The organism is Streptomyces sp. NPDC031111 (genome assembly GCF_055570675.1).
In genome coordinates this window covers 150,880-207,038 of the sequence record NZ_JBVIGS010000017.1, presented here as the reverse complement: position 1 = coordinate 207,038, position 56,159 = coordinate 150,880, and the positions used below count along the sequence as shown (strand labels likewise).

At 72.7% G+C, this 56,159-nt stretch carries 54 protein-coding genes (2 of these 54 only partly in view); 40 read left to right on the top strand and 14 right to left on the bottom strand.

Annotated features, from left to right (window positions below; all coding sequences use genetic code 11):
* Positions 1-922, top strand: partial view of a LysR family transcriptional regulator gene (locus tag ACZ470_RS30455; protein ID WP_468432365.1) — the 3' portion only. The gene continues 23 nt to the left of window position 1, outside the view; only the last 922 of its 945 coding nucleotides appear in the window; its start codon lies off the left edge, out of view; the stop codon is at positions 920-922.
* A gap of 132 nt (positions 923-1,054) precedes the next feature.
* Here ACZ470_RS30455 and ACZ470_RS30450 read toward each other — a convergent pair whose 3' ends face one another.
* The 3 genes from ACZ470_RS30450 to ACZ470_RS30440 all read right to left on the bottom strand — a co-directional run bounded on the left by ACZ470_RS30450 (position 1,055) and on the right by ACZ470_RS30440 (position 4,122).
* Entirely contained in the window at positions 1,055-1,789 is a 735-nt protein-coding gene (locus ACZ470_RS30450; RefSeq protein ID WP_468432363.1) for a gamma-glutamyl-gamma-aminobutyrate hydrolase family protein, read from the bottom strand.
* Between the two features lie 20 nt (positions 1,790-1,809).
* Entirely contained in the window at positions 1,810-3,255 is a 1,446-nt protein-coding gene (gene eat / locus ACZ470_RS30445; RefSeq protein WP_468432361.1) for an ethanolamine permease, read from the bottom strand.
* Between the two features lie 132 nt (positions 3,256-3,387).
* On the bottom strand, positions 3,388-4,122 hold the full coding sequence (locus ACZ470_RS30440) for a FadR/GntR family transcriptional regulator (RefSeq protein WP_468432359.1): 735 nt from the start codon (positions 4,120-4,122) through the stop codon (positions 3,388-3,390).
* Positions 4,123-4,207: 85 nt separating this feature from the next.
* Here ACZ470_RS30440 and ACZ470_RS30435 point away from each other — a divergent pair, with 85 nt between their 5' ends.
* Genes ACZ470_RS30435 through ACZ470_RS30420 form a run of 4 tightly spaced genes read left to right on the top strand, consistent with a single transcriptional unit; the run spans position 4,208 to position 8,680 of the window.
* Positions 4,208-5,578, top strand: coding sequence for a glutamine synthetase family protein (locus ACZ470_RS30435; RefSeq protein WP_468432357.1), 1,371 nt, complete (start codon positions 4,208-4,210; stop codon positions 5,576-5,578).
* Between the two features lie 8 nt (positions 5,579-5,586).
* The gene (locus ACZ470_RS30430; RefSeq protein WP_468432355.1) at positions 5,587-6,960 is read left to right on the top strand and encodes an aldehyde dehydrogenase family protein; all 1,374 of its coding nucleotides are present in this window, start codon (positions 5,587-5,589) and stop codon (positions 6,958-6,960) included.
* A gap of 6 nt (positions 6,961-6,966) precedes the next feature.
* Positions 6,967-7,749, top strand: coding sequence for a 3-oxoacyl-ACP reductase (locus ACZ470_RS30425; protein ID WP_468432353.1), 783 nt, complete (start codon positions 6,967-6,969; stop codon positions 7,747-7,749).
* 28 nt (positions 7,750-7,777) lie between these two features.
* Positions 7,778-8,680, top strand: a complete 903-nt coding sequence (locus ACZ470_RS30420; RefSeq protein WP_468432387.1) for a DUF2510 domain-containing protein — start codon at positions 7,778-7,780, stop codon at positions 8,678-8,680.
* A gap of 4 nt (positions 8,681-8,684) precedes the next feature.
* On the opposite strand, the gene ACZ470_RS30415 is transcribed toward ACZ470_RS30420, so the two are convergent.
* The gene (locus ACZ470_RS30415) at positions 8,685-9,887 is read right to left on the bottom strand and encodes an amino acid deaminase/aldolase (protein WP_468432352.1); all 1,203 of its coding nucleotides are present in this window, start codon (positions 9,885-9,887) and stop codon (positions 8,685-8,687) included.
* 215 nt (positions 9,888-10,102) lie between these two features.
* On the opposite strand from ACZ470_RS30415, the gene ACZ470_RS30410 reads away from it, so the two are divergent.
* The 3 genes from ACZ470_RS30410 (at position 10,103) to ACZ470_RS30400 (ending at position 13,915) form a co-directional block, all read left to right on the top strand.
* Positions 10,103-11,512, top strand: coding sequence for a hypothetical protein (locus ACZ470_RS30410; RefSeq protein ID WP_468432351.1), 1,410 nt, complete (start codon positions 10,103-10,105; stop codon positions 11,510-11,512).
* Positions 11,509-12,696: a type VII secretion-associated serine protease mycosin gene (mycP, locus tag ACZ470_RS30405; protein ID WP_468432350.1), complete on the top strand. Its 1,188-nt coding sequence runs from the start codon at positions 11,509-11,511 to the stop codon at positions 12,694-12,696. The genes ACZ470_RS30410 and mycP overlap by 4 nt, the downstream gene beginning before the upstream one ends.
* A 484-nt stretch (positions 12,697-13,180) precedes the next feature.
* The gene (locus ACZ470_RS30400; protein ID WP_468432348.1) at positions 13,181-13,915 is read left to right on the top strand and encodes an SseB family protein; all 735 of its coding nucleotides are present in this window, start codon (positions 13,181-13,183) and stop codon (positions 13,913-13,915) included.
* 16 nt (positions 13,916-13,931) lie between these two features.
* Here the strand turns inward: ACZ470_RS30400 and ACZ470_RS30395 are convergent, their stop codons facing one another.
* The gene (locus tag ACZ470_RS30395; protein WP_468432347.1) at positions 13,932-14,309 is read right to left on the bottom strand and encodes a DUF1844 domain-containing protein; all 378 of its coding nucleotides are present in this window, start codon (positions 14,307-14,309) and stop codon (positions 13,932-13,934) included.
* A 396-nt stretch (positions 14,310-14,705) separates the two neighbouring features.
* Between ACZ470_RS30395 and infC the strand changes: the two genes are divergently transcribed.
* The 10 genes from infC to ACZ470_RS30345 all read left to right on the top strand — a co-directional run bounded on the left by infC (position 14,706) and on the right by ACZ470_RS30345 (position 25,938).
* On the top strand, positions 14,706-15,350 hold the full coding sequence (gene infC / locus ACZ470_RS30390) for a translation initiation factor IF-3 (protein ID WP_468432385.1): 645 nt from the start codon (positions 14,706-14,708) through the stop codon (positions 15,348-15,350).
* Positions 15,351-15,458: 108 nt separating this feature from the next.
* Positions 15,459-15,653: a 50S ribosomal protein L35 gene (gene rpmI, locus ACZ470_RS30385; protein WP_004933563.1), complete on the top strand. Its 195-nt coding sequence runs from the start codon at positions 15,459-15,461 to the stop codon at positions 15,651-15,653.
* A gap of 95 nt (positions 15,654-15,748) precedes the next feature.
* Positions 15,749-16,132 (top strand): 50S ribosomal protein L20, encoded by a 384-nt coding sequence (gene rplT / locus ACZ470_RS30380; RefSeq protein ID WP_004933571.1) that lies wholly within the window; start codon positions 15,749-15,751, stop codon positions 16,130-16,132.
* 213 nt (positions 16,133-16,345) lie between these two features.
* A complete protein-coding gene (locus ACZ470_RS30375) occupies positions 16,346-17,194 on the top strand; it encodes a TrmH family RNA methyltransferase (RefSeq protein ID WP_468432346.1) in 849 nt (282 codons plus the stop codon).
* Between the two features lie 91 nt (positions 17,195-17,285).
* Entirely contained in the window at positions 17,286-18,422 is a 1,137-nt protein-coding gene (locus ACZ470_RS30370) for a sensor histidine kinase (protein ID WP_468432344.1), read from the top strand.
* A gap of 146 nt (positions 18,423-18,568) precedes the next feature.
* Positions 18,569-19,690 carry a phenylalanine--tRNA ligase subunit alpha gene (gene pheS / locus ACZ470_RS30365; RefSeq protein WP_468432343.1) on the top strand — a complete coding sequence of 374 codons (1,122 nt, stop codon included), beginning with the start codon at positions 18,569-18,571 and terminating at the stop codon, positions 19,688-19,690.
* Complete coding sequence (pheT, locus tag ACZ470_RS30360; RefSeq protein WP_468432341.1) at positions 19,690-22,212, top strand: phenylalanine--tRNA ligase subunit beta; 2,523 nt, start codon at positions 19,690-19,692, stop codon at positions 22,210-22,212. The genes pheS and pheT overlap by 1 nt, the downstream gene beginning before the upstream one ends.
* Positions 22,213-22,542: 330 nt before the next feature.
* On the top strand, positions 22,543-23,655 hold the full coding sequence (locus ACZ470_RS30355; RefSeq protein WP_468432340.1) for a PP2C family protein-serine/threonine phosphatase: 1,113 nt from the start codon (positions 22,543-22,545) through the stop codon (positions 23,653-23,655).
* 252 nt (positions 23,656-23,907) lie between these two features.
* On the top strand, positions 23,908-25,248 hold the full coding sequence (locus tag ACZ470_RS30350; protein ID WP_468432338.1) for a transcriptional regulator: 1,341 nt from the start codon (positions 23,908-23,910) through the stop codon (positions 25,246-25,248).
* Between the two features lie 144 nt (positions 25,249-25,392).
* Positions 25,393-25,938, top strand: coding sequence for an NUDIX hydrolase (locus ACZ470_RS30345; protein ID WP_468432337.1), 546 nt, complete (start codon positions 25,393-25,395; stop codon positions 25,936-25,938).
* A gap of 50 nt (positions 25,939-25,988) precedes the next feature.
* On the opposite strand, the gene ACZ470_RS30340 is transcribed toward ACZ470_RS30345, so the two are convergent.
* Complete coding sequence (locus ACZ470_RS30340) at positions 25,989-26,849, bottom strand: 3-hydroxybutyryl-CoA dehydrogenase (protein WP_468432335.1); 861 nt, start codon at positions 26,847-26,849, stop codon at positions 25,989-25,991.
* A 167-nt stretch (positions 26,850-27,016) separates the two neighbouring features.
* On the opposite strand from ACZ470_RS30340, the gene ACZ470_RS30335 reads away from it, so the two are divergent.
* Complete coding sequence (locus ACZ470_RS30335; protein WP_468432333.1) at positions 27,017-28,273, top strand: glycoside hydrolase family 10-like protein; 1,257 nt, start codon at positions 27,017-27,019, stop codon at positions 28,271-28,273.
* Positions 28,274-28,280: 7 nt separating this feature from the next.
* Here ACZ470_RS30335 and ACZ470_RS30330 read toward each other — a convergent pair whose 3' ends face one another.
* Entirely contained in the window at positions 28,281-28,475 is a 195-nt protein-coding gene (locus ACZ470_RS30330; protein ID WP_468432331.1) for a DUF1918 domain-containing protein, read from the bottom strand.
* Between the two features lie 12 nt (positions 28,476-28,487).
* Positions 28,488-29,405 (bottom strand): DMT family transporter, encoded by a 918-nt coding sequence (locus ACZ470_RS30325; RefSeq protein ID WP_468432329.1) that lies wholly within the window; start codon positions 29,403-29,405, stop codon positions 28,488-28,490.
* Here ACZ470_RS30325 and ACZ470_RS30320 point away from each other — a divergent pair.
* The 3 genes from ACZ470_RS30320 (at position 29,404) to ACZ470_RS30310 (ending at position 32,041) form a co-directional block, all read left to right on the top strand.
* Complete coding sequence (locus ACZ470_RS30320; RefSeq protein WP_468432328.1) at positions 29,404-30,840, top strand: aminotransferase-like domain-containing protein; 1,437 nt, start codon at positions 29,404-29,406, stop codon at positions 30,838-30,840. The genes ACZ470_RS30325 and ACZ470_RS30320 overlap by 2 nt on opposite strands.
* A 40-nt stretch (positions 30,841-30,880) precedes the next feature.
* Positions 30,881-31,318, top strand: coding sequence for a GNAT family N-acetyltransferase (locus ACZ470_RS30315; RefSeq protein WP_468432326.1), 438 nt, complete (start codon positions 30,881-30,883; stop codon positions 31,316-31,318).
* 129 nt (positions 31,319-31,447) lie between these two features.
* On the top strand, positions 31,448-32,041 hold the full coding sequence (locus ACZ470_RS30310; protein WP_468432324.1) for a histidine phosphatase family protein: 594 nt from the start codon (positions 31,448-31,450) through the stop codon (positions 32,039-32,041).
* Here the strand turns inward: ACZ470_RS30310 and ACZ470_RS30305 are convergent.
* On the bottom strand, positions 32,023-32,463 hold the full coding sequence (locus tag ACZ470_RS30305) for a DUF6314 family protein (RefSeq protein ID WP_468432383.1): 441 nt from the start codon (positions 32,461-32,463) through the stop codon (positions 32,023-32,025). The genes ACZ470_RS30310 and ACZ470_RS30305 overlap by 19 nt on opposite strands.
* A 152-nt stretch (positions 32,464-32,615) precedes the next feature.
* Here ACZ470_RS30305 and ACZ470_RS30300 point away from each other — a divergent pair, with 152 nt between their 5' ends.
* The 6 genes from ACZ470_RS30300 (at position 32,616) to ACZ470_RS30275 (ending at position 40,053) form a co-directional block, all read left to right on the top strand.
* Entirely contained in the window at positions 32,616-35,105 is a 2,490-nt protein-coding gene (locus tag ACZ470_RS30300; RefSeq protein WP_468432323.1) for an alpha-L-arabinofuranosidase C-terminal domain-containing protein, read from the top strand.
* Between the two features lie 123 nt (positions 35,106-35,228).
* Complete coding sequence (gene argC, locus ACZ470_RS30295) at positions 35,229-36,257, top strand: N-acetyl-gamma-glutamyl-phosphate reductase (RefSeq protein WP_468432322.1); 1,029 nt, start codon at positions 35,229-35,231, stop codon at positions 36,255-36,257.
* Positions 36,254-37,405 (top strand): bifunctional glutamate N-acetyltransferase/amino-acid acetyltransferase ArgJ, encoded by a 1,152-nt coding sequence (gene argJ / locus ACZ470_RS30290; protein WP_468432321.1) that lies wholly within the window; start codon positions 36,254-36,256, stop codon positions 37,403-37,405. Before argC ends, argJ begins: the two co-directional genes overlap by 4 nt.
* Entirely contained in the window at positions 37,402-38,304 is a 903-nt protein-coding gene (argB, locus tag ACZ470_RS30285; protein WP_468432319.1) for an acetylglutamate kinase, read from the top strand. Before argJ ends, argB begins: the two co-directional genes overlap by 4 nt.
* Complete coding sequence (locus ACZ470_RS30280; RefSeq protein WP_468432317.1) at positions 38,301-39,506, top strand: acetylornithine transaminase; 1,206 nt, start codon at positions 38,301-38,303, stop codon at positions 39,504-39,506. Before argB ends, ACZ470_RS30280 begins: the two co-directional genes overlap by 4 nt.
* 7 nt (positions 39,507-39,513) lie before the next feature.
* Complete coding sequence (locus ACZ470_RS30275; RefSeq protein ID WP_468432315.1) at positions 39,514-40,053, top strand: arginine repressor; 540 nt, start codon at positions 39,514-39,516, stop codon at positions 40,051-40,053.
* A gap of 161 nt (positions 40,054-40,214) precedes the next feature.
* On the opposite strand, the gene ACZ470_RS30270 is transcribed toward ACZ470_RS30275, so the two are convergent.
* From ACZ470_RS30270 to ACZ470_RS30250, 5 genes are all read right to left on the bottom strand, one after another.
* The gene (locus ACZ470_RS30270; RefSeq protein ID WP_468432382.1) at positions 40,215-40,952 is read right to left on the bottom strand and encodes an FAD:protein FMN transferase; all 738 of its coding nucleotides are present in this window, start codon (positions 40,950-40,952) and stop codon (positions 40,215-40,217) included.
* Positions 40,953-41,007: 55 nt separating this feature from the next.
* Positions 41,008-41,784 (bottom strand): FMN-binding protein, encoded by a 777-nt coding sequence (locus ACZ470_RS30265; protein ID WP_468432313.1) that lies wholly within the window; start codon positions 41,782-41,784, stop codon positions 41,008-41,010.
* Positions 41,785-41,823: 39 nt separating this feature from the next.
* Entirely contained in the window at positions 41,824-43,206 is a 1,383-nt protein-coding gene (locus tag ACZ470_RS30260; RefSeq protein ID WP_468432311.1) for a ferredoxin reductase family protein, read from the bottom strand.
* Between the two features lie 75 nt (positions 43,207-43,281).
* Positions 43,282-43,983: a L,D-transpeptidase family protein gene (locus tag ACZ470_RS30255; protein WP_468432310.1), complete on the bottom strand. Its 702-nt coding sequence runs from the start codon at positions 43,981-43,983 to the stop codon at positions 43,282-43,284.
* Between the two features lie 3 nt (positions 43,984-43,986).
* Positions 43,987-44,574, bottom strand: coding sequence for a pyridoxamine 5'-phosphate oxidase family protein (locus ACZ470_RS30250; protein WP_468432308.1), 588 nt, complete (start codon positions 44,572-44,574; stop codon positions 43,987-43,989).
* Positions 44,575-44,874: 300 nt separating this feature from the next.
* Here ACZ470_RS30250 and ACZ470_RS30245 point away from each other — a divergent pair, with 300 nt between their 5' ends.
* From ACZ470_RS30245 to ACZ470_RS30190, 12 genes are all read left to right on the top strand, one after another.
* Positions 44,875-46,068: an argininosuccinate synthase gene (locus tag ACZ470_RS30245; RefSeq protein ID WP_468432306.1), complete on the top strand. Its 1,194-nt coding sequence runs from the start codon at positions 44,875-44,877 to the stop codon at positions 46,066-46,068.
* Between the two features lie 109 nt (positions 46,069-46,177).
* The gene (gene argH, locus ACZ470_RS30240; RefSeq protein WP_468432305.1) at positions 46,178-47,608 is read left to right on the top strand and encodes an argininosuccinate lyase; all 1,431 of its coding nucleotides are present in this window, start codon (positions 46,178-46,180) and stop codon (positions 47,606-47,608) included.
* A gap of 156 nt (positions 47,609-47,764) precedes the next feature.
* Complete coding sequence (locus ACZ470_RS30235; RefSeq protein WP_468432303.1) at positions 47,765-48,736, top strand: aldo/keto reductase; 972 nt, start codon at positions 47,765-47,767, stop codon at positions 48,734-48,736.
* A 90-nt stretch (positions 48,737-48,826) separates the two neighbouring features.
* The gene (locus ACZ470_RS30230) at positions 48,827-49,396 is read left to right on the top strand and encodes a TetR/AcrR family transcriptional regulator (protein ID WP_468432302.1); all 570 of its coding nucleotides are present in this window, start codon (positions 48,827-48,829) and stop codon (positions 49,394-49,396) included.
* On the top strand, positions 49,393-50,916 hold the full coding sequence (locus ACZ470_RS30225) for an MFS transporter (protein ID WP_468432300.1): 1,524 nt from the start codon (positions 49,393-49,395) through the stop codon (positions 50,914-50,916). Before ACZ470_RS30230 ends, ACZ470_RS30225 begins: the two co-directional genes overlap by 4 nt.
* A 120-nt stretch (positions 50,917-51,036) precedes the next feature.
* Positions 51,037-51,267: a hypothetical protein gene (locus ACZ470_RS30220; protein WP_468432299.1), complete on the top strand. Its 231-nt coding sequence runs from the start codon at positions 51,037-51,039 to the stop codon at positions 51,265-51,267.
* A complete protein-coding gene (locus ACZ470_RS30215) occupies positions 51,264-52,277 on the top strand; it encodes an AAA family ATPase (protein WP_468432298.1) in 1,014 nt (337 codons plus the stop codon). Before ACZ470_RS30220 ends, ACZ470_RS30215 begins: the two co-directional genes overlap by 4 nt.
* Positions 52,274-53,179 carry a DUF58 domain-containing protein gene (locus ACZ470_RS30210; RefSeq protein WP_468432296.1) on the top strand — a complete coding sequence of 302 codons (906 nt, stop codon included), beginning with the start codon at positions 52,274-52,276 and terminating at the stop codon, positions 53,177-53,179. The genes ACZ470_RS30215 and ACZ470_RS30210 overlap by 4 nt, the downstream gene beginning before the upstream one ends.
* Positions 53,180-53,204: 25 nt before the next feature.
* Positions 53,205-54,158 carry a VWA domain-containing protein gene (locus ACZ470_RS30205; protein WP_468432294.1) on the top strand — a complete coding sequence of 318 codons (954 nt, stop codon included), beginning with the start codon at positions 53,205-53,207 and terminating at the stop codon, positions 54,156-54,158.
* Positions 54,159-54,361: 203 nt separating this feature from the next.
* Complete coding sequence (locus ACZ470_RS30200; protein WP_468432292.1) at positions 54,362-55,219, top strand: S1C family serine protease; 858 nt, start codon at positions 54,362-54,364, stop codon at positions 55,217-55,219.
* A gap of 8 nt (positions 55,220-55,227) precedes the next feature.
* Positions 55,228-55,896: a response regulator transcription factor gene (locus ACZ470_RS30195; protein ID WP_468432291.1), complete on the top strand. Its 669-nt coding sequence runs from the start codon at positions 55,228-55,230 to the stop codon at positions 55,894-55,896.
* Positions 55,893-56,159, top strand: the 5' end (the start) of a protein-coding gene (locus ACZ470_RS30190; RefSeq protein WP_468432289.1) for a sensor histidine kinase. The gene runs 972 nt beyond the window's last position; only the first 267 of its 1,239 coding nucleotides appear in the window; its start codon is at positions 55,893-55,895; the stop codon falls past the right edge of the window. The genes ACZ470_RS30195 and ACZ470_RS30190 overlap by 4 nt, the downstream gene beginning before the upstream one ends.

Below are 56,159 nucleotides of genomic sequence, written 5' to 3'. Positions count from 1 at the left end.
CCATCCGGGGCACCGCTCCGTGAGCCCGGGGTCGTCCCTGGCCCACCGGGTGCCGGACCTCGGCGCCCTGGAACTGCTGCTGGCGGTGGCGCGGCTGGGCAGTCTGGGCGGGGCGGCGCGTGAGCTGGGCATCACCCAGCCCGCGGCCAGCAGCCGGATCCGGTCGATGGAACGGCAGCTCGGCGTGGCACTGGTCGACCGGTCGCCGAGGGGGTCGAGGCTGACCGACGCGGGGGCGCTGGTCACCGACTGGGCACGGCGGATCGTGGAGGCGGCGGAGGCCTTCGACGTGGGGGCGCAGGCGCTGCGGGACCGCAGGGACTCACGGCTGCGGGTGGCGGCGAGCATGACAATCGCCGAGTACCTGCTGCCGGGCTGGCTGCTCGCGCTGCGCGCGCAGCGGCCGGACACGGCGGTGTCGCTGCTCGCGGGGAACTCGGCCGCGGTGGCGGAGCGGTTGCTGTCGGGGGAGGCGGACGTGGGGTTCGTGGAGGGGCTCACGGTGTCGGCGGGGCTGGACTCCGCGGTGGTCGCCCATGACCGGCTGATCGTGGTCACCGCGCCGTCCCATGCGTGGGCGCGGCGGCGACGGCCGCTCGCGGCGGAGGAGTTGGCGAGTACGCCGTTGATCCTGCGGGAGAAGGGGTCCGGGACCCGGCAGGTGCTGGACGCGGCGCTGGGTGGGCTGGCTCGGCCCCTGATCGAGTTGTCCTCCACCACTGCCGTGAAGGCGGCGGCGGTGGGTGGGGCGGGGCCGGCGGTGCTGAGTGAACTGGCGGTGGGGGAGGAGTTGGCGATGCGGCGGCTGGTGCGGATTCCGGTCCAGGGGGTGGCCCTGGCCCGGGATCTGCGCGCGGTGTGGCCGACGGGACATCGGCCCGCGGGGCCGGCGCGGGATCTGTTGTCGCTGACGCGGGGGTGAGTTGTCGCTGGGCGGGGGTGGGTTGCGCGGCCCGGCGCTTATGGGGTGCTGGCGCGCCCACGATTGCCCGCGGCGGGCGTGTGGTTCGTCCGTGTGAGGGCTGGGCGGGGGGTGGGTCGCGCGGCCCGGCGCTTACGGGGTGCCGTCGCGCCCACCCGTGCCGCCCCAGCGGCACGACTGCCCGCGGAGAGCGCTGGCGGTCAGGGCTTGCATGATGCGGGTGTCCTCGGCCATTTCCGGGTGCCATTGGATGCCCAGGGTCCAGGGGGACGTGGGGAGTTCGATGGCTTCCACCGTGCCGTCCTCCGCGTGGGCCGACGGGATCAGGCCGGTGCCGAGGCGGTCCACCGACTGGTGGTGGTAGGTGGGTACGGAGGTTTCCTCCGGGGCGATGCCGGCGTAGAGCGTGCCCGGGACCGGCTTGACCGGGTGGCGGCCGAACACGCCCGGAGTCTCCGCGTGGCCCTCGACGTGCTGGACCAGCGTGCCGCCCAGGGCGACGTTCAGCAGCTGCATGCCCCGGCAGATGCCGAGGAGCGGGATCCCGCGGTCCAGTGCCGCGTCGATCAGGGCGAGTTCCCAGGCGTCCCGCGCCCGGGCGGGCGGACCGGTGCGCGGGTCGGGCTCGGCGCCGTAGTGGACGGGTTCCACGTCCGGGCCGCCCGCGATCACCAGTCCGTCGAGCCGGGCCACGGCCGCCGCGGCCCGCTCCGGCGCGTCCGGGGGAAGCATCGCGGCCAGTCCGCCCGCCCGCTGCACCAGTCGCGGATAGCCGGCCGGCAGCAGCGCGGCGTCCAGCTCCCACACGCCCCACCGCACACCGGACTCCGCGTACGTACTGATGCCGATGAGTGGCCTGGCCGTCATGCCGATCACCTTTCCCTGCCTCAGTCCCGTGACAACTCTGCCTCGGCCGCCGCCAGCGCCGCGAACTCCTCCTCCGGCGCCTTCGCCACCAGGTGCTTGCGGCTGTACAGCCCGAAGTACGCCACGGCCACGATGTACACCGCCAGCGCGATGAACGCCGCCGTCACGTCCACCAGGAACGTCGCCACCAGCGCCGCACAGGCCAGCACCAGCGCCACCGACGAGGTGAGCACCCCGCCCGGCGTCCGGTACGGCCGCGGCAGCTCCGGCTCCCGGCGGCGCAGCACGATGTGCGAGAGGGACATCAGCGCGTACGAGATCGTCGCGCCGAACACGGCGATGTTCAGCATGCGCGCGCCGTTGCCCGACCCGGCGGCCAGCGCGAAGCCGATCGCGCCCGGCACGAGCAGACCGAGGTACGGCGCCCTGCGGCCGCTGGTGAGGGAGAGGAACTTCGGCAGGTAACCGGCGCGGGACAGGGCGAACAGCTGCCGTGAACCGGCGTAGATCAGCGAGAAGAACGACGCGACCAGTCCCGCGAGGCCGGCGTAGTTCACGATCCGGCTGAGCGTCGTGGCCTCGCCGTCCGGCTGGAGCGCCTCCACCAGCGGATTGCCCGCGTCCTGCACAGCGGCCGAGCCGCGCGCCCCGGCCGCCGCGAAGAAGGTCACCACGGCCAGCACCACCAGGATGCCCATCGACCAGCGGATCGCCCTCGGCAGCGTACGGGCCGGTTCCCTGGTCTCCTCGGCGGCCAGCGGCACCCCCTCCACGCCCAGGAAGAACCACATGCCGAACGGGAACGCCGCCCAGATGCCCAGCAGCCCCATCGGCAGCCAGGAGTTCGCGCCGAACGCCGACGAATCCACTGGGATGTCGTCCAGCGACGACGCGTCGAACTCGGGCAGCGCCCCCAGCGCGAACACCACCAGCGCCGCCACCGCGATGCCCGTGACGACGAAGCTGAAGCGCAGCGCCTCGCCCACGCCCCACAGATGGATGCCGATGAAGATCACGAAGCAGGCCAGGTACACCGGCCAGCCGGACTCCAGGCCGAACAGGCCCAGCGACTCGACGTAGTCGCCGATGAAGATGGAGATCGCGGCGGGCGCGAGCACGTACTCGATGAGGATCGCGGTCCCGGTGAGGAACCCGCCCCAGGGGCCGAGCGCCCGGCGGGCGAAGCCGTAGCCGCCGCCGGCCGTGGGCAGGATCGACGACAGCTCGGCCAGGGCGAACACCATGCAGGTGTACATGGCGCCCATCAGCACCATGGCGATCGCCAGACCGCCGAAGCCGCCCTCGGCCAGGCCGAAGTTCCAGCCCGAGTAGTCCCCGGAGACGACGTAGGCGACGCCGAGGCCGGTCAGCAGCAGCCAGCCGGCGCTGCCGCGGCGCAGCTTCCTGCGCTCGAGGTAGTCGTCCGGCTCACCGGCGGGATCGTGGGACGCGGATGGAAGGCTCACGGGGCGACTCCCCAACGGAGGGCAATGGAACGAATCCAGACCTTTGTGGGCCCATACCTTCGTGGCGTGAACGGCGCCGGCGCAACCCCTCTGCGTTAATCCGCGGTAAACCCTGCCCGCCCCCGGGCACCGTCACGCCAGGAACCCGCGCAGCAGCGCCGCCGTCCCCGCGCAGTGCTCGCGCATCATCTCCCGCGCCCCGTCCGCGTCCCCCTCCAGCACCGCCTCGACCAGCGCGGTGTGCTGCCGCTGGGAGTGCTCCAGGTTGCGCACCAGCAGCGGGATGCAGTCCAGCAGTTCGTTCACCGTCGCCCGCACCGCCGCGTACTGCGCGGTCAGTGTCGGCGAGCCGCACAGCTCCGCCAGGGTGAGGTGGAACAGCGTGTCCAGGCGCCGGTACTCCGCCAGCGGCGCGTCCCGCGTGCCGGACAGCGCCTCCCGCAGCCGCACTGCCTGCTCGTCCGTCAGCCCGTGCGCCGCGCACAGCCCCGCCGCGCCCACCTCGAGCACCTCGCGGAACCTCAGCACGTCCTCTATGTCGACCTCGGCGATCCGCCGCCGCAGCTCCTCCTCGCCGGTGTCCGTCGGCCGGGGCAGCACGAACGTTCCGCCGTACCGGCCGCGCCGCGACTCCACCAGGCCCTGGTCCTGGAGCACCTTCAGCACCTCGCGCAGCGTCACCCGGCTGATCCCCAGCCGCTCCGCCAGCTCCCGCTCGGCCGGCAGCCGCTCACCGCCCGCCACCAGGCCCAGCCGCACCACCTGGAGGATCTGCTCCAGCGCCTCCTCGAAGCCGTTGCCCGCGCGGACCTGCCGCAGCACCGGCGCCAGGCGGTCCCCGACCGCGCCGACCACATCTTCCGGCATCCGGCCGTGCCCCCTTCCCAAGCAATGGTTCTCGGCAATACCTTATGGCTCCCGGCTGACCGAAGAAGCCCGAGGAGGCTCTCCCGTGGCAGACCGCACACCCCCACTCTCCGTCGAGGAGCTGCACACCCTCGTCGCCGGCGGTGAGATCGACACTGTCGTCCTGGCCTTTCCCGACATGCAAGGGCGGCTCCAGGGCAAGCGGTTCGCCGCGCGCTTCTTCCTCGACGAGGTGCTCCGGCACGGCACCGAGGGCTGCAACTACCTGCTCGCCGTCGACGCCGACATGAACACGGTGGACGGCTACGCGATGTCCTCCTGGGACACCGGCTACGGCGACTTCGCCATGTACCCCGACCTCGACACCCTGCGCCGCGTGCCCTGGAACGAGGGCACCGCCATGGTCGTCGCCGACCTCGCCTGGGCCGACGGCACCCCGGTCGTCGCCGCCCCGCGGCAGATACTGCGCCGCCAGCTGGACCGCCTCGCCGCACTCGGCCACACCGCACAGGTCGGCACCGAACTGGAGTTCATCGTCTTCCGCGACACCTACGAACAGGCCTGGGACGCCGGCTACCGGGGGCTCACCCCCGCCAACCAGTACAACGTCGACTACTCGGTGCTCGGCACCGGCCGCATCGAGCCCCTGCTGCGCCGCATCCGCAACGAGATGGCCGGCGCCGGACTCACCGTCGAGTCCGCCAAGGGCGAGTGCAACCCCGGCCAGCACGAGATCGCCTTCCGCTACGACGAGGCCCTGGTCACCTGCGACCAGCACGCCGTCTACAAGACCGGCGCCAAGGAGATCGCCGCCCAGGAGGGCGTCTCGATCACCTTCATGGCCAAGTACAACGAGCGCGAGGGCAACTCCTGCCACATCCACCTCTCCCTCGCCGACACCGACGGTGAGAGCGTCATGCCGGACTCCCCCGAGGAGCCGGACGCCATGTCCGAGGTCATGCGCCACTTCCTCGCCGGGCAGCTCGCCGCGCTCCGCGAGTTCTCCCTGCTCTACGCCCCGAACATCAACTCCTACAAGCGGTTCCAGCCCGGCTCCTTCGCCCCGACCGCCGTCGCCTGGGGACGCGACAACCGCACCTGCGCGCTGCGCGTGGTCGGCCACGGACGCTCCCTGCGCTTCGAGAACCGGCTCCCCGGCGGCGACGTCAACCCGCACCTCGCCGTCGCGGGCATGGTCGCCGCCGGCCTGCACGGCATCGAGCAGAAGCTGGAACTGCCGGAACCCTGTCCCGGCAACGCCTACACCGCCGACTTCGAGCACGTCCCCACCACCCTGCGCGAGGCCGCCGAACTGTGGGAGAACAGCGCGATCGCCAAGGCCGCCTTCGGCGACGAGGTCGTCGCGCACTACCGCAACATGGCGCGCGTCGAGCTCGACGCCTACGACGCCGCGGTCACCGACTGGGAACTGCGCCGCTCCTTCGAACGCATGTGAGGCCCCTCTTGTCCGACCAGCCCCATGAGCTCCAGGTCCGCAACCCCGCGACCGAGGAGGTGATCGCCACCCTCCCGGCCGCCACCCCCGCGGACGTCGACGCCGCCGTCGTACGCGCCGCACGCGCGCAGACCGCGTGGGCCGCCCTCGCGCCGGGCGACCGGGCCCGGCTGCTGCGCCGGTTCGCCACCACGGTCGACGAGCACATCGAGGAACTGGCCCGGCTGGAGGTCCGCGAGGCCGGCCACACCCTCGGCAACGCCCGCTGGGAGGCGGGCAACGTCCGCGACCTGCTGGACTACGCGGCCGGGGGAGTCGAACGCCTCACCGGACGGCAGATCCCGGTCCCGGGCGGCGTGAACGTCACCTTCCTCGAACCGCTCGGCGTCGTCGGCGTCATCGCCCCCTGGAACTTCCCCATGCCCATCGCCGCCTGGGGCACCGCACCCGCCCTCGCGGCCGGCAACGCGGTGCTCCTCAAACCCGCCGAGACCACCCCCCTCACCGCCCTGCGCCTGGCCGAACTCGCCCTGGAGGCCGGCCTGCCCGAGGACCTGTTCCAGGTGCTCCCCGGACACGGCACGGTCGCCGGCAACGCCCTCGTCGAGCACCCGGACGTCGCCAAGATCGTGTTCACCGGGTCGACGGCCGTGGGCAGGCAGGTGTGGGCCAAGGGCGCCGCCCACCTCACACGCGTCACCCTGGAACTCGGCGGCAAGAGCCCCAACATCGTCTTCGCCGACGCCGACCTGGAGGCCGCCGCGGCCGCCGCCCCCATGTCCTTCCTCGACAACGCCGGACAGGACTGCTGCGCCCGCACCCGCATCCTCGTCGAGCGCTCCGCGCACGACCGCTTCCTGGAACTGCTCACCCCCGCGATCGAGTCCGTCCGGGTCGGCGACCCGGCGGACGAGGACGTCCAGATGGGCCCGCTGATCTCCGCCGTCCAGCGGGACCGTGTCCGCTCCTACGTCACCGACGACCTCGACGGCATCCGCGGCAAGGCCCCCGAGGGCCCCGGCTACTGGTTCCCGCCCACCGTCCTCACCGGCGTCGACCCGCACGCGCGCGTGGCCGTCGAGGAGGTCTTCGGCCCCGTCGCCGTCGTCCTCCCCTTCGACGACGAGGCCGACGCCGTACGCCTGGCCAACGCCACCGACTACGGCCTCTCCGGCTCCCTGTGGACCCGGGACGTCGGCCGCGCCCTGCGCGTCTCCCGGGCCGTGCGCGCGGGCAACCTGTCCGTCAACTCCCACTCCAGCGTCCGCTACTGGACCCCCTTCGGCGGGTTCAAGCAGTCCGGGGTCGGCCGCGAACTGGGCCCGGACGCGCTGACCGCCTTCACCGAAACCAAGAACGTCTTCATCAGCACGGAGGCCTGACCGCACATGAGTGAGGAAAACATCTGCCGCCGACTGGTCGGCCGCACCGCCGTCGTCACCGGAGCGGGCAGCGGCATCGGTCTCGCGACCGTCCGCCGGCTCGCCTCCGAGGGCGCCCACGTGGTCTGCGGCGACGTGGACGAGGCACGCGGCAAGGCCGCCGCCGAGGAGACCGGCGGGATCTTCGCGCACGTCGACGTCACCGACCCCGAGCAGGTCGAGGCACTGTTCCGGACCGCGTACGACACCTACGGCAGCGTCGACATCGCCTTCAACAACGCCGGCATCTCCCCGCCCGACGACGACTCCATCCTGGAGACCGGGCTGGACGCCTGGAAACGCGTCCAGGAGGTCAACCTCACCTCCGTCTACCTGTGCTGCAAGGCCGCCATCCCCTATATGCGACGCCAGGGCAAGGGGTCCATCATCAACACCGCGTCGTTCGTGGCCCGGATGGGAGCGGCCACCAGCCAGATCTCCTACACCGCCTCCAAGGGCGGCGTCCTCGCCATGTCCCGGGAACTCGGCGTGCAGTTCGCCCGTGAGGGCATCCGCGTCAACGCCCTGTGTCCCGGCCCGGTCAACACCCCGCTCCTCCAGGAGCTCTTCGCCAAGGACCCCGAGCGGGCGGCCCGCCGCCTGGTGCACATCCCGCTCGGCCGGTTCGCCGAGGCCGAGGAGATCGCCGCCGCCGTCGCCTTCCTGGCCAGCGACGACTCCTCCTTCGTCAACGCCACCGACTTCCTGGTGGACGGCGGAATCTCGGGGGCGTACGTGACACCCCTGTAGCCCTCGCCTCTACAGTGCCGGGATGAGCATGACGCCTCCGCCCGGCTGGTACCGCGACCCGCACGCCCCGCACCTGGAACGCTGGTGGGACGGCACGGCCTGGACCGAGCACCGGCGCACGCCGGAGGTGCCCACCGTGCCGCTGGCCCAGTCCACGGCCGGCACCGGCGGCACCGGTCGTGCCAGGGCGGTCGCCCTCACGACCGCCGGGGCCGTGCTGGTCGCGGCGATCGTGACCGGCGCGGTGTTCCTCGGCGGGGACGACGGCGACCCGGAGACGAGGACCGGCCCGACGGCCACCACCTCCGCCCCCGGGACGCCCTCGTCGTCACCGCCCACCTCCGAGCCGCCCGCCGAGGACCCGAACACGGTCGAGGACCAGCTCAACGGGATCACCTTCCCGCTCCTCGACGGCTGGGTCCGGCCCGAGCACGTCGCCGAGGACGACGTCGTCATGACCACCGACGGCACCTACGACTGCCCCGGCGAGGGCAGCGTCTGCCGGCACGGCCTCGTCATCTCCCGGACGGTGACCGAGAGCGACGAGACCTCGCCCGAGGCGCTCGCCAAGGAGGACATCTCCGACGCGGCCGACGCGGCCTTCGACAAGGACACCGTCGGCCGCCGCCCGTACGGCGGCCTGGAGTCCCACGAGGTCGTGAAGTCGGGCCCGGTCGCGGTGGCGGGCCGCGCCGGGTACCTGGTGCGCTGGCGCGTCACCACCGCCAAGGGACCCGGCGGCTACGTCCAGTCGCTGGTGTTCCCGTCCAGCGTCGGCACCGAGTCCCCGGTCCTCGTCCGCTACGTCTTCGACGCCGGGGAGGACGGGCCGCCCCTGGCCGACATGGACCGCATCACCGAGGGAATCCGCTCGGTCACCGACGAGGCCTCGGGCGGTGGCGTCGGCAGCAGCATCGGTCCCACGGACTGAGCCGCTACAGGAAGGCGTGGCCCTCGCCGCGGTACGTCGGCACGGTCGCCGTCACCGCGTCGCCCTCCACCAGGCGCAGCGCGTCGAACCGCTCGCACAGCTCGCCCGCCTTGGCGTGCCGGAACCACACCCTGTCGCCGATCAGCAGATCGTCGGCGGGCGGGCCCAGCAGCGGAGTCTGCACCTCACCGGGGCCCTCCTGCGGGTCGTACCGCAGCCCCTCCGGCAGGTACGGCACCGGCAGCCGGTCCGCGCCGGCCGCGCCCGAGGCCGGATACCCGCCGCCCAGCACCGTCACCACACCCACCCCCGGCCGCCGTACGACGGGCAGCGCGAAGAGGGCCGCCGGACGGCCCGTGAACGACGTGTAGTTGTCGAACAGCCGCGGCACGTACAGCCCCGAACCGGCCGCGATCTCGGTGACCGCGTCCTCCGCGGCGGTGTGCTGCACACTGCCCGTGCCGCCGCCGTTGACGAACTCCAGGTCCGGCACGACCTCACGCACCGCCCGCACCACCGCGGCCCGCCGCTCGGCGAGCTCACGGCGCGCGGCGGCCTGCATCAGCCGCACCGCCCGCGACCGCAACGGCCGCCCGGCCACCGCGTCCCCGACGCCGGCCACATGACCCTCGTACGCCATGATCCCCACGACCGCGAACCCCGGCCGCCGTGCCACCGCCCTCGCGAACTCGGCGACCTGGGCGGGGGAGTGCAGCGGGGAGCGCCGGGCCCCGACCCGCACCCGTCCCCCGAACAGCCTCAGCGAGGTGTCCAACTCCAGGCAGACCCGCACCACTTCACCGCCGCCCGCGCGCGAGGCGTCGATCAGGTCCAGCTGCGCCGGATCGTCGACCATCACCGTGACGGCGGCGGCGAGCTTGGGGTCGGCGGCGAGCTCCGCGTAGCCGGCACGGTCGGCCGACGGATAGGCCAGCAGGACGTCGTCGAACCCGGAACGGGCCAGCCACAGGGACTCGGCGAGGGTGAACGACATGACGCCCGCGAAACCGTCCCGGGCGAGGACGCGTTCGAGGAGCGCACGGCAGCGCACGGACTTGCTCGCCACCCGCACCGGCTTCCCGCCCGCCCTGCGGACCAGGTCCTCCGCGTTGGCGTCGAAGGCCTCCAGATCGACGATCGCGAAGGGGGCGTCGAGGTGGGCGGTGGCCCGGTCGTAACGGGCCCGGTCGGCGGCGCGCGCAGTCATGAACGCAGCCTGCCAGACGGGATTACCGCACGGTAGGGGATGTTCCGGGCAGATGCCGCGGCCCTGCGGACTGGTTCCCGTTCGACGCGGACCACGCCGTAGAGTGACGCGCACGCACGGCGGAACGGCGCCTTGCCGGGATGACGCGCCGTCCGTGCGGGTATCTGTGCCCGGGACGAGTCCGTGCCGGGCGGGCACGAGCGACTGGGGGGTGCATGAGCACGGAAGCGCGCCGCGCCTCCCACCCTCCGCGCCCCACCGTCCCCCCGCGCCCGGCACACCCCCCGGCGCCGTCCGACCCCGACCCGGACACCACCGCCCCCCGGGGGCGCACCTCGGGCGGCTCGGGCCCCTTCGACCCCCGCACCCCGTCCCACCCCCCGACGACCGGCCCCGCCGAACGACCCCCCGGCGCCCAGGACGAGGCGGCGCCCGGCACCTCGGTCCCGCCCGAGGCCGCGCGGCCTTCCGCGCCCCGGCCGCGCTTCCCGGGCTTCGGGGACCGTGTGTCCCCCGGTACGGACCCCGTGGCGCCCCCGCCTCCGCGTGCCTCCGCCCGCTTCCCCGACGCGCCGCCGACCGTCGGCCGGGGCCTGCGCTCTCCGGGCGCCCCGCCCGCCGTACCTCCGCAGCCCACCGACCAACCCACCACACGCGGCACGGGCCTCCCCTCCGAAAACCCGTCGGAGACGACGACCCGCCTCCGCCCCGTGCCCTCCGACCCGGTGACGGACCCCGACGCGCGGCGCGCCGGCGCGGGCGCCCCCGATCCCGCGCTCTCCTGGAGCGCCCCCGGCGGCGGACGGCCCGTGGTGTCCTTCGGGGAACCGGAGGGGTACGACGAGGCCGCGCGGCCCCGCCCGCTGGGACGCCGGGGCCGGTCACAGGCCGTGGCGGCCGCCGCCTGTCTCGTCCTCGGGACGGGCCTCATCGGCGGTGCCGTCACCGGAAGCTGGCTCGCCGGGGACTCCGACGGCCCCGGGGACCGGCACGGCTTCTCCGCGGCCCAGGCCATGTGGCACAACGTCCCCGTCGACCAGCTGTTCCCGCCCACCCTCCAGGGCAAGGGCGCGGGCCCCGGCGGCGCCGACCGGTCCTGGACCCGTATCGCCGTGGCCCCCGACAGCGGCTGCAAGGACGCTCTCGACCCCCTGCTCCGCAAGGTCCTCACCCCCGTCGGCTGCGAGCGCCTGCTGCGCGCCACCTACACCGACGCCACCCAGAGCCATGTCACCACCGTCGGCCTGCTGTTCACCGAGGCCGACGCCGCCGCCATGACCTCCCTCGCCCGCCGGTTCGACAGGGAACGCCTGGACCGCCGTACCGACCTGATGCCCCTGCCGTACGCGGCGAAGGGCACCGCGGCCGCCGCCTTCGGCGCGGAGCAGCGCGCCTCGTGGACGATCTCCGTCCTCACCGACGCCCCCGTCGTGGTCTACGCCGTCTCCGGCTGGGCCGACGGCCGCACCGTCGACACCCCGCAACCCGCCGAGGACGCCATGGAGTCCGGAGCCACCACCGCCCCCGCCCAGGCGGGCCTCGGCCACGAGGCCCAGGGCCTCGCCGACCGCGTCGAACGCGGCCTGCGCAAGAAGGCGGGCACCGCGACGGAGCAGCCGTCATGAGACCCGTCACCGCCCGCCGCCGCCCCGCCACCGCGGCCCTCGGCGGCCTCCTCGCCGCCGCCGTCGCGCTGGTCCCCGCCACCACCGCGCACGCCGACGGCATCCGCGCCCGGCAGTGGTCCCTGGAGGCCATGCACACCGAGGAGGCCTGGCGGACCACGAAGGGCGCGGGCGTCACCGTCGCCGTCCTGGACACCGGTGTCGAGGCCGACCACCCCGACCTCGACGGCAACGTCCTCGACGGCACGGACCTGGTCGGTTTCGGCGCGAGCGAGGGCGACCGCGCCTGGGCCCGCCACGGCACCGCGATGGCGGGGATCATCGCCGGCCACGGACACGGACCGGGCAACGCGGACGGCGTCATGGGCATCGCGCCCGAGGCGAAGATCCTCCCGGTCCGCGTGATCCTGGAGGACGGCGACCCCTCCCGCGCCAAGGCCCGCAGCACCCGTGGCAACGCCCTCGCCGAGGGCATCCGCTGGGCCGCCGACCACGGAGCCGACGTCATCAACCTCTCCCTCGGCGACGACTCCGCGTCCGCGCACCCCGAACCCGCCGAGGACCAGGCCATCCAGTACGCGCTGCGCAAGGGCGTGACCGTCGTCGCCTCCGCCGGGAACGGAGGCGAGAAGGGCGACCACGTGTCCTACCCGGCCGCCTATCCGGGGGTCATCGCCGCCACGGCGGTGGACCGGTACGGCACGCGTGCGCCGTTCTCCACCCGGCGCTGGTACGCCACGGTCAGCGCGCCGGGGGTCGATGTGATCATCGCCGACCCCGATCACAAGTACTACGAGGGGTGGGGGACCAGTGCCGCCGCCGCGTTCGTCTCCGGCGCGGCGGCGCTGGTCAAGGCGGCGCATCCGGGGCTGGCCCCGGCCCAGGTCAAGCGGCTGCTGGAGGACACCGCGCGCAATGCCCCGGCCGACGGGCGGGACGACTCCCGGGGCTTCGGGTTCGTGGACCCGGCCGCCGCGATCAAGGCCGCTTCGCGGTTGAAGCCGGAGGGGCTGGAGTCGGCGGCGTACGGGGAGAAGTACTTCGGTCCTGGGCCGGACGCGGTGGACGCCGGTGGCGACACGGCGGACTGGGCCGCGCCGTTGGCCGGTGGGGCGGGGGGTGTGCTGCTGGTCGCCGCGGTGGTTCTGTGGCGTGGCCGCAGGACGCACGGCGAGGACTTCTAGCTGGTCGCTCTTGGCGTGGGCCAGGGGTGGGTTCGCGCGGCCCGGCGCCGTGCCGGGTGCCCCACGTTGGTGTGGGCCGGGGGGTGTCTGCGCGGCCCGGCGCTTGCGGGGTGCCGTCGCGCCCACCCTCCCCCACTCTCGGCTTCGCTCGAGCGGGAGGTGCCCCCATCGCCCCAGCGGCACCACTGCCCGCGGATCACGAAGACGGATTGCCGCGTACGGCGGTGAGGGGACGGGGTGGGGGTGGCCGCCCGCAGTGGCTGGCGCGTCCGCGCCCTCAGCCACTCCAGGAGACGTGATGCGCGCCAGTCCGAGGACGGACACCCCCGGCCCGGCCCCGACTCACCCACCGGGCCGGTGGCGCTCAGACGCGAACCCCGACGGCGCCCCCGCCCCGCCCGCCGGGGTCGGCGGCGCTCAGACGCGCGGGCGCCGGCCCACCCGGCGCCCAGTGGGGCGTGGGTGGCCCGCTATGGTCGGCTGCGTGGCGAACAAGAACATCCCGGACTCCCCCTTCCGCGACGACGACGGCTCCGCCGACCCCCGGCTGAGTGCCGCGCTCGCCGCCTGGGCCGAGGACGGCAACGCCGTCGCCCCCGTCCTGGAGGCCCTCAAGGACGCCCGCCTCCTCGTCCCCGTCGTCGCCCTGCTCGGCGAGGTCGAGGAGGACGAGAACGGGCTCCGCCGCGAGAAGACCAGCGACATGGCCGTCCCCACCCTCAAGGCGGGCAACCGCACCGCCCTCCCCGCCTTCACCTCCACCGACTCCCTCGCCCGCTGGGACCCGTCGGCTCGCCCCGTCGCCGTGCCGCTGCACCAGGCCCTGCAAGCCGCAGCCCACGAGAAGGCGGACACGCTGATCCTGGACATGTCCGGCCCCGTGCCCTTCGAGCTGACCGGCCCCGCCCTGCTGGCCCTCGCCGAGGGCCGCACGAGCACCGACCCGCTCACCGACCCCGCGGTCGTCGAAGCCGTACGCGCCGCAGTGGCCGCGGAGCCCGCCGTACTGCGCGCCCACCTCGGCCCGGGCCAGGCCGACGGCACCCTCGCCCTGGTCCTCGACCCCGCCGCCCCCACCGCGGAGGCCGCCCGCGCCGTCGCCCAGCGCCTGGCCGCCGACGAAACACTGAGGGCCCGCCTGGTGCGCGGCCTCGACCTGGCAGTCCTGCCGGCCGAGGCGACGCCACCCGGCGAGCCCCTGTACGTCCGTACTCCGTGAAGCCCTGGCCGAAGCCCTAGCCGTAGATCGGACCCGTGTACTTCTCGCCCGGCCCCTGCCCCGGCTCGTCCGGCACCACCGAGGCCTCACGGAACGCCAGCTGGAGCGACTTCAGTCCGTCCCGCAGCGGCGCCGCGTGGAAGGAGCTGATCTCGGTCGCGGAGGCGTCCAGCAGACCGGCCAGCGCGTGCACCAGCTTGCGGGCCTCGTCCAGGTCCTTGAACTTGTCGCCCTCCTCGGTCAGACCGAGCTTCACGGCGGCGGCGCTCATCAGGTTGACGGCGACCGTCACGATCACCTCGACGGCCGGGACCTCGGCGATGTCGCGGGCCATGGCGTCGAAGTCGGGGTTGCCGGGGGTCTCGGGGGTGTCCGAGGGGGAGGTGTCACTCATGACCCACACGATAGGCGCAGCCCGGCACCCCCTCGACGGCAGGAGGCCGGAGACGGCCGGTTAGCGCACCTCACCCGGAGCTGCTAACCTTGTGTAACGACCGGTCGGACCCGTATGCCTCACGGCTCGCGAGCCCGACCCACAAGTGGAGGCTTCGAACTCCCACCTGGCCGCCCTCGGGGCGGCGGGTCACCGGTCAGACGGTCCCGTCCCCGAGGCGGCGATCCGTCCGAAAGCTGCGCCCCGCGGTCACCGCGGCGGTGTTCCGGTAGTTCGAGGAGCCCCGCCTGTGATCGTCCGGGGCATTTTTTCTGCTTCGGCGCGGTTAGGTCTGTCGAATAGAGACGTTACGCGGCTGTCCGCCAGACCGTCGCGTGGTGCTACCGAGGAGGATCCATCAGCGCCGAGCCCCGCATCAACGACCGGATTCGCGTTCCCGAGGTGCGACTTGTCGGTCCCAGTGGCGAGCAGGTGGGCATCGTCCCGCTGGCCAAGGCACTGGAGCTTGCTCAGGAGTACGACCTCGACCTCGTGGAGGTCGCGGCGAACGCCCGTCCGCCCGTGTGCAAGCTCATGGACTACGGGAAGTTCAAGTACGAGTCGGCCATGAAGGCCCGTGAGGCGCGCAAGAACCAGGCGCACACGGTCATCAAGGAGATGAAGCTCCGGCCGAAGATCGACCCGCACGACTACGACACCAAGAAGGGTCACGTCGTCCGGTTCCTCAAGCAGGGCGACAAGGTCAAGATCACGATCATGTTCCGTGGTCGCGAGCAGTCCCGGCCGGAGCTCGGCTACCGGCTGCTCCAGCGGCTCGCGGAGGACGTCCAGGACCTCGGGTTCGTCGAGTCGAACCCGAAGCAGGACGGCCGCAACATGATCATGGTCCTCGGTCCGCACAAGAAGAAGACCGAGGCGATGGCCGAGGCTCGCCAGGCACAGGAGGCCCGCAAGGCGGAGGCGAAGGCCAACCCCGGCCGCTCGCAGAACGCCGCGGACGCCGAGGCCGCCCAGCCGGCCGAGGAACCTGCCGAGGCGTGACTCCCGGGGCCCCGGCCCCAGGAAGCAACCGAAACAAGTACGACGCTCCACCGTGCCCGGTTTCACGACCGGGCACCGGAGCGCCACCGACGAGGAGAGAACGGCGCTATGCCGAAGAACAAGTCGCACAGCGGTGCCAGCAAGCGCTTCAAGGTCACCGGCTCCGGCAAGGTGCTCCGTGAGCGCGCCGGCAAGCGCCACCTGCTCGAGCACAAGTCGTCCCGCGTGACGCGTCGCCTCACCGGCAACGCCGAGATGGCCCCGGGCGACGCCGCGAAGATCAAGAAGCTTCTCGGCAAGTGAGACCGGGCGCCCAGCGCCTGATCCACCGACACCGGGACCCAATCGTTTCCGGGCCGTGTGAGGACAACCACGGCCCCGCTACAAGGAGTTAACAAGTGGCACGCGTCAAGCGGGCAGTCAACGCCCACAAGAAGCGCCGGGCGATCCTCGAGCAGGCCTCCGGCTACCGCGGTCAGCGCTCGCGCCTGTACCGCAAGGCCAAGGAGCAGGTCACCCACTCGCTGGTCTACAACTACAACGACCGCAAGAAGCGCAAGGGTGACTTCCGCCAGCTGTGGATCCAGCGCATCAACGCCGCTGCCCGCGCCAACGGCATCACGTACAACCGCTTCATCCAGGGTCTGAAGGCCGCGAACGTCGAGGTCGACCGCAAGATCCTGGCGGAGCTGGCCGTCAACGACGCGACCGCGTTCGCCGCGCTCGTCGAGGTCGCGCAGAAGGCGCTGCCGGCGGACGTGAACGCGCCGAAGGCGGCGTGATCACTGCGTTGGCTTGAAGTCGACGTGAGTTTCCAGGACCCGCAGGCTTGAAAGCTTGCGGGTCCTGTTGTTTGCGGTTCGCGGGCCGTCGTTCGGCTGCGCGGCCGTTGTGGTTGGTCGCGCCCGCGCCGCGGAGCCGCACATAGATACGGCCCCGCGCCCCTGAGGGGGTGCACGTGCCGCGTGTTGAGAGATCTCCCGAAGGTGAAGAAGATGCCCCCCGTCAGCCCCGAGCTGATCTCCCCCCGTTCCTCCCGTGTCGCCGCCGCCCGGCGGCTCGGCAAGCGGAACTTCCGGGGGAAGGAGCGGCTGTTCCTCGCGGAGGGGCCGCAGGCCGTGCGGGAGGCCGCCGCCCACGGGGACACGCTCGTCGAGCTGTTCGCCACGCCGGAGGCCGCCGAGCGGTACGCCGACATCATCGGCGCGGCCCGGGACGCCGGCGCGCGGATCCACCTCGCCTCCGACGACGTCATCGCCGACATCTCCACCACCGTCACCCCGCAGGGACTCGTCGGGGTGTGCCGGTTCCTCGACACGCCGTTCGAGGAGATCCTCGCCGCCCGGCCCCGGCTCGTCGCCGTCCTCGCCCACGTACGCGACCCCGGGAACGCCGGCACCGTGCTGCGGTGCGCCGACGCCGCCGGGGCCGAGGCCGTCGTCCTCACCGACGCCTCCGTCGACCTGTACAACCCCAAGGCCGTACGCGCCTCCGTCGGCTCCCTGTTCCATCTGCCCGTCGCCGTCGGCGTCCCCGTGGAGCGGGCCGTCGCCGGGCTGCGGGACGCGGGCGTACGCCTGCTGGCCGCGGACGGCGCCGGGGACAGGGACCTCGACGACGAGCTCGACAAGGGCACCATGGGCGGGCCCACCGCCTGGGTCTTCGGCAATGAGGCCTGGGGACTGCCCGAGGAGACCCGTGCCCTCGCCGACGCCGTCGTCCGCGTCCCGATCCACGGAAAGGCCGAGAGCCTGAACCTCGCCACCGCCGCCGCCGTATGTCTCTACGCGTCGGCACGTGCACAGCGCGCCGCCGGAGGGTGCCGCTCCGTCACCGGGAACTAGTAGGGTGACCAGCTCGGGGACCCTCCCCCGGCTCTCGGCAGGGCGCGAGCGCGGGGCGCCCCGAGGACGTTCCGAGAGGTGGGGTACGGGGATGAGCGTCGGCACGAGCAGCGCACCGGGAGCACAGCGGACGGCGCGCCCGCCCGCGCCCCGGCCCGGTGATCTCGCCGACCTCGGCATCGACCCCGACCAGCTGCCCGACGGACTCGTCGTCGCCGACGAGCACGGGCGGGTGATCTGCTTCAACGCGGCCGCCGCCCGCATCACGGCCGTCCCCGCCGAGCAGGCCCTCGGACAGCGGCTGGAGACCGCGCTGCCGTTAGAGGACCTGGAGGGCCGCCGCTGGTGGCAGCTCACCGACCCCTACGGCGGCCTCGCGATCCGCGTCCGCCAGCCCGAGCGCAACCTCCTCCTCCCCGGCGGCCGGGAAGTCCTCGTCTCCGCCCGCTACGTCCGCACCGAACCCACCGGGCCCGTCCACCGCGTCGTCGTCACCCTGCGCGACACCGAGGCCCGCCGCCGCACCGAGCGCAGCCACGCCGAACTGATCGCCACCGTCGCCCACGAGCTGCGTTCCCCGCTCACCTCCGTCAAGGGCTTCACCGCCACCCTGCTCGCCAAGTGGGAGCGGTTCACCGACGACCAGAAACGGCTGATGCTGGAGACCGTCGACGCCGACGCCGACCGGGTCACCCGGCTGATCGCCGAGCTGCTCGACATATCCCGCATCGACTCCGGGCGCCTGGAGGTGCGCCGCCAGCCCGTCGACATCGGGGCCGCCGTCGGACGGCACATCCAGGCCCACGTCGCCGCCGGTCAGCGGGCCGACCGGTTCCTGCTGCGGGTGCAGCACCCCCTGCCCGACCTGTGGGCCGACCCCGACAAGATCGACCAGGTGCTCAGCAACCTGCTGGAAAATGCGGTGCGGCACGGCGAGGGAACCGTCACGATTGACATCACGCCCTCGGTGTCCCCGCGCGAACGGGAGGACGCCGGTACGTCGGTCACGGTGAGCGACGAGGGGCCCGGCATTCCGGAGGAGTCCATGAACCGCGTCTTCACCCGCTTCTGGCGGGGCAGCAAGCGCGGCGGGACGGGCCTCGGGCTGTACATCGTCAAGGGCATCGTCGAAGCCCACGGCGGCACCATCACGGTCGGACGCGCCCCCGGCGGCGGCGCCGAGTTCCGATTTACGTTGCCCGTGGCGGCACCGGCGTATCTCACCTGAGACGTCCGGGAGCCCCACGGGCGCATTCGCGTTCCCTCACCCCGTTAGACTCGGCCTTTGGCACCTTTGTGTCCCAAAAACCGTGACGCACTGTCCACGAGGCGGTACGGGGACCATCAGCCAGCCAATCGGAAGCACGGGAAGAGATGTCGGCACCCAATAAGTCGTACGACCCTGTCGAGGTCGAGGCGTTGAAACCGGAAGAGATCGAGCGCATGCGGGACGAGGCGCTCGCCGCCTTCGCCGCCGCGGACTCCCTCGACGCGCTCCACGAGGCCAAGGTCGCCCACACCGGACCCACCTCCCCGCTGTCCCTCGCCAACCGCGAGATCGGCGCCCTGCCCCCGCACGCCAAGGCCGACGCGGGCAAGCGGGTGGGCCAGGCGCGCGGTGCCGTGAACAAGGGACTCGCCGCCCGCCAGGCCGAGCTCGAGGCCGAGCGGGACGCCCGTGTGCTGGTCGAGGAGGCCGTGGACGTCACGCTGCCCCACGACCGTGTCCCGGCCGGCGCCCGCCACCCCCTCACCACGCTGTCGGAGCGCATCGAGGACATCTTCGTGGCCATGGGCTACGAGGTCGCCGAGGGCCCCCAGGTCGAGGCCGAGTGGTTCAACTTCGACGCCCTCAACATCGGCCCGGACCACCCGGCCCGCGGCGAGGCGGACACCTTCTTCGTGAAGGGCCCGGACGGCGGCACCGAGTCAGGCGTCGTGCTGCGCACCCACACCTCGCCCGTGCAGATCCGCTCCCTGCTCGACCGCGAGCTGCCGGTCTACGTGATCTGCCCCGGCCGGGTGTACCGCACCGACGAGCTGGACGCCACGCACACCCCCGTCTTCCACCAGGTCGAGCTGCTCGCCGTGGACGAGGGCCTGACCATGGCGGACCTCAAGGGCACCCTGGACCACATGGTCCAGTCGCTGTTCGGCGCGGAGATGAAGACCCGGCTGCGGCCGAACTTCTTCCCCTTCACCGAGCCGTCCGCCGAGATGGACATGCTCTGCTACGTCTGCAAGGGCGCGTCCGTCGGCAACCCCGACCGGCCCTGCCGCACCTGCTCCAGCGAGGGCTGGATCGAGCTCGGCGGCTGCGGCATGGTCAACCCGCGGGTGCTCACCGCCTGCGGCGTCGACCCCGAGAAGTACAGCGGCTTCGCCTTCGGGTTCGGCATCGAGCGGATGCTGATGTTCCGCCACAACGTCGAGGACATGCGAGACATGGTCGAGGGTGACGTCCGGTTCACCCGGCCGTTCGGGATGGAGATCTGATGCGGATCCCGCTTTCTTGGCTGCGGGAGTACGTCGACCTGCCGGCGACGGAGACCGGCCGTGACGTACAGGCCAAGCTCATTTCGGCCGGTCTCGAGGTCGAGACCGTCGAGCACCTCGGCGCCGACCTCAAGGGCCCCCTCGTCGTCGGCCAGGTGCTGACCATCGAGGAGCTGGAGGGCTTCAAGAAGCCGATCCGCTTCTGCACCGTCGACGTCGGGCAGGCCAACGGCACCGGTGAACCGCAGGAGATCGTCTGCGGCGCCCGCAACTTCGCCGTCGGCGACAAGGTCGTCGTGGTCCTCCCCGGCGCCACCCTCCCCGGCGGCTTCTCCATCAGCGCCCGCAAGACCTACGGCAAGACGTCCCACGGCATGATCTGCTCCAGCGACGAGCTGGGCATGGGCGACGACGGCACCCACGGCATCATCGTGCTGCCGCCGGAGACCGAGGTCGGCAAGGACGCCATCGAGCTGCTCGAACTGGTCGACGAGGTCCTGGACATCGCCGTCACCGCCAACCGCGGCGACTGCCTGTCCATCCGCGGCGTCGCCCGCGAGACCGCCATCGCCTACGGCCTGCCGCTGCGCGACCCGGCCCTGCTCGACGTGCCAGGACCGAACGCCTTCGGCTACCCGGTGAAGGTCTCCGACCCGGCCGGCTGCGACCGCTTCACCGCCCGCACGGTGACCGGCCTCAGCCCCGAGGCGCGCTCCCCGATCTGGCTGAAGCGCCGGTTGCAGAAGGTCGGCATGCGCCCGATCTCGCTCGCCGTCGACGTCACCAACTACGTGATGATGGAGCTCGGCCAGCCGCTGCACGCCTACGACCGCTCCCTGGTCCAGGGCACCATCGGTGTGCGCCGCGCCGCGGAGGGCGAGAAGATCGTCACCCTCGACGGCGTCGAGCGGAAGCTGCACGCCGAGGACCTGGTCATCACCGACGACCGCGGCCCGATCGGCCTCGCCGGTGTCATGGGCGGCGCCAACACCGAGATCGCGGATCACGACGCCGCCGAGAACGGGGGCAACTCGACGACCGACGTGGTCATCGAGGCCGCCCACTTCGACCAGGTGTCCATCGCGCGCACCGCCCGCCGGCACAAGCTGTCCTCCGAGGCCTCCCGCCGCTTCGAGCGCGGCGTCGACCCGCAGGCCGCCGCCGCTGCCGCGCAGCGCACCGTCGACCTGCTGGTGCTGCTCGCGGGCGGCACCGCCGAGGCCGGCGTCACCGAGGTCATCGCCCCGGCCGCGCCGCACACCATCACCACCCCGGCCGACCACCCCGACAAGGTCGCGGGCGTGACGTACGGCCGTGAGACCGTCGTACGCCGCCTCCAGGAGGTCGGCTGCGACGTGTACGGGCAGGACGAGCTGATCGTCACCGTGCCCTCCTGGCGGCCCGACCTCACGGACCCGAACGACCTGGCCGAGGAGGTCATCCGGCTGGAGGGCTACGAGAACCTGCCCTCCACGCTGCCCAAGCCCCCGGCGGGCCGCGGCCTGACCGCCCGCCAGCGGCTGCACCGCAGGATCGGCCGGGCCCTGGCCGGCGCCGGGTACGTCGAGGCGCTGAACTACCCGTTCGTCAGCGAGCAGGTCTTCGACCAGCTCGGCCTGGAGGCCGACGACCCGGCCCGCCGTGTCGTCAAGCTGGTCAACCCGCTCAGCGACGAGGAGCCCGCGCTGCGGACCTCGCTGCTGCCGGGCCTGCTCGGCGCGCTGCGCCGCAACGACGGCCGGGGTTCGCACGACCTCGCGCTGTTCGAGACCGGTCTGGTCTTCCAGCCGCGCGACGAGCAGCGCATCGCCGCGAACCTGCCCGTCGACCGGCGCCCCAGCGAGGACGACATCGCCGCGCTGAACGCCGCGCTGCCCGACCAGCCGCGGCACGTCGCCGTCGTGCTGGCCGGCGCCCGCGAGCAGTCCGGCTGGTGGGGCAAGGGCCGTTCCGGCGACTGGGCCGACGCGATCGAGGCCGCCCGGACCGTCGCCCGCGAGGCCGGCGCCGAACTGGGCATCCGCAAGGGCCAGTACGGGCCGTGGCACCCGGGCCGCTGTGCCGAGCTGACCATCGCGGTCGACGGCGAGGACCGGATCATCGGCCACGCCGGCGAGCTGCACCCGCGCGTCCTGAAGACCCTGGGCCTGCCCGCGCGCAGCTGCGCGATGGAGCTGGACCTGGACGCCCTGGAGCAGGTCGGCGACGACACCCCGCAGGCGCCGGGCATCTCCACCTTCCCCGTCGCCACGCAGGACGTCGCGCTCGTCGTCGACGCGTTCGTCCCGGCGTCGGACGTCGAGGCGGCGCTGCGTGAGGGCGCCGGCGAACTGCTCGAGTCCATCCGCCTGTTCGACGTCTACGAGAACGCCGAGCAGCTGGGCGAGGGCCGCAAGTCCCTGGCGTACGCGCTGCGCTTCCGCGCGGCCGACCGCACGCTGACCGTCGACGAGGCGTCGGCGGCCCGCGAAGCGGCGGTAGCCCTCGCGGGCGACCGCACCGGAGCGGTCCTGAGGGGCTGATTCCAGCCCGTCCGGCCCTATTCAGCCCGTCCGGCGTTTGAGGACGAGGCCCGGAGGGCCGAAGGGGGGTCCGGGGGCGCAGCCCCCGGGGACGGGACGGGAAGGGGCGGCGGGGGCGAAAACCCCATGCCCGCACCCCCGACCCCGAGGAAGCGGGAGGCGTGAATCGCGCCTCCCGCACCCCCCGTTCCCCTCACCCCACCGGTCACCTCACTCGTTCGGGTGACTATTCCGGGCGATACGTCCGTATCGGGTCATGCGGTGGACAGAATCGGACCGGCCTCTCGAGGCCGGTCTGCGCTGTCCGGGCCTATATGGGGGGCCATCGGCATGATCCGCTTCAAGCCTGGGGCTCCCCGCAGGGTGCCACCCCGGTTCCTGTCCCGGGTGCCGACCCTCGCGGTACCCACCGCGCTGGGCGCCACCGCGGTCGCCTACCGGCTGACCTGCCCGCTCGCCCACGAGGACGCCCTCGGGGCGCGCCTCGTCAGCAGCGCCGTGATGTGCGCGATCGTCACCGGCCTGGTGATGCACGTCCGGCACCGGCTGCTGCGCGAACTGCGGCGGGCCCGCCGCATCGCCGAGGCCGCGCAGAGCGCCGTGCTGCGGCCACCGCCCCCGCGGATCGACGGCCTGGCCGCCGCCGCGGTCCACCTGTCCGCCGACCCGGGGGCCCGGATCGGCGGCGACCTCTACGAGGTGGTCGCCACCGAGCACGGCGTACGGGCCGTCATCGGCGACGTCCGCGGGCATGGTCTCGGGGCCGTACGGACCGTCGCCGCCGTCCTCGGCAGCTTCCGGGACGCCGCCCACGAGGAGGCCGAACTGACCGGCGTGCTGCGCCGGCTGGAGCGGGCGATGGCCCGGCATCTGCGGGAGCGGGCCCAGAGCGGGACCGACCCGGCGGGTGCCCCCCAGGAGGGCCCGATCGGCGAGGAGTTCGTCACCGTCCTGCTGCTGGAGATCCTTCCCGACGGCGGAGTGCGGGCCCTGAACTGCGGGCACCCCTGGCCGTATCTGCTGACCGGCGCGCGGGCCGAGCCCCTCGCCCACGCGGATCCGCTGCCACCGCTCGGCCCGTTCCCGCTGCCGCCCGCCCTGCCCGCCGTCCCCTGCGGACGACTGCTGCCCGGCGACGCGCTCGTCCTGCACACGGACGGGGCCGAGGAGGCACGGGACGCCGAGGGCCGGTTCTTCCCGCTGCGGGACGTCCTCACCGAGGCAGCGCGCACCCACCCGCTCACCCCCCGAGCCGTGCTGTGCACGGTCCTCACGGCCCTGCTGCGGCACACCGCCGGACCGCCGAAGGACGACGTGGCCCTGCTGATCATCAGGAACGAGCGGTTCGCCGGAGACACCCATTCCGGGGCGCGGAAGGCGGTACTGCCGGCCGCCGCGCACCAGCACCCGCACCCGACGGGCCGGCTCCAGTCGCCCGCGTGACCGGCGACGCCACGCCGTCCGTCCCGCCACGGAGTGTCGGGCAGGCAGCAGGGCGGACGGCGTGGAACGGGCCGCCGCACTGTACGAGGGGGAGCCGACGGCCCGGCCGGCCTCTTTCGAGGCAGTTCAGTCAACTAGCTGGACACGCTCCGCGACAGTGCGCGCACACTGCGGATGCGGGCACTCCGTTCACACCCCGTGTGAACGCGCAGCAACTACTCTGTCCGCCACCGAGCCAACGGGGGGCCTGGAATGCAGCCCAACACTCTGCTCGACGCGATCCTGGACGAGGCCGGGATCTCGCACGCGGGCCTGGCCGCGCACGTCAACCAGGCCGGCCGGGCGCGCGGTCTGTCGCTCCGCTACGAACACACCGCCGTGGCGCGGTGGCTGAAGGGACAGCGGCCCCGGGGCCAGGTGCCCGATCTGATCTGCGAGGTGCTCGCCGCCCGGCTGCACCGCCAGGTCACCCTCGACGACATCGGCCTCGGCGTGCCCGGTGAGCCGGCCGCCCCGCACACCGGCTCGCTCTCCGGGTTCGTCGAGCGGGCCACCGCGCTGTGGCGCTCCGACCAGCAGCGGCGTCCGCACATAGTCGGCGCGCCCGCGGTCACCGGAACGCCCGCCGTGATGCCCGTGTGGGAGTGGGAGAACCCGCCCGAGGACGTGGACGTCTCCCGGGGCGGCCGGCACCGGGTCACCCCGGGCGACCTCGAGATGCTGCGCGCCGCCCGCACCCACTACGAGCAGCTGTACCGCAAGGCGGGCGGCGTCGCGACCCGCGCCCGGATCGTCGGCTTCCTCAACGCCGAGGCCGCCCCGCTGCTGCGCGGCAGCTATACCGACGCCACCGGCCGCCAACTCCACCGGGCCACCGGCGGCCTGGTGGCGATCGCCGGCATCTGCGCGTACGACTCCGACGCGCACGGCCTCGCCCAGCGCTACTTCCACCAGGCGCTGCGGCTGGCGAAGGCCAGTGGGGACCGGGGGCTCGGCGCCTATGTGATCGCGCTGCTGGTCAACCAGTCGCTGTTCATGCGGGAGTACCGGCAGGCCGTCGCCTTCGCGGAGGCCGCGCTGCGCGCCGCGGGCACCCACATCACCCCGGCCCTCGCCTCCGATCTGTACGCGATGCAGGCCAAGGCGTACGCACACCTCGGCGACGGCACCGGCGCGCTGTCCTGCATCCGCCGGGCCGAGCGGGCCGCCGAGCGCATCCGGCGCGGACACGAACCCGACGAGACCGGCTATGTCCAGCCCGGTCTGGTCAACGTCCAGGTGGCGGAGGCGCTGCTCAGCCTCGGCGACCTGGCGGCGGCCGGCGAGCACGCGGCGGCGGCCGTGGACAACCCCGCGCACGACCGCGGCCGGGTGCACCGGCTGGCCATCCTGAGCACCATCGAACTGCGTCAGGGCAACGCCGACAACGCGGTGGCCATCGCGGTGCAGATGGCCGAGCAGGCCCGGGGAATGGAGTCGCAGCGGCTGCGCGACAGACTGCGCGCGGTGCGCGAGCACCTCGTCCGCAGCGGCTGCGCGGGCACGGCCGAGGCGGCCGAGCTCATCGACGGGGCACTGCGCGTACCGCTGTAGCACGGGCGCAGTCCGGGGACATTCGTCGCCCGGGCGCGCCTCCACCGCGCCCGCCGCTGCGTCGCGGGCGGCCTCCCGTGCGCCTGCTGCCGCATCGCTGCTGCTGCGATATTGCCCCTTACCCCGTCGGAAGGTGGCAGAACCGTGCAGTGGACGAAACAGAACGAACGAACTGTGTACTCAAACCGCTGGTTCAGCGTCAATCTCGCGGATGTCGAGCTGCCGGACGGCCGGCATCTCGACCACTTCCTCATACGGCTGCGGCCCGTCGCCGTGGCCACGGTGGTGAACGAGGCGAACGAGGTCCTCCTGCTGTGGCGCCACCGCTTCATCACCGACAGCTGGGGGTGGGAACTCGCGGCCGGCGTCGTCGAGGACGGCGAGGACGTCGTCCGGGCCGCCGCCCGGGAACTGGAGGAGGAGACCGGCTGGCGGCCGGGTCCCCTGCACCACCTGATGAGCGTGGAGCCGTCCAACGGCCTCACCGACGCCCGGCACCACGTCTACTGGTCCGACGAGGGCGAATACGTCGGACATCCCGTGGACGACTTCGAGTCGGACCGCCGGGAGTGGGTGCCCCTGAAGGTGGTCCCGGACCTGGTCGCCGCGGGTGAGGTCCCGGCCGCCAACATGGCGGCGGCCTTACTCCTGCTGCACCACCTCAGGCTCGGCCAGGACGGCAGGCCCTGACACCGAAGCGCCCGGCACCCCGAGGGGTGCCGGGCGCTTCGGGGCGTCGATCAGCCGTACGTGTAGAAGCCGGAACCGCTCTTGCGGCCCAGCCGGCCCGCGTCGACCATGCGCTGGAGCAGCGGGGGAGCGGCGTACAGCGGCTCCTTGTACTCCTCGTACATCGAGTACGCCACCGAGGCCACCGTGTCCAGGCCGATCAGGTCGGACAGCTTCAGCGGGCCCATCGGGTGGGCGCAGCCCATCTCCATGCCGTTGTCGATGTCCTCGCGGCTGGCGATGCCCGACTCGAACATCCGGATGGCGGAGAGCAGATACGGGATCAGCAGCGCGTTGACCACGAAGCCGGAGCGGTCCTGGGCGTGGATCGCGTGCTTGCCGAGCACCTTCTCGGTGAAGACCTGGGCCCGGCTCAGGGTGCCCTCGGAGGTGGTGAGCGCCGGGATCAGCTCGATCAGCTTCTGCACCGGGGCCGGGTTGAAGAAGTGGATGCCGATGACGTGGTCGGGCCGCGAGGTGGCGACCGCCAGCTTCACCAGCGGGATGGAGGAGGTGTTGGAGGCCAGGATCGCGTCCGGCCGGGTCACCACCTGGTCGAGGACCTGGAAGATCTCCGTCTTGACCTGCTCGTTCTCGACCACGGCCTCGATCACCAGATCGCGGTCGGCGAATTCGCCGAGATCCGTGGTGAAGCTCAGCCGGGCCTGCGTGGCCGCCAGCTCCTCCTCGCTGATCTTGCCGCGCTCGGCCGCCTTCGACAGGGAGTTGAACAGCCGGGTCCGGCCGATCTCCAGGGCTTCGCCGGTGGTCTCGGCGACCTTGACGTCCAGTCCGGCCCGGGCGCACACCTCGGCGATCCCCGCGCCCATCTGACCGCAGCCCACCACTCCGACGCGTTCGATGTCGGTCACATCGTCCCTTTCGCTACTGCTTACGGCTGTGGCAGGGTGCCGGGTCCCGGCGCCTGCTCCGTTCGTGCACGTTACTCCGAAGTATCGATGATCGATCGCGGGGGTGGGGCATCCTGGCCGGGAGACGGTACCTGACCAGGTGGTTCGACGGTGTTCCAGGGGGCGCGATGGGGCGGGTGTCACGCAGGGTGTTCGCGACGGCGGCGCTGGCGGCGCTGGCGGTGGTGCCGAGGGCGTCGGCCGCGCCGAGGGACGCTCCGGGGGCGTCCGGCGGTCCGGGGCGGGGCGGGGCGGCGACCGGTGAGATGCGCGGCATGTGGGTGGCCACCGTCACCAACCGGGACTGGCCCTCCAGGCCGGGGCTGAGCGCCGCGCGGCAGCGCGCCGAACTCGTCGCCCACCTCGACGCGGCCGTCCGCGCCCGGCTCAACACGGTCGTCTTCCAGGTGCGGCCCACGGCGGACGCGCTCTGGCCCTCGCCGTACGAGCCGTGGTCGCAGTACCTCACCGGCACCCAGGGCGCGCATCCCGGCTGGGATCCCCTCGGCACGGCCGTCACGGAGGCCCACGCCCGCGGTCTGGAGCTGCACGCCTGGTTCAACCCGTACCGCGTGGCGATGCACGCCGACCCGGCCCGGCTCGTCGCCTCCCACCCGGCCCGCCGCAACCCCGCCTGGGTCGTCCCGTACGGCGGCAGGCTCTACTACAACCCCGGGCTGCCCGAGGTCCGTGCCTTCGTCCGGGAGGCGATGCTCGACGCGGTGCGCCGCTACCCCGTCGACGCGGTCCACTTCGACGACTACTTCTATCCGTACCCCGTGGCCGGCCAGACCTTCGACGACGAGCGGGCCTACGACACCCATGGCGGCGCCTTCCCGGCCCGGGCGGCCTGGCGGCGGGACAACGTCGACCGGCTGGTGCGCGAGACGGCCGCCTCGATCAGGGAGATCCGGCCCGGCACCCGCTTCGGCATCAGTCCCTTCGGGGTGTGGCGCAACGCCGAGGTGGACGAGCGGGGCTCCGACACCCGTGCGGGCGTGCAGACCTACGACGACCTGTACGCGGACACCCGCAAGTGGGCCCGGGAGAACTGGATCGACTACATCTGCCCGCAGCTCTACTGGAACATCGGCTTCGGCGCCGCCGACTACGCGAAGCTGCTCCCCTGGTGGGCCGAGGTCGTCCGGGGCTCGGGGACGCGGCTGTACGCGGGGGAGGCGCTGTACAAGGCGGGTGACCCCGCGCAGCCCGCGGCCTGGCAGGATCCGGCCGAACTCTCCCGCCACCTCACGCTGGCCGCGCGGCATCCGGAGGTGCGCGGGCACGTCTTCTTCGCCGCCCGCGAGGTGGCGGCCGATCCGATCGGCGCGATGGCACGCGTGACCACCGACCACTACCGGCAGGCGGCGCGGCCTCCGCGCTGATCGGGAGCTAGTGCTGTGGGGTCTTGTGCCGGATCTCGGTGTCGGGGCCGGGTGAGCACACGCCCTCGTGTCCGTCCTCGAAGCGGACGCGGTAGGGCGGGTTTCCTTCCTGGCCCATCACTTCGACGATTTCGCCGACCTTGTCGTGCTGGCCGACCACCCTGCCGTGCTGGACAAGCTGGTCGCCTTCGGTTGCGCGCATCGGGGCCTCCTCTCAACCGCGCGCCCGCTGCGTGACGGCGATGCAGACGAGCACCGCCGCGGCCGTCAGCGGGGCGGCCACCGTCAGGTGCTCGTTCAGCAGCAGCACCGACCACACCAGTGTGAGCAGAGGCTGTGCCAGCTGCAACTGGCTGGCCTTGGGAATCCCGATGGCCGCCATGCCCCGGTACCAGACGATCAGCCCGAGGAACTGCGAACCCGCCGCCACCCACAGCAGCCCGGTCACGCTGTGCGCGGTCAGCCGCACCGGCTCGACGCTCAGCGCGACGGCGGCGACGGGCAGCGCGAGCGGCAGGCACAGGATCAGCGCCCAGCCGATCACCTGCCAGCCCGGCATCACCCGGGCCAGCCTGCCGCCCTCGGTGTAGCCGGCCGCGCACACCAGGAGCGCCGCGAAGAGATACAGGTCGGCCGTGGTCAGCGCGCCGCCGCTCTGCTGCACGGTGAACGCCAGCACGGCGGCGGCCCCCGCGAGGGCCGCCGCCCAGAAGACGCGCGAGGGGCGGGAGCCGACGCGCAGGGCGGACAGCAGCGCCGTCGTCAACGGGAGCAGGCCCACCACGACGGCCGCGTGCGCGGTGGTGGAGGTCTGGAGCGCCAGGGTGGTCAGCATCGGGAAGCCGAAGACGACTCCGGCGCCGACCACCGCGATGCCCGGCCAGTGCCGCCGGTCCGGCGGCGGCACGCGCAGGGCGAGCAGACAGCCGCCGGCGATGACGGCCGCGAGCACACTGCGCACGGCCACCAGGGACCAGGGCCCGAAGCCTTCGAGGCCCCAGGCGGTGGCCGGGAACGTGAGGGAGAAGGCGACGACGCCGAGGGCGGCCTGCACGGTGCCGAGGCCGCGGTGCTCCCCGGGGACGGTGACTGCTATCGGCGGTGCGGCAGTAGCGCTACTCTGTGCTCTCATGCAAGAGCGTAGCAGTGTGGGTGAACTGGCGGAGCAGCTGCGAAGGGAGCTGGACCGCTACTCTACCGGTGGAAAGCTCCCGTCGAGCAGAGCTCTGGTGGAGCGGTTCCGGGTGAGCCCGGTGACCGTCTCCCGGGCCCTGGCGCAGCTCGCCGCCGAGGGCCTGGTCGTCACCCGGCCCGGCGCCGGCGCCTTCCGCGCCCACCCCCGGGAGGCGACCGCGCCCGCCGGGGACACCTCCTGGCAGGAGGTCGCGCTCAGCGCCGACGGCGCCGCCGAGCTCGTACCGCGCTCGGTGGACGCCTCCGGGGTACTGGTCTCGCTGGCCGCGCCGCCGCCCGGGGTGATCGAGTTCAACGGCGGCTATCTGCACCCCTCCCTGCAACCGGAGCGGGCCATGGCGGCGGCGCTCTCCCGGGCCGGACGCAGACCGGGCGCCTGGGGACGGCCGCCCATGGAGGGGCTGCCGGAGCTGCGCGAGTGGTTCGCGCGCAGCATCGGAGGGCCGGTCACGGCGGCGGGCGTGCTGGTCACCTCGGGCGGCCAGTCCGCGCTGACCACCGCCCTGCGCGCGCTCGCCCCGCCGGGCGCCCCCGTCCTCGTCGAGTCGCCCACCTACCCGGGCATGCTGGCCATCGCCCGCGCGGCCGGACTGCGCCCGGTGCCCGTCCCCGTGGACGCGGACGGTGTCCGGCCCGCGCTGCTCGCGGACGCGTTCCGGGCGACCGGCGCCCGGGTCCTCGTCTGCCAGCCGCTGTTCCAGAACCCCACCGGCGCCGTGCTCGCGCCCGAGCGGCGCGGCGAGGTGCTGCGCATCGCCCGCGAGGCGGGCGCCTTCGTGATCGAGGACGACTTCGTGCGGCGGCTGGTGCACGAGGACGCGGGCCCGCTGCCGCGCCCGCTCGCCGCCGACGACCCCGACGGGGTGGTGGTGCACGTCTGCTCGCTGACCAAGGCCACCTCGCCCAGCTTCCGGGTGAGCGCCCTCGCCGCGCACGGCCCGGTGCTGGAGCGGCTGCGGGCCATCCAGATCGTCGACACCTTCTTCGTGCCCCGGCCCCTCCAGGAGGCCACGCTGGAACTCGTCGGCTCGCCCGCCTGGCCGCGTCATCTGCGCGCGGTCTCGGCCGCGCTGCGAGCCCGCCGGGACGCGATGACGACCGCGCTCCGCCTCCACCTCCCCGAACTCTCCCTGCCGCACATCCCGTCCGGCGGCTACCACCTGTGGCTGCGGCTGCCCGAGGGCGCGGCGGAGCCGGCCCTGACCGCCGCCGCCCTGCGCGCGGGCGTCGCCGTCACCCCCGGCCGCCCCTACTTCAGCGCCGAACCCCCGGCCGGCCATCTCCGGCTCAGCTTCGCGGCGGTGGCCGGCACCGGTGAGATCACGGAGGGGGTGCGCCGGCTGCGCACCGCCTGCGACGAGGTCCTGGGATAAGGGTTCGACGCCACCGCGCCCGGCCTGCGAACATCCCGCCATGACGGACACCCCGCGCCTGCCCGAGGGCTACGAGATCTCCACCGACCCCGCCAGGATCGACGCCGCGCGCGTGCACCGGTGGCTGTCCACCGACGCCTACTGGGCGCTGGGCCGCCCCCGTGAGAAGCAGGACCGGGCGATCGAGGGGTCGCTCAACTTCGGCGTCCACGACACGGTCTCGGGGGAGCAGGTGGCGTACGCCCGGGTCGTCACCGACCGGGCGACCTTCGCCTGGCTCTGCGACGTGTACGTGGATCCGTCCGTGCGCGGCAAGGGCGTCGGCACGGCGCTGGTGGCGGCCGTACGGGAGGAACTGCTGCCCCACGGGGTGAAGCGGATCATGCTGGCCACGCACGACGCGCACGGCGTCTACGCCAAGCTCGGGTTCCGGCCGCTGGAGCGCCCCGACCAGTGGATGGCACTCATGCCGGAGTGACCGGGCCCGGCGGGCGTTTCGGGGTACTTGTCCGGCGCGTCCTTACCAGCCAGTAAACCAGGATGCACCTTGAGTGACGCCTCCGTGACACCTCTTGACCGGGGCACCTCCGCGTCTCACGATCGCCGCATGGCACTTCGGGTCACGTTCGTCGCCGCCGCGGGGAGCTCCTCGGTGCTCGCCGAACGTTTCGAGGACGTCCGGCCGCTGGACCAGGCCGGCTGGAGCGAGGTGCAACGGGCCGCGCACGAGCTGCTGCCGCTCGCCGCGGCCGATCTGCGTTACTGTTCCCCGGCCCCGCGCAGCCGTGCCACCGGAGAGGGTCTCGGATACGCGCCGCTGGTGCAGCTCGCCCTGCGCGACTGTGACATGGGCCGGTGGCGGGGGCTGACCCTGGGCGAGGCGATGGCCCGGGAGCCGGGGGCCGTGGACGCGTGGCTCGCCGACCCGCGGTCCACGCCGCACGGCGGGGAGTCGCTGCTGGACTTCATCGGCCGGGTCGGCGGCTGGCTCGACACCCGGCCGGTCGAGGACGACTGCCGGGTGGTGGCCGTGGCGGAGCCGTCCGTGATCCGGGCGGCCCTGGTGTACGTGCTCAAGGCGCCACCCGCCACGTACTGGAACATCGACGTCCGCCCGCTGTCGGCAATCGGTGTGACCGGCCGCGCGGGCCGCTGGAACCTGCGTCTCGAAGGGGTGTCCGCTCAGCCCACCCGCGCGTAGTCGGTGGTGAGCTCCAGGTCCTTGGCGGGACCGCGCACCCGCCAGACCGTCCGCCAGTGGTCCGCGTCCCGGACGGTGAACTCGCCCCGGTAGAGGTCCGCCGAGCAGGGGTGGTCGGCGACGTACCGGCCCTCGGTGAGGTCCAGGTCGTGGAACGGGCGGCCGTCCGCGAACCGTACGTCCGCCGTGCCGTCCGGGCCGGGCAGGAAGCGCAGGGTCCGCTCGGCGGGCCGGGTGACGCCCCGCCAGGTGAAACGGCCGGACTCGTGCTGGAGCAGACCGCCGCCCTCCAGTGGACCGAAAACGACCGTTCCCTCGAAGTGCCCCCGGTCGCCGCCGTTCAGGTCCCGCACGGTCCGTGCCGCCCGCCACCGGCCGCGCAGATAGCCCAGTGCGTCGGGTACTGGCCAGAACTCGCCCATCCCGCCTCGCTCCCGCGTGGTCTCCGTTGCCGCACGACCCATTGACGTGCTCCTGCCTCCTCCCTATCTTGCCGTTCGAAGTGCTGACCAATGGTCGATATGTCGAACACTCCTAGAGTCACCCCACTCCTAGAGAGAGCCGCTGAGTATCCATGTCACGCACAGCACGCCACCGCTCCCGCCTCAGACTCGGACTCACCGCAACCGCGCTCCTGACGGCCGCCGCCCTCGTCCCCGCCCCCGCGCACGCCGAGGACACCACCGACTACACGATCACCGTCGACCCGAAGGCCACGGGCGCGGAGATCGACGACACGATGTACGGCGTCTTCTTCGAGGACATCAACCGGGCCGCCGACGGCGGTCTGTACGCCGAGCTTGTGCAGAACCGCTCCTTCGAGTACTCCACCGCCGACAACGGCTCGTACACACCCCTCACCTCCTGGGCCGTGGGCGGCACCGCCGAGGTGGTGAACGACTCCGGCCGGCTCAACGAGCGCAACCGCAACTACCTCTCCCTGGGCGCCGGGTCCTCGGTCACGAACTCCGGCTACAACACCGGCATCCGCGTCGAGCAGGGCAAGCGGTACGACTTCTCGGTGTGGGCCCGCGCGGAGAGCGGCAGCACCCTCACCGTCACGCTGAAGGACGCCGCCGGCGAGCTCGCGACCGCCCGCCGGGTCGCCGTCGAGGGCGACTGGGCCAAGTACCGGGCCGCGTTCACCGCGTCCCGCACCAGCAGCCGCGGGCGTCTCGCCGTCGCCTCCTCCGGTGCCGCGGCCCTCGACATGGTGTCGCTGTTCCCGCGCGACACCTACAAGAACCAGCCGAACGGCCTGCGCAAGGACCTCGCCGAGAAGATCGCCGCCCTGAAGCCCGGCTTCGTCCGCTTCCCCGGCGGCTGTCTGGTCAACACCGGCTCCATGGAGGACTACAGCGAGGCGTCCGGCTGGCAGCGCAAGCGCTCCTACCAGTGGAAGGACACCGTAGGTCCGGTCGAGGAACGCGCCACCAACGCCAACTTCTGGGGCTACAACCAGAGTTACGGCCTCGGCTACTACGAGTACTTCCGCTTCGCCGAGGACGTCGGCGCGATGCCGCTGCCCGTCGTCCCCGCCCTCGTCACCGGCTGCGGCCAGAACCGGGCCACCGACGACGAGGCACTGCTGAAGCGGCACATCCAGGACACCCTCGACCTGATCGAGTTCGCCAACGGCCCGGCGAACTCCGCCTGGGGCAAGGTCCGCGCCGGGATGGGCCACCCGAAACCCTTCGGCCTCACCCACATCGGCGTCGGCAACGAGGAGAACCTGCCGCGCGAGTTCTTCGCCCGCTTCGAGCGGTTCCGGACCGCCATCGAGGCGAAGTACCCGGACATCACCGTGATCTCCAACTCCGGCCCCGACGACTCCGGCACGACCTTCGACACCGCCTGGCAGCTCAACCGCGAGGGCGACGTCGACATGGTCGACGAGCACTACTACAACAGCCCGCAGTGGTTCCTCCAGAACAACGACCGCTACGACTCCTACGACAGGAACGGCCCCGCGGTCTTCCTCGGCGAGTACGCCTCCCAGGGCAACGCCTGGAAGAACGGCCTCGCGGAAGCCGCCTTCATGACCGGCCTGGAGCGCAACGCCGACATCGTGAAGCTGGCCTCGTACGCGCCGCTGCTCGCCAACGAGGACTACGTCCAGTGGTCACCGGACATGGTCTGGTTCAACAACCACGCCTCCTGGGGCTCGGCCAACTACGAGGTCCAGAAGCTGTTCATGAACAACGTCGGCGACCGGGTCGTCCCGTCGAGGGCGAGCACCACACCGGATGTCAGCGGCCCGATCACCGGGGCCGTGGGCCTGTCGACGTGGGCGACGAGCGCGGCGTACGACGACGTGAGGGTGACCTCCGCCGACGGCACCTCCCTGCTCGACGACGACTTCTCCGGTGACGCCTCGCGGTGGACGCACAGCGGTGGCGGCAGCTGGAGCGTCCAGGACGGGCAGTACGTCCAGACCGACCAGGCCGCCGAGAACACGCTGGTCACGGCCGGTGACCCGGCCTGGCACGACTACGACCTGCATGTGAGGGCGACCAAGAAGTCCGGCAACGAGGGCTTCCTCGTCGCGTTCGGCGTCAAGGACACCGGCAACTACTACTGGTGGAACCTCGGCGGCTGGAACAACAGCCAGTCCGCCGTCGAGCAGGCCGTGGACGGCGGCAAGTCGACGCTGATCTCCAAGGCCGGGTCCATCGAGACGGGCCGCGCCTACGACATCGACATCAAGGTGCGGGGCCGCCAGGTGACCCTCTACCTGGACGGCCAGGAGTGGGGCAGCTTCACCGACGACAAGCCGGCCGAGCCGTTCCGCCAGGTGGTCACCCGGGACTCCGGCACCGGTGACCTGATCGTCAAGGTCGTCAACGCCCAGCCGGCCGAGGCCCGCACGGCGATCGACCTCGGCGGCGCGAAGGTCTCCTCCCGGGCCCGCGTGACCACGCTGGCCGCCGACGCGGACGCGGTCAACACGGAGACGGACACCCCGGTCACCCCGGTGACGTCCACCGTCCGGGGCGTCGCGAGCGAGTTCACCTACACCTTCCCGGCGAACTCGGTGACGTTCCTGAGGATCAAGCAGGGGTAGCGGCCCCCGGGCGCGGGTCACCGTCGGGCGGACGGTGACCCGCGCTTTCGCGTCCTCCCTCCTTCGCATTGCATAAACGTGCAGCGAAACGTATAGTCATGCCATCCAGGAGGAGGGTTTTCCATGGCGGTACGTGCGGCGGTGGCCGGAGCGAGCGGGTACGCGGGCGGTGAGCTGCTGCGTCTGCTCCTGACGCACCCCGGGATCGAGATCGGCGCCCTGACCGGCAACTCCAACGCCGGGCAGCGGCTGGGCGCGCTCCAGCCGCATCTGCTGCCGCTCGCCGACCGCGTACTGGAACCGACCACGGCCGAGGTGCTCGCCGGTCACGACGTCGTGTTCCTGGCGCTGCCGCACGGCCAGTCCGCCGCCGTCGCCGAGCAGCTCGGCGAGGACGTGCTCGTGATCGACATGGGCGCCGACTTCCGGCTGAAGGACGCCGCCGACTGGGAGGCCTTCTACGGCTCCCCGCACGCCGGGACCTGGCCCTACGGCCTGCCCGAACTGCCGGGTGCCCGCGCCGCGCTGGAGGGGTCCAAGCGCGTCGCGGTGCCCGGTTGCTACCCGACCGCCGTCTCCCTCGCCCTCTTCCCGTCGTACGCGGCGGGGCTCGCCGAGCCGGAGGCGGTGATCGTCGCCGCGTCCGGCACCTCCGGCGCGGGCAAGGCGCTCAAGCCGCACCTGCTCGGCAGTGAGGTCATGGGCTCCATGTCGCCCTACGGCGTGGGCGGCGGACACCGGCACACCCCCGAGATGATCCAGAACCTCAGCGCGGCGGCCGGCGAGCGGGTCTCCGTCTCCTTCACTCCGACCCTCGCGCCGATGCCCCGCGGCATCCTCGCCACCTGCACCGCGAAGGCAAAGCCCGGCGTCACGGCCGAGTCCGTGCGCGCCGCCTACGAGAAGGCCCTCGCCGACGAACCCTTCGTCCATCTCCTCCCCGAGGGACAGTGGCCCACGACCGCCTCCGTGTACGGCTCCAACGCCGTGGCGGTGCAGGTCGCGTACGACGGGGCCGCGGGGCGGATCATCGCGATCAGCGCCATCGACAACCTGACCAAGGGCACCGCGGGCGGTGCCGTCCAGAGCATGAACATCGCCCTGGGTCTCGACGAGACCACGGGGCTGACGACGATCGGAGTTGCGCCGTGAGTGTGACGGCAGCAAAGGGATTCACGGCGGCGGGCATCGCCGCCGGGATCAAGGAGAACGGCAACCCCGACCTGGCCCTCGTGGTCAACACCGGCCCCCGCCGCGCCGCCGCCGGCGTCTTCACCTCCAACCGCGTCAAGGCCGCCCCCGTCCTCTGGTCCGAGCAGGTCCTCAAGAGCGGGCAACTGTCCGCCGTCGTCCTCAACTCCGGCGGCGCCAACGCCTGCACCGGACCGAAGGGCTTCCAGGACACCCACGCCACCGCCGAGAAGGCCGCCGAGGTGCTCGGCACCGGCGCGGGCGGGATCGCCGTCTGCTCGACGGGGCTCATCGGCGTCCTGCTCCCCATGGACAAGCTGCTCCCCGGCGTCGAGAGCGCCGCGGCCCAGCTGTCCGAGCACGGCGGCGAGAAGGCCGCCATCGCCATCAAGACCACCGACACCGTGCACAAGACGTCCGTCGTGACACAGGACGGCTGGACCGTGGGCGGCATGGCCAAGGGCGCCGGCATGCTCGCCCCCGGCCTCGCCACCATGCTCGTCGTCCTCACCACCGACGCCGACCTGGAGTCCGACGTGCTCGACCGGGCCCTGCGCGACGCGACCCGGGTCACCTTCGACCGCGTCGACTCCGACGGCTGCATGTCCACCAACGACACCGTGCTGCTGCTCGCCTCCGGAGCCTCCGGGGCCACCCCCGGGTACGCGGAGTTCGCCGAGGCCGTCCGGACCGTCTGCGACGACCTCGGTCAGCAGCTCATCCGTGACGCCGAGGGCGCCAGCAAGGACATCAAGGTCGAGGTGATCAACGCCGCGACCGAGGACGACGCCGTCGAGGTGGGCCGCTCCATCGCCCGCAACAACCTCCTCAAGTGCGCCATCCACGGCGAGGACCCCAACTGGGGCCGCGTCCTCTCCGCGATCGGCACCACCAAGGCCGCCTTCGAGCCCGACGAGCTGAACGTCGCCATCAACGGCGTCTGGGTGTGCAAGAACGGCGGCGTCGGCGAGGACCGCGACAAGGTCGACATGCGCTACCGCGAGGTGCACATCGTCGCCGACCTCGCCGCCGGCGACGCCACCGCCACCATCTGGACCAACGATCTCACCGCCGACTACGTCCACGAGAACAGCGCCTATTCCTCATGACCGCCACCCGTAAGCACACCGCGCTGCCCAAGGCACAGATCCTCATCGAGGCGCTGCCCTGGCTGACCCGGCACCACGGCAGGACCGTCGTCATCAAGTTCGGCGGGAACGCCATGGTCGACGAGGACCTGAAGGCCGCCTTCGCCCAGGACGTCGTCTTCCTGCGGCACGCCGGCCTCAAACCGGTCGTCGTGCACGGCGGCGGCCCGCAGATCAGCGCCGCCCTCGACCGGCACGGCATCGTCAGCGAGTTCAAGGCCGGCCTGCGCGTCACCACCGAGGACGCCATGGACGTCGTCCGCATGGTGCTCGCCGGACAGGTGCAGCGGGAGCTGGTCGGGCTGCTCAACCGGCACGGACCGCTCGCCGTCGGCCTCACCGGCGAGGACGCGCACACCCTCACCGCCACCAAGCACCGGCCCGAGATCGACGGCGAGTCGGTCGACATCGGGCGGGTGGGCGAGATCACCGAGATCGACACGGGCGCGATCGAGGCCCTGCTCGCCGACGGCCGCATCCCGGTCGTCTCGTCCATCGCCCGCAGCCAGGACGACCACCATGTCTACAACGTCAATGCTGATACGGCGGCTGCGGCACTCGCTGCGGCCCTGGGCGCCGAGACCCTCATGGTCCTCACGGACGTCGAGGGCCTCTACGAGGACTGGCCGAACAGCGACGAGGTGATCAGCCGCCTCACCGCGTCCCAGCTCGAGAAACTCCTGCCGGAGCTGTCCTCCGGCATGGTGCCGAAGATGGAGGGCTGTCTGCACGCCGTGCGCAACGGCGTGACCACCGCCCGTGTCATCGACGGCCGGGTCCAGCACTCGATCCTGCTGGAGATCTTCACGGACGAGGGCATCGGCACGATGGTCGTGCCCGACGAACAGGGGGAGTCGTGAGCAACGAGGAACTGACCACGCGGTGGCAGGGCGCGCTCATGAACAACTACGGCACCCCGCGGCTGCCGCTCGTACGCGGCGAGGGCGCGCGGGTGTGGGACGCCGACGGCAAGGAGTACGCCGACTTCGTGGGCGGCATCGCGGTCAACGCGCTCGGCCACGCCCACCCGGCGGTCGTCGAGGCCGTCAGCCGGCAGATCGCCTCCCTCGGCCACATCTCCAACCTGTTCGTCGCCGAGCCGCCCGTCGCGCTCGCCGAACGGCTCCTCCAGCTCTTCGGCCGCGACGGCAAGGTCTACTTCTGCAACTCGGGAGCCGAGGCCAACGAGGCCGCGTTCAAGATCGGCCGGCTGACCGGGCGGACCCATATGGTCGCCACCGAGGGCGGCTTCCACGGCCGCACCATGGGCGCCCTCGCGCTCACCGGCCAGCCCGCCAAGCGGGCGCCCTTCGAGCCGCTGCCCGGGGACGTCACCCACGTCCCGTACGGCGACGCGCAGGCGCTGGCCGCCGCCGTCACCGAGGACACCGCGCTGGTGATCATCGAGCCGATCCAGGGCGAGAACGGGGTCGTGGTGCCCCCGCCCGGGTATCTGAAGGCGGCCCGCGCGATCACCGCGGCCACGGGCGCGCTGCTGGTGCTGGACGAGGTGCAGACCGGCGTCGGACGGACCGGGAACTGGTTCGAGTACCAGGCCCACGAAGGCGTGCTGCCGGACGTCGTCACCCTGGCCAAGGGGCTCGGCGGCGGGCTGCCGCTCGGCGCCACCGTCGCCTTCGGGCGCGCCGCCGAGCTGCTGCGGCCCGGCCAGCACGGTACGACCTTCGGCGGCAACCCGGTCGCCTGCGCCGCCGGACTCGCCGTCCTCGACACCATCGCCGACGACGGGCTGCTGGAGAACGTCAAGCGGCAGGGCGAGAAACTCCGCGACGGAATCGAGGCCTCCGGCCACGCCTTGATCGACCGTGTCCGGGGCGCGGGCCTCCTCCTGGGTATCGTGCTCACCGAGCCGCTCGCACCCCAGGTGCAACAGGCGGCTCAGGACGCCGGATTCCTCGTGAACGCGCCCGCCCCCGATGTCGTACGGCTCATGCCGCCGCTGACCCTCGGGGACGACGCGGTGGACGCCTTCCTCGGGGCGCTGCCCGGCATCCTGGACGAGGCCGGCGGCGCGGGTGGGGAAGGACGATCCGGAGAATGAGACGACGATGAGCCAGGAGCAGGACCAGGGTCAGCACGCCGGACCTGCCGTGCCGCAGACGCGCACCGCACGCCACCGCCGGATCGTGGACATCCTCAACCGGCAGCCGGTGCGGTCGCAGAGCCAGCTGGCGAAGCTGCTCGCCGACGACGGGCTGAGCGTCACCCAGGCGACGCTCTCCCGCGACCTGGACGAGCTGAACGCGGTGAAGATCCGCAACAACGACGGCGACCTGATCTACGCGGTGCCGAGCGAGGGGGGTTTCCGCACGCCCCGGGCGCCGCTGGGGGAGTCCGCCAAGGAGGAGCGGATGCGGCGGCTCTCGCAGGAGCTGCTGATCTCCGCGGAGGCCTCGGCGAACCTCGTGGTCCTGCGTACCCCGCCCGGTGCCGCGCAGTTCCTGGCCTCGGCCATCGACCAGGCGGAGCTGCACGACATCCTCGGCACGATCGCCGGCGACGACACGCTGCTGCTGATCAGTCGGGAGCCGACGGGGGGTCAGGCCCTGGCGGACCACTTGCTGAGGTTGGCCCAGAACGGCCACTGAAGGGGGCGGTGCGGTGGTCTGCCGACCGCGGGCGCGTCGTGGCTGGTCGCGCAGTTCCCCGCGCCCCTAGGGGCGCGTAGCTGCGGGCAGTCGTGCCGCTGGGGCGGCACGGGTGGGCGCGGCGGCACCCCGCCAACGCGGGTGAGTGAAACGTCCGTACCTCAGCCCAAACGGGCGGCCAGCCCCCCGGTGCACCGCACCTCGTCGCCCGCGGTGATCAGCAGCGCCTCGACGTCCGGGAGGGACTCCAGCCACCGCAACCCCTCCCGCGACCCCATCGCGAACGCCGCCGTCGCCCAGCAGTCCGCCCACGTCAGCCGAGGCGCGACCACCGTCACCGAGACCAGATCGGTCACCGCCGACCGCCCCGTGCGCGGATCGACGATGTGATCCCCCCGCTCGGCGGTCCCGGACGTCGCCACCGCCAGCTCCTCCACCCCCGCCGCCGAGACGACCGCCGCCAGCCCACCCGGACGCAACGGATCCGACACCCCCACCCGCCAGGGCCGCCCCGCCCCCGGCGCCCCCAGCAACTGCACATCACCGCCCCCGTTGACGCTCACCCCCACCGCCCCCGCGGCAGCGAGCCGACGCGCGGCCCGCTCCGTGGCCCAGCCCTTGACGATCCCCGTCGGATCGAGCCGGCCCCGGTAACGCACGCTGAACCACCCGTCGCTCACCCGCTCCGCCTCCGCCGCCAGGTCCAGCACCTCGGCGACGTCCGCGTCGCACTCCCCGACGGTCAGCTCCCCGCGCGCCAGCCGGGAGATCTGACTGTCGTCGCGGTACGTGCTGAACACCTCGTCGACCCGGTGCAGCCCCGCGACCGCCTCCTCCACCGCCGCGCGCACCGCGACGGGTTCCCCGCCGCGGACGTCGAGGGAGAAGACGGTCCCCATCGTCTCCTCCGCGTGACGCACCGCGGCGGGAGCCTCGGCGGGCTCGGTCACCGTGTCAGCCACCGGCCTGGTCCAGCGCCGACTGGAGTGACTGTTTGTACCCCGCGCTCGTGTACGTGGCCCCCGACACCGCGTCGATCTCCGCGGTGCCGGCCGCCACGGCCGCCTGGTTGAGCTTCGGCACGGCGTTGGAGGTGATCCGGTCGCTCTGCCCGCCCTTGGGCGCCTGCACGGCCTCCGCCTTGGTGATCTTCCCGCCGCTGACGGTGATACGGACCTGCACCGGCCCGTACTGGGTCTGCGCCACGCCCCCGGTGACGGTCCGCGCCTCGGCGTTCCCGGCGTTCCCGCCGCCCCCCGAACCGGAGGACTCCGGGGACCCGGCCGCCCGCGCCTTGTCCAGCGCCGACTGGAGCGACTTCTTGTACCCGGCACTGGTGTACGTGGCCCCCGACACCGCGTCGATCTCCGCGCCCTGCGCCGCGACGGCCGCCTGGTTGAGCCTGGGCACGGCGTTGGAGGTGATCTGGTCGCTCTGCCCGCCCTCGGGCGCCTGCACGGCCTCCGCCTTGGTGATCTTCCCGCCGCTCACGGTCAGCCGGACCTGCACCGCGCCGTACTGGGTCCGCGCCGCGTCACCGGTGACGGTGCCGTTCCCGATGGGCCGGGCGCCGCCCTGCGGGGACTGGGCCGCCGCGGGCGGGGCCGCGCCACCGGCCGCGGCGGCCGAGCCGGGATCGGACGCGGGTTTGAGCGACAGCAGCAGCACGATGCCGGACACGGTGGCGGCGGTCGCGAGCACGGCACGCCGGACGGGGTGACTCTTCCTCATCGTTTCTCAGGCTCCTGATGGGTGTGGATGACCCGTCGCTCACATCTCGAACGACTCGTGATGGATACGGCGCGCGGGGACCCCGGCGTCGCGCAGTGCGTCGTACACCGACTGCGCGAACCCGGGCGGCCCGCACATGAACACGTCGTGGCGGTCGATGTCGGGGATCTTCCGCCGCAGGCTGTCGGCCGAGATGTCGGGACGCTCACCGTCGGGGCTGTTGACCGCGTACATCAGCCGGGCACCGCGCTCGTCGGCGATCTTCGCCAGCTCGCCCCACAGCGCCAGGTCCTGTGTGCTGTTCGCCCGGTACAGCAGCGTGATGTCACCGGAGGCGCCGGGCAGGGTCTCGAACAGCGCCCGCATCGGGGTGATCCCCACCCCGCCCGCCACCAGCAGCACCTTGCCGCGGCTGCGGCGCTGCGCGGTCAGCGCCCCGTACGGGCCCTCCGCCCACACCTTCGTCCCGGGCTCCAGTTCGCGCAGCCGCGAGGTGTGGTCGCCGATCGCCTTGACGGTGATCCGCAGCATGTCCGGCCGGGGCGCCGCCGACAGCGAGTACGGATGGGAGCTGAACCGCATGCCCGGCGCCTTGAACCGCCAGCGGAAGAACTGCCCGGCCTCCGCGCCCATCCGGTGCAGTTTGCGCCCGCCGATCAGCACGGACACGATGCCCGGCGTCTCCTCGATGACCGCCTCGACCCGCATCCGGTGCCGCATGTTCAGCCGCACCGGAGTGATGACCCGGTACCACAGGACCAGCGCCGTCACCGCGCCGTAGAGCCCGTACCAGAAGGTCTTCGCGGTCGGTTCGACGGCGAACTCGTTGCCGGTGGTGATCTGGTGCCAGAACGTCAGGAACACCGCCGCGTACGTCAGCAGATGCACGTGGTACCAGCCGTCGTAGGGCAGCCGGCGCCGGATCGGGCCGATGGAGATGAAGGCGATCACGAACAGCAGACCGGTGCCGATGGCGGCCTTGCCCATGTCCGGCAGGGTGTTGATGGAGGTGATCGTCTGCTGCACGATGTCGCCGAGGCTCTTGCCGGCCTGCCGGGCGTAGCCCCACATGATCAGGAAGACATGGGCGGCGACCAGGCTGACGGTGTAGCGGCCGCTCATCGCGTGCCAGCGGGCGACCCGGTCCGAACCGACCCGGCGTTCCAGCGCGGGCACCCGCGCCATCTGAAGCACCACCAGGGCCATCAGATAGCCGGCGAGCAGGCCGGTGATCCGGCCCGCGGCGACGATCTTCCCGGTGGTGTCCGCGATGGACGGTGTGTTGGTCCACCACAACCAGAGCACGGCCACCGCGCCCGCGCCCACGGCGAGCAGCAACGGCACGGCGGGGGAGCGGCGCGGACGGATGCGGCGCATCGTCTGGCGGCGGGCGGCACGGCCGCCGGCGAGCGTGGTGGTCACGGTTCCTCCGTGGGGACTCGGCCCTTGACCCACAGATACGCGCCGTCACGCCGGAGTGTTCAGAGGAATCCCGGTTCAGTACCGGGTGATCGCGGTGCGCCCGCCCGTCGTCCCGATCGCGATGTGTGGTTCCTTCGCGGCATCCGCCCAGCGCAGGATCCGCCGCATCGCGTCCTTCGGCACGGAAACGCATCCGGCCGTCGCCCCACGCCCGTTGACGTGCAGGAAGATTCCGGCGCCCCGGCCGCGCCGCGGCCGGTGGTAGTTGAAGTCGACGACGAGGGCGTGGGCGTACTGCGCGCGGAAGCCGATCAGGTGCTCGGCCTCGGCGGCCCGGCAGTCGGCCGCCCGGGGCTCGGTCCAGCGGTTGTAGGAGCGCGAGTCGTTGTCCTGGCACCACCAGGAGTTCTGCCGCACCGGGCGGTACCTGTACGCCGTCCCGCGCGGCGCCGCCTCGATGCCGAAGGCGTACGGCATCCCGTACAGGCCCGTCGGGGTCGTGTTCGTGCCCTGCCGTCGGGTGGTGCCCTCGGCCAGTCCCTTCGCCCCGAAGCGGGCCGGCGCGGAGCCGGCCGCCACCCAGCGGCCGTTCCGCAGGTCCCACCAGGTGACCGTCCCGGTCGTCGAGCCGGTGCCCGCCGCCACCGCGGTGATCAGCTGGGTGCCGCCCCCGGTGTCCGCCATCCGGTCCGGCAGCGGCGCGGACGGCCGTCCCGCGCCGAGCAGGAGCAGGGACAAGGAGACGAGGACGGCGGCGGGGGCGGCACCTGGGCGCATGGCTCAGACCGTAGACGGGGGCAGCGGCAACGGCAGCCCGGGGAGTCCGTCCAGGCTGGTCGCGATGTGCTCCTTCTTGGTGAAGTACGCGTCGAGCGAGGCGTCGTCCTCCCGCGCGAACCGCTTCTCGTGCAGGTCGCGTTCCGACTCGTACGCCATGAAGGGCACCGCGTACCCGCAGGTGTCCCGGATGAGCTCGGCCGTCACGACGATGACGGCGCGCAGGCCGTGGTGGGAGGGGTCGATGTCCGGGAAACGGGTGAGCAGGTCGGGGAAGCGGGGGTCGTCGCGGAACACGGGCTCGCCGCGGCCGTGCACGCGCACGATGTTCGGCGGGCCCTGGAACGCGCACCACATCAGGGTGATCCGGCCGTTCTCCCGCAGATGGGCGATGGTCTCGGCGTTGGAGCCGGCGAAGTCGAGGTAGGCCACGGTGAGCTCGTCGAGGACGGCGAAGGACCCCTTCAGCCCTTTGGGCGAGAGGTTGACCGTGCCGTCGGCGGACAGCGGGGCGGTGGCGGTGAAGAAGACGGGCTGTTCCTCGATGAAGGTGCGGAGGCGGCCGTCTATGCGCTCATGCGTTTTTCCCATGTCCACCGATTATGGGACCAGGTCGTTCGTTTGTCTAAACAATAGACCGGAGCCGGGGAAGCCGTGGCCGCCCCGGCCGGCGCTTCCACGGGGCGGCCACGGCGCCTGTCACCTCACGTGGTGAGCGTGCAGGCGGCCAGGGCGTCCGGGCCGGTCCGGCGCGGCGCCCGTGTCCGGCGAGAAGTACGCGAAGACGGCTTCCGATGTTCACCCCGGCCCCGGTTTGACGGGCGGATTGACGATTCATGCGGACTCCTGCATACTCATGCATGTCAGCGAATGCACTGTGAGGAGAAACCCGTGACCGAGCGCGTCGTACTCGCCTACTCAGGCGGTCTGGACACCTCCGTCGCCATCGGCTGGATCGCCGAGGAGACGGGCGCCGAGGTCATCGCCGTTGCGGTCGACGTCGGCCAGGGCGGCGAGGACCTGGACGTCATCCGCAAGCGCGCCATCGCCTGCGGTGCCGTCGAGGCCGAGGTCGCGGACGCCAAGGACGAGTTCGCCGAGGAGTACTGCCTCCCGGCGATCAAGGCCAACGCCCTCTACATGGACCGCTACCCGCTGGTCTCCGCCCTCTCCCGGCCGACGATCGTCAAGCACCTCGTCGCCGCCGCGCAGAAGCACGGCGCCACCACCGTCGCCCACGGCTGCACCGGCAAGGGCAACGACCAGGTCCGCTTCGAGGCCGGCATCGTCGCCCTCGCCCCCGACCTGAAGTGCATCGCCCCGGTCCGCGACTACGCCATGACCCGCGACAAGGCCATCGCCTTCTGCGAGGCCAAGGGCCTGCCGATCGCGACCACCAAGAAGTCCCCGTACTCCATCGACCAGAACGTCTTCGGCCGCGCCGTCGAGACGGGCTTCCTCGAGGACATCTGGAACGCCCCGATCGAGGACGTCTACGAGTACACCCAGAACCCCGCCGTGGCGCGTGAGCCCGACGAGGTCGTCATCACCTTCAAGCAGGGTGTGCCGGTGGCCATCGACGGCAAGCCCGTCACCGTCCTCCAGGCGATCCAGCAGCTCAACGAGCGCGCCGGCGCCCAGGGCATCGGCCGGATCGACATGGTCGAGGACCGCCTCGTCGGCATCAAGTCCCGCGAGGTGTACGAGGCGCCCGGCGCCATCGCCCTGATCACCGCCCACCAGGAGCTGGAGAACGTCACCGTCGAGCGCGAGCTCGCCCGCTACAAGCGGCAGGTCGAGCAGCGCTGGGGCGAGCTCGTCTACGACGGCCAGTGGTTCTCCCCGCTCAAGCGCGCCCTGGACGGCTTCATCGCCGAGGCCAACGAGCACGTCAACGGCGACATCCGGATGACCCTGCACGGGGGGCGCGCCGTCGTCACCGGGCGGCGTTCGGAGTCGTCGCTGTACGACTTCAACCTGGCGACGTACGACACGGGCGACACGTTCGACCAGGCCGCGGCCAAGGGGTTCATCGACATCTACAGTCTGTCGGCGAAGATCGCCGCGAAGCGGGATCTGGCCTGACCGGTTCGGTTGCTGTGGTAGGGGAGCTGCGGGCCCGTTGTGGCTGGGTGCGCAGTTCCCCGCGCCCCTTTGGGGCGCTTTTCATCACCATTCTTGAGGAGTGCAGGTAGTGAGCAGCAACAGCGGTGACGTACGGCTCTGGGGCGGCCGTTTCGCCGACGGTCCCGCCGAGGCCCTGGCGAAGCTGTCCGCGTCCGTCCACTTCGACTGGCGGCTCGCGCCCTACGACATCGCCGGCTCGCGTGCCCACGCGCGCGTGCTGCACGGGGCGGGACTGCTCACCGAGGACGAGCTGACCCGGATGATCGCCGGTCTCGACCGGCTCGAAGCGGACGTCGCCGACGGCTCCTTCACCGGCACCATCGCCGACGAGGACGTGCACACCGCCCTGGAGCGCGGCCTGCTGGAGCGCCTCGGCCCCGACCTCGGCGGCAAGCTGCGGGCCGGCCGGTCCCGCAACGACCAGGTGGCGACCCTGTTCCGGATGTACCTGCGGGACCACGCCCGCATCGTCGGCGGCCTGATCGCCGACCTCCAGGACGCGCTCGTCGGCCTCGCCGAGGCCCACCCGGACGTCGCCATGCCCGGCCGCACCCACCTCCAGCACGCCCAGCCGGTGCTCTTCGCCCACCACGTCCTCGCCCATGTCCAGGCGCTGTCCCGGGACGCCGAGCGGCTGCGCCAGTGGGACGAGCGCACGGCGGTGTCCCCGTACGGCTCGGGCGCGCTCGCCGGTTCCTCCCTCGGCCTGGACCCGGAGGCGGTCGCCGCGGACCTCGGCTTCGAGCACGGCAGCGCGGCCAACTCCATCGACGGCACCGCCTCCCGGGACTTCGTCGCCGAGTTCGCCTTCATCACCGCGATGATCGGCGTGAACGTCTCCCGGATCGCCGAGGAGGTCATCATCTGGAACACGAAGGAGTTCTCCTTCGTGACCCTGCACGACGCCTTCTCCACCGGCTCGTCGATCATGCCGCAGAAGAAGAACCCGGACATCGCCGAGCTGGCGCGCGGCAAGTCCGGCCGTCTGATCGGCAACCTGACCGGCCTGATGGCGACGCTCAAGGCGCTGCCCCTCGCGTACAACCGCGACCTCCAGGAGGACAAGGAGCCGGTCTTCGACTCCATCGACCAGCTGGAGATCCTGCTCCCGGCCTTCACGGGCATGATGGCCACCCTCACCGTGCACCGCGAGCGCATGGAGGAACTGGCCCCGGCCGGCTTCTCCCTCGCCACCGACATCGCCGAGTGGCTGGTCAAGCAGGGCGTCCCGTTCCGCGTCGCCCACGAGGTGGCCGGCGAGTGCGTCAAGGCCGCCGAGGCCGAGGGCAAGGAACTGGACGAACTGACCGACGAACAGTTCGCGAAGATCTCCACCCACCTCACCCCCGAGGTCCGTACGGTCCTCAACGTCCCCGGCGCCCTCGCCTCCCGCAACGGCAGGGGCGGCACGGCCCCGAGCGCGGTGGCGATCCAACTGGCCGAGGTGAAGGCGAACCTGGCAGCCCAGCACGAGTGGGCGACGGCAAAGAAGCAGTAGGGCAACGACCTCAGGGGCGCGGGGAACTGCGCGACAAGCCACGACGGTGCCGCACTCGCCAGACCACCGCACGCCCCGAGTTCTTGGGCGAAGTCAAAGTCATCGCGGGTTACGTTGGTCGGGAACCGTACCGGACCCGACCGAACGGAGCCCGCGATGCCCTTCGCCCGACTGGCAACAGCGACAACCCCCACCTGCCACATCGGCCTCGGCCTCGCCGCGATCGGCCGCCCCGGCTACATCAACCTCGGCCGGAACGAAGACCTCGGAGAGAACCGCAGCGTGGACACGCTGCGCACCCGTACGCACGAACTCCTCGACGCCGCCTACGCCCAGGGCGTGCGCTACTTCGACGCCGCCCGCTCCTACGGCCGCTCCGAGGAGTTCCTCGCCGACTGGCTGAAGAGCCGCACCGACGTCGACGACGTCGTCATCGGCAGCAAATGGGGCTACACCTACACCGCCGACTGGTCCACCGACGCCGAGCGGCACGAGGTCAAGGACCACTCCCTCGCGGCCTACGAGCGTCAGCGCGCCGAGACCGACGCGCTGCTCGGGGACCGGCTCGACCTCTACCAGATCCACTCGGTGACCCCGGAGAGCCCCGCCCTCACCGACAAGGAACTGCACGCCCGGCTCGCTGAGGCGGCCGCTCAGGGACTCACGGTCGGCTTCTCCACCAGCGGCCCGGCGCAGGCCGAGGCCATCCGCGCCGCCCTGGCCGTCACGGTCGACGGCGAGCCCCTCTTCCGTACCGTCCAGTCCACCTACAACGCCCTGGAGACCTCGGCCGCGCCCGCGCTCGCCGAGGCCCATGACGCCGGGCTCACCGTGATCGTCAAGGAGGCCATGGCCAACGGCCGGCTCGCCGCGCCCAACGCCCCGGAGGCGCTGCGGGCCGTCGCCGACGAGACCGGTCTGAACTGCGACGCCGTCGCCCTCGCGGTGGTCCTTCGTGAGCCCTGGGCGGGCGTGGTCCTCTCCGGTGCGGCGACCACCTCCCAGCTCGCCTCCAACCTGCACGCCGCCGTGGTCGACCTCACCGACGACCAGCTGTCCCGCCTCGCCGACCTGGTCGAGGAGCCGGGAGCCTACTGGGAGCGGCGCGGACAGCTGCCCTGGCACTGAGCGAGCGACCACACCTTCACACCTCGACAGTCATGAGACGCGTACGCCTTGCATGAGACATGAATGTCTCATATGGGGTACGGTTGTCTCATGGCTGTCGATCGTGACCACGTGCTGCGCAGTGCCGCCGCCCTGCTGACCCGTAAATCCACCGCGACCATGGACGAGGTCGCCCGGGCCGCCGGGATCAGCCGTGCCACCCTGCACCGGCAGTTCGCCGGGCGGGACGCGCTGGTCCGGGCGCTGGAGGCGCTCGGGATCGCGGAGTGCGAGGCCGCCCTGGAGGCGGCCCGGCCCGACGAGGGGCCCGCCACCGACGCAGTACGCCGTCTGGTCGCCGAGGTGGAACCCCACGCCGGCCTGCTCGCCTTCCTCTACAGCGAGAACCAGCTGTTCGAGGGCGAGGAACAGAACGAGGGCTGGGCAAGGATCGACGAGCGCATCGCCGAGCTGTTCCGGCGCGGCCAGGCGAGCGGCGAGTTCCGCATCGACCTCACCCCGGCCTGGCTCACCGAGGCCCTCTACGGGCTGCTCGCCTCCGCCGCCTGGGCGGTGGCCGAGGGGCGCGTCGCTCCCAAGGACTTCACCCACATGATCGTCGAGCTGCTGCTCGGCGGCGCACGACGCCAGGACGATCCGGCGCGAAGGAAGGAATCATGACCAGCGCCCTGCGGCCCGACACCACCACCGAGGAGATACGCCGTCCGGGCCGGTGGCTCGCGCTCTCCGTCCTGGTGCTCGCCGTACTGCTGGTGGCCGTCGACGCGACCGTCCTCGGCCTGGCCACCCCCTACATCAGCGAGGACCTCGCACCCACCGGCACCCAGCTGCTGTGGATCGGCGACGTCTACTCGTTCGTCATCGCCGGTCTGCTCGTCTCCATGGGCAGCCTCGGCGACCGCGTCGGCCGCAAGCGGATCCTGCTCTGGGGCGCCGTCGCGTTCGGCGCGATATCCGTGCTCAACGCCTACGCGCACACGCCCGAGGTGATGATTCTCGCCCGGGCCCTGCTCGGTGTCGCCGGCGCCACCCTGATGCCCGCCACCCTCGCCCTGATCCGCAACCTCTTCCACGACCCGCGTGAACGCAGCCTCGCCATCGGCATCTGGGGCGCCACCGCCTCCGCCGGCACCGCCGTCGGGCCGATCCTCGGCGGCTTCCTCCTCGAACACTTCTGGTGGGGCTCGGTCTTCCTGATCAACCTGCCGGTGATGGCCGTCCTGGTGGTCGTCGGCATCAGGCTCCTCCCCGAGTCCCGCACCCCGAACCCCGGACCGTGGGACATGACCAGCGTGGTGCTGTCCCTGGTCGGCATGATCGGCGTCGTCTACGCGGTGAAGGAGGCCGCGAGCCACGGCCTCGGCTGGTCCGTCCCGGCCGCCGGACTGCTGGGCGCCGCCGCCCTGTACGGATTCGTACGCCGTCAGCTCACGCTGCCCGTCCCGCTGCTGGACATGCGGCTGTTCCGGCACCGCGGGTTCAGCGGAGCGGTGCTCGCCGATCTGCTGACCATCCTCGGCCTGTCCGGCCTCGTGTTCTTCCTCTCGCAGTATCTGCAACTCGTCCAGGGCAGGCGCCCGTTCGAGGCGGGACTGGCCGAACTCCCCGCCGCGATCGGCGCGGTGGCGGCCGGACTGGTCGCGGGCCGGGCCGCCCGGCGGTTCTCGGTGCGCTCGGTCGTCGCCGGGGGACTGGCGGCCATCGGCCTGGCGCTGGCCGCGCTCACGGTGATCGGCCAGTCCACCGGCTACCCCCTGCTCGGGGCGGCCCTGCTGGTGGTCGGTCTCGGCGCCGGCTTCTCCTTCACGGTGACCGCCGACGTGATCCTCTCCAGCGTGCCCAAGGACCAGGCCGGCGCCGCCTCCGCCGTCTCCGAGACGGCCTACGAACTCGGCGCCGCGCTCGGCATCGCCGCGCTCGGCTCCATCGTCACCGGTGTCTACCGGGACTTCACCGGCCCCGCCGGCACACCGGCCGCCGCGCACGAATCGCTGGGCGGGGCCGTGGAGGCGGCCGCGCACCTGCCCGCCCGCACCGCCGAGGCGATGCTCGAGGCGGCCCGCCAGTCCTTCGTCGACGGCCTGACGCTGGCGGCGGGCGTGGGTGCGGCCGTCCTGCTCCTGGCGGCACCGGCCGCCTGGGTGCTGCTGCGCGGCCAGCGACTGGACGACACCGCCTGAGGCGTCGCGGAGCCGTAACGGCCCCGGCTCCGCGACGCCTTTAAGCCCGTTTTCGCCCCCGCCTGATGGTCTTGGCTCCGTATCCGACGTCGTTCCCGACGGCCGAAGGAGCCACCGACCATGACACGTCGTACGAAGAAGGCGATCCTCACCGTCTCCGTCCTGGCCGCAGCGGGCCTCACGGGCGGCGGGGTCGCGCTCGCCGCCGACGGCGACGACACCTCGCGCGAGCGGATCAGGTTCGTCGTCGAGGAACGCGACGCCTCCGGCGCCGCGGACCACGAGGACTGCCCGTGGAAGGACCCGGGCGGCACCGCCCCGGGCCCGGACGACCCCGCCTCGGCGCTGTGACCGCCGTGTCCCCGCACCCCGAGGAACCCCTCGGTCCCCCCGACGACAAGACGCTCGAGGAGGCCCTCTTCGAGGTCAAACGGGTCATCGTCGGCCAGGACCGCATGGTGGAACGGATGTTCACCGCGATCCTGGCCCGCGGCCACTGCCTCCTCGAAGGCGTACCGGGCGTCGCCAAGACCCTCGCGGCGAAGACGCTGGCCCATGTCGTCGGCGGACGGTTCGCCCGCCTCCAGTTCACGCCCGACCTCGTCCCCTCCGACATCACCGGCACCCGGATCTACCGGCCCTCACGGGAGACGTTCGGCATCGAACCCGGCCCGGTGATGGCCAACATCGTCCTCGCCGACGAGATCAACCGCGCCCCCGCCAAGGTGCAGTCGGCGCTGCTGGAGGTGATGGGCGAGCGCCAGGTCTCCATCGGCGGCACCACCCTCCCCGTCCCGGAGCCCTTCCTCGTCCTCGCCACCCAGAACCCGATCGAGTCCGAGGGCGTCTACCACCTGCCCGAGGCCCAGCGCGACCGCTTCCTGCTCAAGGTCGAGGTCGCCGCGCCGAGCGAGACGGAGGAACTCGCCATCCTCTACCGGATGAGCGTCGACCCGCCCCGCCCGCGCCGCGTCCTCACCCCCGACCGGCTGGCCGCGCTCCAGCGCACCGCCGACGAGGTGTTCGTGCACCACGCCGTCGCCGAGTACGCCGTACGGCTGGTCTGCCTCACCCGTGAACTCGCCGGGCCGGACAGCCGGCTGGCGCACGGCGCCGGCCCGCGCGCGACCCTCGGCCTGATCGCCGCCGCCCGCGCGCTGGCACTGCTGCGCGGACGCGGACACGTCCTGCCGGAGGACGTCGGCGACCTGGCGCACGAGGTGATCGCCCACCGCCTGGTCCTGTCCTTCGACGCGCTCGCCGACGGGGTGGGCGCCGCCGAGATCGTGGACGAGGTGGTGGCCGCGGTGGAACAGCCCCGGATCAGCCCCCGCCAGACCGGCCGGGAGGCCGCGGCATGACTCCCGCACTCGGCGAACTCACCCCCGAACAGGCGCTCCGGCACCTGGAGCTCCTGTTCACCCGACACCCCGACGGCATGCTCCAGGGCGACCACCCCGCGCTGGTGCCCGGCCCCGGCGACGAACTGGCCGAGACCCGGCCCTACGTCGTCGGCGACGACGTCCGCCGGATGGACTGGAACGCCACCGCCCGCACCACCGTCCCGCACGTCCGCCTCACCCTCGCCGACCGCGAACTCACCACCTGGATCGTCCTCGACGCCTCCGCCAGCATGGACTTCGGCACCGCGCGCATGGAGAAACGCGATCTGGCGGTGGGCGCGGCGGCGGCCGTCGCCTTCCTCACCGAACGGGCCGGCAACCGGCTCGGCGCCCAGCTCACCGGCCCCGACGGCATCCGCCGCATCCCGCCCCGCACCGGCCGCCGACACCTCCTCGCCATCCTGCGCGCCGCCCTCGAACGGCCGCGCGTGGCCCCCGGCCCGCCGACCCAGGGCCTCGCCGAGACCCTGCACGCACTGCGCGCCCTGCCCGCGAGCGGGATGGTCGCCGTCATCTCCGACTTCCTTGAGACCGGCTGGGAACGGCCGCTGCGCACGGTGGCCCGCCGCCAGCAGGTCCTCGCCGTGGAGACCGTCGACCCACGCGAACTGGAACTGCCCGACGTCGGCATCCTCACGGTCGTCGACCCCGAAACCGGACGCCGGCGCGAGATCGCCACCCACGCACGCGCCCTGCGCGAACGCTACGCGAGCGCCGCGCTGGAACAGCGGGCCCTGATCCAGCGGTCCATCCGCCGCTCCGGCGCCGCCCACCTGCGGCTGCGCACGGACCGGGACTGGGTGCGCGACGTCGTCCGGTACGTGGAGACGCAGCGGCGCCGGGGAGGCGGTGCCGCATGAGCCGCACGTCCGCCACGAGGGAGGGATGATGGGCCTGCGTTCGCCCGGCTGGCTGCTGCTCCTGCTGCCGCTCGCCGCACTGATCGCCGCGTATCTGCTGGTGCAGCGCCGACGCGCCCGCTACGCCGTCCGCTTCACCAACCTCGAACTGCTCGACCGGGTGGCGCCCCGGGGGCCCGGCTGGCGCCGGCACGTGCCCGCCGCGGCCTTCTGCGCGATGCTCGCGCTGCTGGTGGTCGGATTCGCCCGGCCCACCGCGGACGTCCGGGTACCGCGGGAACGGGCCACCGTCGTGGTCGCCTTCGACACCTCGGGGTCCATGGAGGCGACCGATGTGGAGCCGAGCCGGTTCGTCGCCGCCCAGCGGGCCGCCCGCACCTTCATCGACCGGCTGCCCGAGCGCTTCAACACCGGGCTGGTCACCTTCAGCGGCTCCGCGACGGTGGCGGTGCCCCCGACCACCGACCGGGCGGCGCTGCACACGGCACTCGGACGGCTGACCCCCGGCCAGGGCACGGCCATCGGTGAGGCGGTCGTCGCGGCACGCGACGCGATCCGCGCGCTCGACGAGCGGGCCGGGACCGAACCACCGCCCGCGCACATCGTGCTGCTGTCCGACGGCTCCAACACCGTGGGCCGCTCGGTGGAGGCGGCGGCCGAGGAGGCCGCGGACGACCGGATCCCGGTCTCGACCATCGCGTACGGCACCGAGGACGGCGTACTGGAGTTCCCCGACGGCCGTGTCCTGCGGGTCCCCGTCGACGGGCCCGCCCTGGAGGACCTCGCCTCCCGCACCGGCGGTGACCACCACGAGGCCGCCACGGGCGAGGAACTCCAGGACGTCTACGAGGACATCGGCAGCTCCGTCGGCCACCGCACCGAGGAACGCGAGATCTGGCAGTGGTTCGTGGCGGCCGGCCTCCTCACGGCCCTGCTGGCGGCGGCCACGTCCCTGCTGTGGTTCTCCCGCATCCCCTGACGAAGGAGACACCCGCCATGCCCGACCCCCGCCGACCCGGCCCACCGCCCCCGCCCGGCCCCACGGCCCCGCCGCGCCCACCGTCCCCCGCACCCCCCTCCCCGCCCGCCGCCGGTCCCACGGAAGCGGCGCCCGGGAGTCCGGCGCCCGCGCCCGAACCCGCCGGTCCGCTCGGCATCGGTGAGCCCCGGGGGCCGTCCTTCGTGTCCGGGCGTCCGCCCCGGGTCCCTGCCGCCGGGGACCCTGCGCCCGCCCCGGAGCCGTCGGCGTCCGCGCACGCCCCGGCACCCGACACCGTCCCCCCGGGGAAGCCGCCCCACGCTCCCCGGGGCGGCTCCCGCCCCCTGGTCGCGGCGATCGTCGCCGCCGTGCTCGCCGGCGGGGCCGCCGGATACGGCGCCGGGCTGATCGGGGACGAGGACACCGCACCGGCCGCCTCCGCCGAGCGCGCCCCCGGTGACCTCCGGGCCGTCGCCGCCCGCGTGCTGCCCAGCGTGGTCGCCGTGCGGACGGACGGCGGACAGGGGTCCGGGTTCGTGTTCGACGAGCGGGGCCGCATCCTCACCAACGCCCATGTCGTCGCGGGCAGTTCACGCGTCACCGTCGAACTGGAGGACGGGCGCCGGCTCTCCGCCGAGGTGGTCGGCGACGACCCCGCCCACGACGTCGCCGTACTGGAGCCCGAGACGGCCCGCGGACTCACCCCCCTCCGGCTCGCCACCGGGGTCCGCCCGGCCGTCGGCGACCCCGTCCTCGCCATCGGCTCCCCGCTCGGCCTCACCGGCACCGTCACGTCCGGCATCGTCAGCGCCCTCGACCGCTCCGTCAGCCTCGGTGAGGCGAACGGCGCCGGCGGACAGCGGCGCGCCCTCCAGACCGACGCGTCGATCAACCCGGGCAACTCCGGCGGCCCCCTGGTGGACGGCGAGGGCAGGGTCGTCGGCATCAATACGGCCATCGCGACGTTGGACCGGGACAGGGGCGGTTCCATCGGCATCGGCTTCGCGATCCCCGTGGGCGACGCCGTCGCCTCCGCCCGCACGATCATCGACGGTGGTTAGGGGGACGCATGAGACTGCTCGTCGTCGAGGACGAGGAGGACCTCGTCGTCGCGCTCCGGGTGGGCCTGGTCCGGGCCGGACACGCCGTCGACGTCGCCCCGGACGTCGACACGGCCACCGAGAAGCTCGCCGTCAACGACTACGACCTCGTCCTGCTCGACCTCAACCTGCCCGACGGCGACGGGTTCACGGTCTGCCGCGCCATCCGGGCCACCCCCGGCGGCCCCCGCATCCTCATGCTGACCGCCCGCGACCGCCTCGCCGACCGGGTCCGCGGCCTCGACGAGGGCGCCGACGACTACCTGGTCAAACCCTTCGCCCTACCCGAACTCCTCGCCCGCATCCGGGCCCTGCTGCGCCGCGAGGAGGGCGGCACCTCCGTCGTCGAGGTCGGCGAACTCCGCCTGGACACCGCCCGCTTCGAGGCCCGCCGCGGCGACCGCACCCTCCAGCTGACTCCCAAGGAGTTCGCCGTCCTGCACTACCTGATGACCCGCCCCGGACGCGTCGTCCCGGCCGAGGAACTGCTCGAACACGTCTGGGACGAGCACGCCGACCCGTTCACCAACACCGTGCGCGTCACGGTCGGCTCCCTGCGCCGCAAGATCACCGGCGACGAGGAGCCGCTCATCGAGACGGTGATACGGCAGGGCTACCGCCTGAAGGAGACGCCATGAAGCGCACCCCCTTCCCGCGGCGCCCGCGTCTGCCCGCCTTCACCCACACCATCCGCTTCCGCCTCACCGTCCTGTACTCCGGCCTCCTCTTCGTCCTCACCGCCGCCGTCCTCGGCGCCACCTACGTCGCCGTCGAACGCAGCGGCGAGGCCAAGCCCGTCACCAAGGGGTTCACCGCCTCGAAGTACGTCAACGACGTCTACGTCGGCGAGGTGGAGGCCGTGAAGGTGCAGGAGGTCGAGGCGGCCGTGAACTACGAGACG

What these genes read in the sequence shown, in the direction of transcription:
- ACZ470_RS30450 (WP_468432363.1), bottom strand. Translation starts at nt 1,789, where the DNA reads ATGACGGCCAGGCCACTCATCGGCATCAGTACGTACGCGGAGTCCGGT.
- ACZ470_RS30440 (WP_468432359.1), bottom strand. Translation starts at nt 4,122, where the DNA reads ATGCCGGAAGATGTGGTCGGCGCGGTCGGGGACCGCCTGGCGCCGGTG.
- ACZ470_RS30425 (WP_468432353.1), top strand. Translation starts at nt 6,967, where the DNA reads ATGAGTGAGGAAAACATCTGCCGCCGACTGGTCGGCCGCACCGCCGTC.
- ACZ470_RS30420 (WP_468432387.1), top strand. Translation starts at nt 7,778, where the DNA reads ATGACGCCTCCGCCCGGCTGGTACCGCGACCCGCACGCCCCGCACCTG.
- ACZ470_RS30415 (WP_468432352.1), bottom strand. Translation starts at nt 9,887, where the DNA reads ATGACTGCGCGCGCCGCCGACCGGGCCCGTTACGACCGGGCCACCGCC.
- ACZ470_RS30410 (WP_468432351.1), top strand. Translation starts at nt 10,103, where the DNA reads ATGAGCACGGAAGCGCGCCGCGCCTCCCACCCTCCGCGCCCCACCGTC.
- mycP (WP_468432350.1), top strand. Translation starts at nt 11,509, where the DNA reads ATGAGACCCGTCACCGCCCGCCGCCGCCCCGCCACCGCGGCCCTCGGC.
- ACZ470_RS30395 (WP_468432347.1), bottom strand. Translation starts at nt 14,309, where the DNA reads ATGAGTGACACCTCCCCCTCGGACACCCCCGAGACCCCCGGCAACCCC.
- rpmI (WP_004933563.1), top strand. Translation starts at nt 15,459, where the DNA reads ATGCCGAAGAACAAGTCGCACAGCGGTGCCAGCAAGCGCTTCAAGGTC.
- ACZ470_RS30375 (WP_468432346.1), top strand. Translation starts at nt 16,346, where the DNA reads ATGCCCCCCGTCAGCCCCGAGCTGATCTCCCCCCGTTCCTCCCGTGTC.
- ACZ470_RS30370 (WP_468432344.1), top strand. Translation starts at nt 17,286, where the DNA reads ATGAGCGTCGGCACGAGCAGCGCACCGGGAGCACAGCGGACGGCGCGC.
- pheS (WP_468432343.1), top strand. Translation starts at nt 18,569, where the DNA reads ATGTCGGCACCCAATAAGTCGTACGACCCTGTCGAGGTCGAGGCGTTG.
- pheT (WP_468432341.1), top strand. Translation starts at nt 19,690, where the DNA reads ATGCGGATCCCGCTTTCTTGGCTGCGGGAGTACGTCGACCTGCCGGCG.
- ACZ470_RS30355 (WP_468432340.1), top strand. Translation starts at nt 22,543, where the DNA reads ATGATCCGCTTCAAGCCTGGGGCTCCCCGCAGGGTGCCACCCCGGTTC.
- ACZ470_RS30350 (WP_468432338.1), top strand. Translation starts at nt 23,908, where the DNA reads ATGCAGCCCAACACTCTGCTCGACGCGATCCTGGACGAGGCCGGGATC.
- ACZ470_RS30335 (WP_468432333.1), top strand. Translation starts at nt 27,017, where the DNA reads ATGGGGCGGGTGTCACGCAGGGTGTTCGCGACGGCGGCGCTGGCGGCG.
- ACZ470_RS30330 (WP_468432331.1), bottom strand. Translation starts at nt 28,475, where the DNA reads ATGCGCGCAACCGAAGGCGACCAGCTTGTCCAGCACGGCAGGGTGGTC.
- ACZ470_RS30320 (WP_468432328.1), top strand. Translation starts at nt 29,404, where the DNA reads ATGCAAGAGCGTAGCAGTGTGGGTGAACTGGCGGAGCAGCTGCGAAGG.
- ACZ470_RS30325 (WP_468432329.1), bottom strand. Translation starts at nt 29,405, where the DNA reads ATGAGAGCACAGAGTAGCGCTACTGCCGCACCGCCGATAGCAGTCACC.
- ACZ470_RS30315 (WP_468432326.1), top strand. Translation starts at nt 30,881, where the DNA reads ATGACGGACACCCCGCGCCTGCCCGAGGGCTACGAGATCTCCACCGAC.
- ACZ470_RS30310 (WP_468432324.1), top strand. Translation starts at nt 31,448, where the DNA reads ATGGCACTTCGGGTCACGTTCGTCGCCGCCGCGGGGAGCTCCTCGGTG.
- ACZ470_RS30305 (WP_468432383.1), bottom strand. Translation starts at nt 32,463, where the DNA reads ATGGGCGAGTTCTGGCCAGTACCCGACGCACTGGGCTATCTGCGCGGC.
- ACZ470_RS30300 (WP_468432323.1), top strand. Translation starts at nt 32,616, where the DNA reads ATGTCACGCACAGCACGCCACCGCTCCCGCCTCAGACTCGGACTCACC.
- argC (WP_468432322.1), top strand. Translation starts at nt 35,229, where the DNA reads ATGGCGGTACGTGCGGCGGTGGCCGGAGCGAGCGGGTACGCGGGCGGT.
- argB (WP_468432319.1), top strand. Translation starts at nt 37,402, where the DNA reads ATGACCGCCACCCGTAAGCACACCGCGCTGCCCAAGGCACAGATCCTC.
- ACZ470_RS30275 (WP_468432315.1), top strand. Translation starts at nt 39,514, where the DNA reads ATGAGCCAGGAGCAGGACCAGGGTCAGCACGCCGGACCTGCCGTGCCG.
- ACZ470_RS30270 (WP_468432382.1), bottom strand. Translation starts at nt 40,952, where the DNA reads ATGGGGACCGTCTTCTCCCTCGACGTCCGCGGCGGGGAACCCGTCGCG.
- ACZ470_RS30265 (WP_468432313.1), bottom strand. Translation starts at nt 41,784, where the DNA reads ATGAGGAAGAGTCACCCCGTCCGGCGTGCCGTGCTCGCGACCGCCGCC.
- ACZ470_RS30255 (WP_468432310.1), bottom strand. Translation starts at nt 43,983, where the DNA reads ATGCGCCCAGGTGCCGCCCCCGCCGCCGTCCTCGTCTCCTTGTCCCTG.
- ACZ470_RS30250 (WP_468432308.1), bottom strand. Translation starts at nt 44,574, where the DNA reads ATGGGAAAAACGCATGAGCGCATAGACGGCCGCCTCCGCACCTTCATC.
- ACZ470_RS30235 (WP_468432303.1), top strand. Translation starts at nt 47,765, where the DNA reads ATGCCCTTCGCCCGACTGGCAACAGCGACAACCCCCACCTGCCACATC.
- ACZ470_RS30230 (WP_468432302.1), top strand. Translation starts at nt 48,827, where the DNA reads ATGGCTGTCGATCGTGACCACGTGCTGCGCAGTGCCGCCGCCCTGCTG.
- ACZ470_RS30225 (WP_468432300.1), top strand. Translation starts at nt 49,393, where the DNA reads ATGACCAGCGCCCTGCGGCCCGACACCACCACCGAGGAGATACGCCGT.
- ACZ470_RS30220 (WP_468432299.1), top strand. Translation starts at nt 51,037, where the DNA reads ATGACACGTCGTACGAAGAAGGCGATCCTCACCGTCTCCGTCCTGGCC.
- ACZ470_RS30210 (WP_468432296.1), top strand. Translation starts at nt 52,274, where the DNA reads ATGACTCCCGCACTCGGCGAACTCACCCCCGAACAGGCGCTCCGGCAC.
- ACZ470_RS30205 (WP_468432294.1), top strand. Translation starts at nt 53,205, where the DNA reads ATGATGGGCCTGCGTTCGCCCGGCTGGCTGCTGCTCCTGCTGCCGCTC.
- ACZ470_RS30195 (WP_468432291.1), top strand. Translation starts at nt 55,228, where the DNA reads ATGAGACTGCTCGTCGTCGAGGACGAGGAGGACCTCGTCGTCGCGCTC.